49 protein-coding genes, 1 tRNA gene and 1 pseudogene (2 of these 51 cut by a window edge) are annotated in these 57,671 nt (G+C 72.7%); 36 read left to right on the top strand and 15 right to left on the bottom strand.

Translation table 11 applies throughout. The annotated features are described in order from the left end of the window. On the top strand, positions 1-440 hold the 3' portion of the coding sequence (locus GA0070215_RS21835; protein WP_036346554.1) for an HAD family hydrolase. It extends 259 nt beyond the left edge of the window; the window shows 440 of its 699 coding nt (coding positions 260-699); its start codon lies beyond the left edge, outside the window; the stop codon is at positions 438-440. A 22-nt stretch (positions 441-462) separates the two neighbouring features. Beyond that, complete coding sequence (locus GA0070215_RS21830) at positions 463-1,248, top strand: DUF4184 family protein (protein ID WP_091049193.1); 786 nt, start codon at positions 463-465, stop codon at positions 1,246-1,248. Positions 1,249-1,728: 480 nt separating this feature from the next. Here GA0070215_RS21830 and GA0070215_RS21825 read toward each other — a convergent pair whose 3' ends face one another. Continuing rightward, positions 1,729-2,004 (bottom strand): hypothetical protein, encoded by a 276-nt coding sequence (locus tag GA0070215_RS21825; RefSeq protein WP_026268484.1) that lies wholly within the window; start codon positions 2,002-2,004, stop codon positions 1,729-1,731. 47 nt (positions 2,005-2,051) lie between these two features. Then, positions 2,052-2,483 carry a RusA family crossover junction endodeoxyribonuclease gene (locus tag GA0070215_RS21820; RefSeq protein ID WP_018787930.1) on the bottom strand — a complete coding sequence of 144 codons (432 nt, stop codon included), beginning with the start codon at positions 2,481-2,483 and terminating at the stop codon, positions 2,052-2,054. A 395-nt stretch (positions 2,484-2,878) separates the two neighbouring features. Here GA0070215_RS21820 and GA0070215_RS21815 point away from each other — a divergent pair, with 395 nt between their 5' ends. The 4 genes from GA0070215_RS21815 to GA0070215_RS21800 are packed head-to-tail and all read left to right on the top strand — an operon-like array spanning position 2,879 to position 7,210. Continuing rightward, complete coding sequence (locus GA0070215_RS21815; protein WP_018787929.1) at positions 2,879-4,162, top strand: ABC transporter substrate-binding protein; 1,284 nt, start codon at positions 2,879-2,881, stop codon at positions 4,160-4,162. Then, the gene (locus tag GA0070215_RS21810) at positions 4,159-5,154 is read left to right on the top strand and encodes a carbohydrate ABC transporter permease (protein ID WP_018787928.1); all 996 of its coding nucleotides are present in this window, start codon (positions 4,159-4,161) and stop codon (positions 5,152-5,154) included. Before GA0070215_RS21815 ends, GA0070215_RS21810 begins: the two co-directional genes overlap by 4 nt. Before the next feature lies 1 nt (position 5,155). Continuing rightward, positions 5,156-5,992: a carbohydrate ABC transporter permease gene (locus GA0070215_RS21805; protein WP_026268483.1), complete on the top strand. Its 837-nt coding sequence runs from the start codon at positions 5,156-5,158 to the stop codon at positions 5,990-5,992. 9 nt (positions 5,993-6,001) lie between these two features. Next, entirely contained in the window at positions 6,002-7,210 is a 1,209-nt protein-coding gene (locus GA0070215_RS21800) for an ABC transporter ATP-binding protein (RefSeq protein WP_091049189.1), read from the top strand. 598 nt (positions 7,211-7,808) lie between these two features. Here the strand turns inward: GA0070215_RS21800 and GA0070215_RS21795 are convergent. After that, entirely contained in the window at positions 7,809-8,912 is a 1,104-nt protein-coding gene (locus GA0070215_RS21795) for a winged helix DNA-binding domain-containing protein (protein WP_091049186.1), read from the bottom strand. A 438-nt stretch (positions 8,913-9,350) separates the two neighbouring features. On the opposite strand from GA0070215_RS21795, the gene wrbA reads away from it, so the two are divergent. Further along, positions 9,351-9,968, top strand: coding sequence for an NAD(P)H:quinone oxidoreductase (wrbA, locus tag GA0070215_RS21785; protein WP_018787924.1), 618 nt, complete (start codon positions 9,351-9,353; stop codon positions 9,966-9,968). Between the two features lie 66 nt (positions 9,969-10,034). On the opposite strand, the gene GA0070215_RS21780 is transcribed toward wrbA, so the two are convergent. Then, a complete protein-coding gene (locus GA0070215_RS21780; protein ID WP_091049182.1) occupies positions 10,035-11,954 on the bottom strand; it encodes a chorismate-binding protein in 1,920 nt (639 codons plus the stop codon). Positions 11,955-12,213: 259 nt separating this feature from the next. Between GA0070215_RS21780 and GA0070215_RS21775 the strand changes: the two genes are divergently transcribed. The 3 genes from GA0070215_RS21775 to GA0070215_RS21765 are packed head-to-tail and all read left to right on the top strand — an operon-like array spanning position 12,214 to position 16,686. After that, positions 12,214-13,584, top strand: a complete 1,371-nt coding sequence (locus tag GA0070215_RS21775) for an FGGY family carbohydrate kinase (RefSeq protein ID WP_091049179.1) — start codon at positions 12,214-12,216, stop codon at positions 13,582-13,584. 31 nt (positions 13,585-13,615) lie between these two features. After that, positions 13,616-16,267: a sensor histidine kinase gene (locus tag GA0070215_RS21770; protein WP_026268481.1), complete on the top strand. Its 2,652-nt coding sequence runs from the start codon at positions 13,616-13,618 to the stop codon at positions 16,265-16,267. Beyond that, complete coding sequence (locus GA0070215_RS21765) at positions 16,264-16,686, top strand: roadblock/LC7 domain-containing protein (protein WP_013287300.1); 423 nt, start codon at positions 16,264-16,266, stop codon at positions 16,684-16,686. The genes GA0070215_RS21770 and GA0070215_RS21765 overlap by 4 nt, the downstream gene beginning before the upstream one ends. A 54-nt stretch (positions 16,687-16,740) precedes the next feature. On the opposite strand, the gene GA0070215_RS21760 is transcribed toward GA0070215_RS21765, so the two are convergent. After that, the gene (locus GA0070215_RS21760) at positions 16,741-18,234 is read right to left on the bottom strand and encodes a GH1 family beta-glucosidase (protein ID WP_018787920.1); all 1,494 of its coding nucleotides are present in this window, start codon (positions 18,232-18,234) and stop codon (positions 16,741-16,743) included. An 841-nt stretch (positions 18,235-19,075) separates the two neighbouring features. Between GA0070215_RS21760 and GA0070215_RS21755 the strand changes: the two genes are divergently transcribed. Then, entirely contained in the window at positions 19,076-21,973 is a 2,898-nt protein-coding gene (locus GA0070215_RS21755) for a glycoside hydrolase family 48 protein (RefSeq protein WP_208600399.1), read from the top strand. 287 nt (positions 21,974-22,260) lie between these two features. Here GA0070215_RS21755 and GA0070215_RS21750 read toward each other — a convergent pair whose 3' ends face one another. After that, a complete protein-coding gene (locus tag GA0070215_RS21750; RefSeq protein ID WP_018787918.1) occupies positions 22,261-22,944 on the bottom strand; it encodes a DUF3159 domain-containing protein in 684 nt (227 codons plus the stop codon). A gap of 93 nt (positions 22,945-23,037) precedes the next feature. Here GA0070215_RS21750 and GA0070215_RS21745 point away from each other — a divergent pair, with 93 nt between their 5' ends. Both GA0070215_RS21745 and GA0070215_RS21740 read left to right on the top strand, forming a co-directional pair. Next, positions 23,038-23,919: a phosphatase PAP2 family protein gene (locus GA0070215_RS21745; protein WP_026268479.1), complete on the top strand. Its 882-nt coding sequence runs from the start codon at positions 23,038-23,040 to the stop codon at positions 23,917-23,919. 6 nt (positions 23,920-23,925) lie between these two features. Further along, positions 23,926-24,597, top strand: coding sequence for a maleylpyruvate isomerase N-terminal domain-containing protein (locus tag GA0070215_RS21740; protein ID WP_091049173.1), 672 nt, complete (start codon positions 23,926-23,928; stop codon positions 24,595-24,597). Positions 24,598-24,601: 4 nt separating this feature from the next. Here the strand turns inward: GA0070215_RS21740 and GA0070215_RS21735 are convergent, their stop codons facing one another. Both GA0070215_RS21735 and GA0070215_RS29590 read right to left on the bottom strand, forming a co-directional pair. Next, positions 24,602-25,441 carry a DUF1028 domain-containing protein gene (locus GA0070215_RS21735; RefSeq protein WP_091049169.1) on the bottom strand — a complete coding sequence of 280 codons (840 nt, stop codon included), beginning with the start codon at positions 25,439-25,441 and terminating at the stop codon, positions 24,602-24,604. Then, positions 25,438-25,569 carry a hypothetical protein gene (locus tag GA0070215_RS29590; protein WP_279616574.1) on the bottom strand — a complete coding sequence of 44 codons (132 nt, stop codon included), beginning with the start codon at positions 25,567-25,569 and terminating at the stop codon, positions 25,438-25,440. The genes GA0070215_RS21735 and GA0070215_RS29590 overlap by 4 nt, the downstream gene beginning before the upstream one ends. A 71-nt stretch (positions 25,570-25,640) precedes the next feature. Between GA0070215_RS29590 and GA0070215_RS21730 the strand changes: the two genes are divergently transcribed. Continuing rightward, positions 25,641-26,615 (top strand): LLM class F420-dependent oxidoreductase, encoded by a 975-nt coding sequence (locus GA0070215_RS21730; protein ID WP_091049165.1) that lies wholly within the window; start codon positions 25,641-25,643, stop codon positions 26,613-26,615. A 1-nt stretch (position 26,616) separates the two neighbouring features. Then, positions 26,617-27,423, top strand: a complete 807-nt coding sequence (locus GA0070215_RS21725; RefSeq protein ID WP_091049161.1) for an SDR family oxidoreductase — start codon at positions 26,617-26,619, stop codon at positions 27,421-27,423. Positions 27,424-27,438: 15 nt separating this feature from the next. Here the strand turns inward: GA0070215_RS21725 and GA0070215_RS21720 are convergent, their stop codons facing one another. The 7 genes and pseudogenes from GA0070215_RS21720 to GA0070215_RS29740 all read right to left on the bottom strand — a co-directional run. Further along, on the bottom strand, positions 27,439-28,713 hold the full coding sequence (locus GA0070215_RS21720) for an MFS transporter (protein ID WP_091049157.1): 1,275 nt from the start codon (positions 28,711-28,713) through the stop codon (positions 27,439-27,441). Positions 28,714-28,838: 125 nt separating this feature from the next. Further along, on the bottom strand, positions 28,839-31,124 hold the full coding sequence (locus GA0070215_RS21715; RefSeq protein ID WP_091049223.1) for a transglutaminase TgpA family protein: 2,286 nt from the start codon (positions 31,122-31,124) through the stop codon (positions 28,839-28,841). Continuing rightward, a complete protein-coding gene (locus GA0070215_RS21710) occupies positions 31,118-32,272 on the bottom strand; it encodes a DUF58 domain-containing protein (RefSeq protein WP_091049153.1) in 1,155 nt (384 codons plus the stop codon). The genes GA0070215_RS21715 and GA0070215_RS21710 overlap by 7 nt, the downstream gene beginning before the upstream one ends. A 2-nt stretch (positions 32,273-32,274) precedes the next feature. Next, complete coding sequence (locus tag GA0070215_RS21705) at positions 32,275-33,270, bottom strand: AAA family ATPase (RefSeq protein ID WP_018787909.1); 996 nt, start codon at positions 33,268-33,270, stop codon at positions 32,275-32,277. 24 nt (positions 33,271-33,294) lie between these two features. Then, positions 33,295-35,859 (bottom strand): fibronectin type III domain-containing protein, encoded by a 2,565-nt coding sequence (locus GA0070215_RS21700; RefSeq protein WP_208600398.1) that lies wholly within the window; start codon positions 35,857-35,859, stop codon positions 33,295-33,297. Between the two features lie 206 nt (positions 35,860-36,065). After that, positions 36,066-37,370, bottom strand: a complete 1,305-nt coding sequence (locus GA0070215_RS29260; protein ID WP_244167090.1) for a hypothetical protein — start codon at positions 37,368-37,370, stop codon at positions 36,066-36,068. A 1,653-nt stretch (positions 37,371-39,023) separates the two neighbouring features. Next, positions 39,024-39,140, bottom strand: a pseudogene (locus tag GA0070215_RS29740) (hypothetical protein); the annotation flags it as partial. Between the two features lie 257 nt (positions 39,141-39,397). Between GA0070215_RS29740 and GA0070215_RS21685 the strand changes: the two are divergent. From GA0070215_RS21685 to GA0070215_RS21590, 21 genes are all read left to right on the top strand, one after another. Continuing rightward, a tRNA-Leu gene (locus GA0070215_RS21685) sits at positions 39,398-39,484 on the top strand. Positions 39,485-40,015: 531 nt separating this feature from the next. Next, complete coding sequence (locus GA0070215_RS28505; RefSeq protein ID WP_167361544.1) at positions 40,016-40,243, top strand: hypothetical protein; 228 nt, start codon at positions 40,016-40,018, stop codon at positions 40,241-40,243. Then, positions 40,240-42,084 carry a hypothetical protein gene (locus tag GA0070215_RS21680; RefSeq protein ID WP_091049140.1) on the top strand — a complete coding sequence of 615 codons (1,845 nt, stop codon included), beginning with the start codon at positions 40,240-40,242 and terminating at the stop codon, positions 42,082-42,084. Before GA0070215_RS28505 ends, GA0070215_RS21680 begins: the two co-directional genes overlap by 4 nt. Positions 42,085-42,151: 67 nt before the next feature. Then, the gene (locus GA0070215_RS21675) at positions 42,152-42,505 is read left to right on the top strand and encodes an ADP-ribosylation/crystallin J1 (protein ID WP_091049137.1); all 354 of its coding nucleotides are present in this window, start codon (positions 42,152-42,154) and stop codon (positions 42,503-42,505) included. Between the two features lie 26 nt (positions 42,506-42,531). Beyond that, positions 42,532-42,936 carry a hypothetical protein gene (locus tag GA0070215_RS28695; RefSeq protein ID WP_208600400.1) on the top strand — a complete coding sequence of 135 codons (405 nt, stop codon included), beginning with the start codon at positions 42,532-42,534 and terminating at the stop codon, positions 42,934-42,936. Positions 42,937-42,953: 17 nt separating this feature from the next. Then, positions 42,954-43,472 carry a DUF2716 domain-containing protein gene (locus tag GA0070215_RS21665; protein ID WP_091049134.1) on the top strand — a complete coding sequence of 173 codons (519 nt, stop codon included), beginning with the start codon at positions 42,954-42,956 and terminating at the stop codon, positions 43,470-43,472. After that, positions 43,469-44,275: a hypothetical protein gene (locus tag GA0070215_RS21660; protein ID WP_091049128.1), complete on the top strand. Its 807-nt coding sequence runs from the start codon at positions 43,469-43,471 to the stop codon at positions 44,273-44,275. The genes GA0070215_RS21665 and GA0070215_RS21660 overlap by 4 nt, the downstream gene beginning before the upstream one ends. 13 nt (positions 44,276-44,288) lie before the next feature. Further along, positions 44,289-44,768 (top strand): DUF4279 domain-containing protein, encoded by a 480-nt coding sequence (locus GA0070215_RS21655; protein ID WP_244167088.1) that lies wholly within the window; start codon positions 44,289-44,291, stop codon positions 44,766-44,768. A 485-nt stretch (positions 44,769-45,253) separates the two neighbouring features. Beyond that, positions 45,254-45,715, top strand: coding sequence for an HAD domain-containing protein (locus tag GA0070215_RS29255; protein ID WP_377468483.1), 462 nt, complete (start codon positions 45,254-45,256; stop codon positions 45,713-45,715). A 247-nt stretch (positions 45,716-45,962) separates the two neighbouring features. Further along, positions 45,963-46,817 (top strand): tyrosine-type recombinase/integrase, encoded by an 855-nt coding sequence (locus GA0070215_RS21645; protein ID WP_244167087.1) that lies wholly within the window; start codon positions 45,963-45,965, stop codon positions 46,815-46,817. A 378-nt stretch (positions 46,818-47,195) separates the two neighbouring features. Then, complete coding sequence (locus tag GA0070215_RS21640) at positions 47,196-48,461, top strand: beta-ketoacyl-[acyl-carrier-protein] synthase family protein (RefSeq protein WP_091049122.1); 1,266 nt, start codon at positions 47,196-47,198, stop codon at positions 48,459-48,461. After that, the gene (locus GA0070215_RS21635; RefSeq protein WP_091049119.1) at positions 48,458-49,702 is read left to right on the top strand and encodes a ketosynthase chain-length factor; all 1,245 of its coding nucleotides are present in this window, start codon (positions 48,458-48,460) and stop codon (positions 49,700-49,702) included. The genes GA0070215_RS21640 and GA0070215_RS21635 overlap by 4 nt, the downstream gene beginning before the upstream one ends. Positions 49,703-49,749: 47 nt before the next feature. After that, the gene (locus GA0070215_RS21630; RefSeq protein ID WP_018788100.1) at positions 49,750-50,004 is read left to right on the top strand and encodes an acyl carrier protein; all 255 of its coding nucleotides are present in this window, start codon (positions 49,750-49,752) and stop codon (positions 50,002-50,004) included. Between the two features lie 64 nt (positions 50,005-50,068). Then, positions 50,069-51,043, top strand: coding sequence for an aromatase/cyclase (locus tag GA0070215_RS21625; RefSeq protein WP_091049116.1), 975 nt, complete (start codon positions 50,069-50,071; stop codon positions 51,041-51,043). Continuing rightward, the gene (locus tag GA0070215_RS21620; RefSeq protein WP_091049113.1) at positions 51,040-51,978 is read left to right on the top strand and encodes an MBL fold metallo-hydrolase; all 939 of its coding nucleotides are present in this window, start codon (positions 51,040-51,042) and stop codon (positions 51,976-51,978) included. Before GA0070215_RS21625 ends, GA0070215_RS21620 begins: the two co-directional genes overlap by 4 nt. Positions 51,979-52,690: 712 nt before the next feature. Next, positions 52,691-53,455, top strand: coding sequence for an AfsR/SARP family transcriptional regulator (locus GA0070215_RS21615; RefSeq protein WP_196806763.1), 765 nt, complete (start codon positions 52,691-52,693; stop codon positions 53,453-53,455). Positions 53,456-53,568: 113 nt separating this feature from the next. Then, entirely contained in the window at positions 53,569-54,702 is a 1,134-nt protein-coding gene (locus GA0070215_RS21610; protein ID WP_018788104.1) for an acyl-CoA dehydrogenase family protein, read from the top strand. A gap of 31 nt (positions 54,703-54,733) precedes the next feature. Beyond that, entirely contained in the window at positions 54,734-55,090 is a 357-nt protein-coding gene (locus GA0070215_RS21605; protein WP_018788105.1) for a putative quinol monooxygenase, read from the top strand. Positions 55,091-55,207: 117 nt separating this feature from the next. Then, positions 55,208-55,879, top strand: a complete 672-nt coding sequence (locus GA0070215_RS21600) for a hypothetical protein (protein ID WP_141708232.1) — start codon at positions 55,208-55,210, stop codon at positions 55,877-55,879. Between the two features lie 90 nt (positions 55,880-55,969). After that, positions 55,970-56,698 (top strand): SDR family NAD(P)-dependent oxidoreductase, encoded by a 729-nt coding sequence (locus GA0070215_RS21595; RefSeq protein ID WP_091049110.1) that lies wholly within the window; start codon positions 55,970-55,972, stop codon positions 56,696-56,698. Positions 56,699-56,719: 21 nt separating this feature from the next. Then, positions 56,720-57,671, top strand: partial view of an LLM class flavin-dependent oxidoreductase gene (locus GA0070215_RS21590; protein WP_091049107.1) — the 5' portion only. It continues 86 nt past the right edge of the window; only the first 952 of its 1,038 coding nucleotides appear in the window; its start codon is at positions 56,720-56,722; its stop codon lies off the right edge, out of view.

Here is a 57,671-nt window from a genome sequence, read left to right as displayed (position 1 = left end):
GGGAGCGCGCCGAGATCGAGCAGCTCGCCGCGGCGCTTGTCGGGCACCAGGTGGAGCTGATGCCCGGCGTGGCCGCGACGCTCGACGACCTGGCCGGTCGGCACGAGCTGCTGCTGCTGACCAAAGGCGAGCGCGAGGAGCAGCAGCGCAAGCTGGACGCATGCGGGCTGCTGCACCACTTCCGCGCCGCGCACATCGTGCCGGAGAAGGACGCGGACACCTACCGCTGGCTGGCCCGCGAGCACGCCTTCGACCCGGCCGCCGCCTGGATGATCGGCAACTCCCCGCGCTCGGACATCCTGCCCGCCCGGGCCGCCGGGATGAACGCGGTCTTCATCCCGAACGAGAACACCTGGGTCCTGGAGCACGACGAGCTGGACCCGTCCGACCAGCGGGTGATCCGGCTGGCCGCGTTCCCCGACCTGGTCCACCACTTCTGAGCGGGCCGGTAACGTCCGGGACGTGCCGCTGACCTTCCCGTCGCACCTGGCGCCGGTGCTGCCGCTGAAACTGTGGCGACCGGCCTGGTTCGACGGGGTGGCGCTGTGCACCGGTGCTGTCGCGCCGGACGCCGCGTACCTGTTCACCGGCACGTCGCTGGCCCTGGGCCTGCGGACGCACACGCTCGGCGGCCTGCTCTGGTGGTGCCTGCCGGTGGCCCTCGCGTACGCCTGGGTGGTGCGTCGCGTGGTCGCCGGCATCGCGGTGCACCTGCCCGCGCCGCGGTGGTTCGGCTGGCCCTGGTACGCGACGCTGGCCCGGGTGCGGCACCCCTGGCAGGTGACCGTCTGCTCGGCGCTGATCGGCGCGTTCAGCCACGTGGCGTGGGACCGGGTCAGCCACAGCGAACGCCTGCCCCGGATGCTCGGCGTCGCCGACTTCCGCGCGCTGACCGGCGTCTCCTGGTTACAGTTCGCGGACGTGGTCGGCGGCCTCGGCGGCGGGCTACTGGTGGTCGTCCTTGCCGTCTGCGAGGCCCGTCGCGCCGTGCGGACCGGTGGCGTAGGCGAACCCGCCCCGGAGGCCAACCCGGCGGTGTTCTGGCGGGTGGCGCTGGCGGTCACCGGGCTCGGCGCGCTGCTGATGCCCGCGCTGCCCGCGGCGGGCGTCCCCGCCCCGGCGGGCGTACGGGCGCTGCACGTGGCCGCGCTGGCACTGGTCGCGGGGGCCGTCGCGGCCCGGACCGTGGCACCGCGGCAGGCCGGGCGCAGCCCGCGTCTCGAAGTCGAACAGCGCGAAACCGGCTGACCCCGTTACGCCGACATGCCGCAGTTCGGCATAGACATCAATCACAACCGCAGTCTCCGGTCATCGCTTGTCCGGCCTGCGCGGACGTGCCTAACCTGAGCCGGCGTCCACGCCTCGTCGGGGTGAGACGGGGGCGCACCGGAGTCCGGTGGTGAGAGCACCGTGGAGCTGAGTGCGGGCATACCGGCTCGCCGTGCGGAGCCCGGCGGAAGGCGTCGTGCCACGCCTGCCGTGTTCCCCGTGGCGCAGACCGCTACCGAACCGGACGGCCGGGGTCAGGGCCGGGGAGTTGCGGACCCGGTCCTGACCCGTCCGGCATCCTTCACCGGCCGACAGATCCGGGCTCGGGCTGCGACCGCCCGACGGCGGGCGGCTGCCGGTGCGGCTGGGGGAGGGCGACCGGTCTCGGTCGACGTGCGGCGGAGCTGACACGGGCCCCCGCCATCGGTCCGCGTACTCAGTCCCCCGCGCGCCGCCCGCTCAGGTCAGCTCGCCCCGCACGATCGCCACCGCGACCCGGCAGAACTCGTCCATGTCCGGCTGGAACCCGGCCGCGATGTCCGGGTGCAGGCCGGAGCGGGTCTCGTCGAGCAACCGACGGCAGACGTCCTCCACCGGCTCGCCCGCGTAGCCGGCGCGAATCCGGTCGGCGGCCGCCTGCAGGGCCGAGGTCAGCTGATCCTCCAGCGGGCCGCGCAGCTTCTGCTGCACCGGGTCGAGCCCGCTCGGATCGAGCGTGACATGTGGCTCCGACATCAGCACTCCCTTCCTCGGCGTCCGCGGTACCCCACCGCGGACGTCGGTCAAACCATCGTCGGTACGGCCGACACCCGGACCAGATACGAGAACTCTTCCGCCGGCTCCTCGACGTACGACAGCCGGCGGATCTGCCGGTCGTCGGCCCAGAGCGCGACGTCGACCAGCACCCCGAGGTGGGCGAGACCGATGGTGGAGACCCGCTTCTTGTCCTGGAGCACCGCGCACACGCCGCCCAGCAGCGTGCTGGCGTCGGAGGTGCGGTGCCCGGGCGGACAGCGCAGGGTCAGGTCCACCTCGACCGGCCCGGTCAACGGGGTCCACCCGGTGCGCTGGGCCGCCGTGCAGGCGGCCTGGAGCAGCGTGCGGACCCTCGTCGCCTGCCGGTGCCCGGCGGCGAAGATGGACAGGGCCTCGGTCTTGACCGGGGGCAGGCCGCTCACCTCGAACGTCAGGGCGAGAGCGCGGGTGTCCTGCACGACGGCACCTCCTCGGGGGAATCCTGCCCAACCCGGGAACGCGCACACGGCACTTCCCGTCAGAACCAACCGATCGGGCGGGCGATGGGGGACGGCCGGAGGCGCATCGGCATCGACGGCGACGCGCCGGCTACGGAGCCAGCCCCACGCTAGTGCAGACCGCTGACGCTGGGTAGCCTCGCCGTTTCATTAAGTGGGACGACGTGCGATCGCCCGGCCCGGATCGTGCCGTCGCCGTCACATTTCCGTGATGTTTCGCTCCGTCGCAGGTCGGGCACGTTCAGCCGCACGACACGCCCGGGGCGTCGGGCGATCGGGCCGATGCCCCGATCGTCTCGCCGCGCGCCGGGGCGCGGGTCACCCCCCGGTTCTTCGTAGGAGAGAGGGGGAGGGTGATGACGACAGTCCCCGACACGGCCGCACGGCGGCCGGCCGGACGCGCGGCGGCGGCGGCCGCCGCGCTCGCGCTGGTGGCCCCGCTGGCCGCCTGCGGATCCGGCGGCGACGGCGGCGTCCCCACGATCAACCTGTACTACCCGCCGGAGCAGAACCTGCAGAAGGTCGTCGACACCTGCAACACGCAGGCGCAGGGGCGGTACCGGATCGACTACCGGGTGCTGCCGCGCGAGGCCGACGAGCAGCGGGTGCAGATGGTGCGGCGGCTCGCCGCGCAGGACAGCGGGATGGACGTGCTCGGGCTGGACGTCACCTGGACGCAGGAGTTCGCCAGCGCCAAATGGATCCGGGAGTGGACCGGGCAGGACAAGGCCGAGGCCGAGCAGGGCACGCTGGCCGGTTCGCTGGACACCGCCCGGTACGAGGACAAGCTCTACGCCGCGCCCAAGCACACCAACGTGCAGCTGCTCTGGTACCGGTCCGACCTGGTGTCGCAGCCGCCGAAGACCTGGGACGAGATGATCTCCGCCGCCCAGCAGCTCAAGGAGCAGGGCAAGCCGTACCAGGTGCTGACCATGGGCGCCCAGTACGAGGGCCTGGTGGTGCTCTACAACACGCTCGCCGAGAGCGCCGGCGGCAAGATCCTCAGTGACGACGGCAAGAAGGCGGAGATCGACGAAGGTGCGGTCCGCGCGCTCGACCAGCTCCAGAAGTTCGCCACGTCGGGCGTGACCTCGCCGTCGTTCAGCAACGCGCTGGAGGACCCGGTGCGGCTGGAGTTCCAGTCCGGCAAGGGCGCGTTCCAGGTGAACTGGCCGTTCGTCTATCCGGCGCTCCAGGAGGCCAACCCCGACCTGGCGAAGAACGTGAAGTGGGCCCGGGTGCCGGGCATCGACCCGGGCACCCCGAGCAAGGTCACCATCGGCGGGGTGAACCTGGCGGTCAGCACCTACTCGGAGCACCCGGAGGAGTCGTTCGAGGCGGCCCGCTGCCTGCGTAACGCCGAGAACCAGAAGTTCTCCGCCGTCAACGACGGCGTGCCGCCCACCATCGAGGCCGTCTACGACGACCCGGAGATGACCGAGGCGTACCCGATGAAGGAGACCATCCTGGAGGAGCTGAAGGAGCCGGCGGTGCGGCCGCTGACCCCGGCCTACCAGAGCATCTCCACGGTGATGTCGGCGATCCTGTCGCCGCCGTCGGCGATCCGGCCCGAGCAGACCGCTGACGAGCTGCGCGAGGCGATCTCCGACGCGCTGGAGTCCAAGGGAGTTCTGCCATGAGCGTGAACGCCACCCCGGCCGGCGCGCAGGCCGCCGCCGAGGCCGAGGCACCGGACGGCCGGCACGCGGCCGTACCGGAACAGCGGTCCCGGCGCGGCTCCCGCGCCCCGCTGAGCGAGAACAAGCGCGCCGAGCGGCGCCTCGGCCTGCTGCTGTGCGCGCCGGCCGCGCTGGTCATGGTGCTGGTCACCGCGTACCCGATCCTGTACTCGGTGTGGCTGTCGCTGCAGCGCTTCGACCTGCGCTTCCCCGACGAGCGGAAGTTCGTCGGGCTGGAGAACTACGTCACGGTGCTGACGAACGACTTCTGGTGGACGGCGTTCGGGGTGACCGCGCTGATCACCGTGGTCACCGTCGCGGTCGAGCTGGTGCTCGGCATGGGCCTGGCGCTGATCATGCACCGGACGCTCGTCGGCCGGGGCATCGTCCGCACCGCGGCGCTGATCCCGTACGGCATCGTCACGGTGGTCGCCGCGTTCTCCTGGCGGTACGCCTGGACGCCCGGCACCGGCTACCTGGCGAACCTGTTCGACGGCAGCGCCCCGCTCACCGAACGGGCCAGCTCGCTGGCGATCATCATGCTGGCGGAGATCTGGAAGACCACCCCGTTCATGGCGCTGCTGCTGATGGCCGGGCTGGCGCTGGTGCCGGAGGACCTGCTCAAGGCGGCCTCCACCGACGGTGCGACGGCGTGGCAGCGGTTCACCAAGGTGATGCTGCCGGTGATGAAGCCGGCCATCCTGGTCGCGCTGCTGTTCCGCACGCTCGACGCGTTCCGGGTCTTCGACAACATCTTCGTGCTCACCAACGGCGGCAACGAGACGTCGTCGGTGTCGATGCTCGCCTACAACAACCTGATCCGGGGCCTGAACCTCGGCATCGGCTCCACGATGTCGGTGCTGATCTTCATCACCGTGGCGATCATCGCCTTCGTGTTCGTGAAGCTGTTCGGCACCGCTGCCCCGGGCAGCGACGATGGGGAGAGGCGCTGACATGGCTGTGGAAACCACCACGCGGGCGAAGGTGCGCTGGGGCCTGCTGGACGTCGTGGTCGTCGTCTTCGCGCTGGTCCCCGTGCTCTGGATCGCCTCGCTGTCGTTCAAGACCCCGGCCACCCTCACCGACGGCAAGTTCTGGCCGCGGGAGTGGACGCTCGACAACTACCGGACCATCTTCGACACCGACCAGTTCGTCCGCGCCCTGGTCAACTCCATCGGCATCGCGCTGATCGCCACCACGATCGCGGTGGTGCTCGGGGCGATGGCCGCGTACGCCATCTCCCGGCTGGACTTCCCGGGCAAGAAGCTCCTGGTCGGCGTCTCGCTGCTGATCGCGATGTTCCCGCAGGTGTCGCTGGTGTCGCCGCTGTTCGAGATCGAGCGGCAGCTCGGGTTGTTCGACACCTGGCCCGGCCTGATCCTGCCGTACATCACGTTCGCGCTGCCGCTGGCCATCTACACGCTGTCGGCGTTCTTCAAGCAGATCCCGTGGGACCTGGAGAAGGCGGCGAAGATGGACGGCGCCACCCAGGCACAGGCGTTCCGGCGGGTGATCGCTCCGCTGGCCGCGCCCGGCGTGTTCACCACGGCGATCCTGGTGTTCATCTTCTGCTGGAACGACTTCCTGTTCGCGATCACGCTCACCTCGACCGAGCGGTCCCGCACGGTCCCGGTGGCGTTGCAGTTCTTCACCGGTGAGTCGCAGTTCGAGGACCCCACCGGGGCGATCTGTGCCGCCGCCGTGGTGATCACCGTGCCGATCATCCTGTTCGTGCTCTTCTTCCAGCGCCGCATCGTCTCCGGTCTGACCTCCGGCGCAGTCAAGGGATAGGTGGTAGCAATGGCCGACATCGTGCTGGACAAGGTGAGCAAGCGGTTCCCGGACGGCACCACCGCCGTACAGGACGTCGACCTGGAGATCGCCGACGGCGAGTTCGTGATCCTGGTCGGCCCGTCCGGCTGCGGGAAGTCCACCACGCTCAACATGATCGCCGGGCTGGAGGACATCAGCTCCGGTGAGCTGCGCATCGGCGGCGAGCGGGTCAACGACAAGGCACCCCGGGACCGCGACATCGCGATGGTCTTCCAGTCGTACGCGCTCTACCCGAACATGAGCGTGCGGGAGAACATGGCGTTCCCGCTGCGGCTGGCGAAGCTGGACAAGGAGACCATCAACCAGAAGGTCGACGAGGCGGCGAAGGTGCTGGAGCTGACCGCTCTGCTGGACCGCAAGCCGGCCAACCTGTCCGGCGGCCAGCGGCAGCGGGTGGCGATGGGACGGGCGATCGTCCGCCAGCCCAAGGCGTTCCTGATGGACGAGCCGCTGTCGAACCTGGACGCCAAGCTGCGGGTGCAGATGCGTACCGTGGTGTCCCGGCTCCAGAAGCAGCTCGGCACCACCACCGTCTACGTCACCCACGACCAGACCGAGGCGATGACGCTCGGCGACCGGGTCGTCATCATGCGGGGTGGCGCGGTGCAGCAGGTCGGGCCGCCGCAGGAGCTGTACGACCACCCGCGCAACCTCTTCGTCGCCGGGTTCATCGGCTCGCCCTCGATGAACTTCGTGCACGCCGTCGTGGAGGACGGCCGGCTGCGGACCGCGCTCGGCGACGTGCCGGTGGGCGACCGGATCCGCCGCGAGCTGGAGGCCGGTGACGCGCCCAAGGAGCTGATTCTGGGCATCCGCCCGGAGCACTTCGAGGACGCCGCGCTGGTCGACGACGAGACCCGCCGCCGGGGCATGGAGTTCGAGGCGCCTGTCGACATCGTCGAGTCGATGGGCTCGGACAAGTACGTCTACTTCACCGTCGAGGGGGAGCGGGCCAGCGCCGCCGAGCTGGAGGAGCTGGCCGCCGACACGGGTGCCGCGGACTTCGCCGGTGGCGGGTCGAACCTGGTCACCCGGCTGTCGGCGGAGTCCTCGGCTCGCGAGGGCGAGACGCGCCGGGCGTGGTTCAACCTGGAGAAGATCCACCTGTTCGACCCGGGCAGCGGACGCAACCTGACGCTGCAAGAGGGCCGCTCGGCCGGAGCGCTCGCCGACTGATCCCCTGACGTGTGCGAAGGGCCGGTGGCGATGCGCGCCGCCGGCCCTTCGGCCTTGCCACGCCTTGCTCTGCAGCCCTCGACGCAACGCTCGGTGCGCTGCTTGCCTCCGTGGCTGCAGAGCAAAGGGGGTGAGGCGGGTACCCCACCTGGCGGCCGGGCCGGCCCTGCTGGCCACGAGGAAGGTCGAGCCGCACTACGGCGACGTGTCAGCTCCGTGACTCCACGCGCCGGGCGCCACCACCTACTCCGTCCCCCGCGCCCGGCCGAACCGGTGAGTGGAACGTCATGGGTGTCTCAGCGCGGTTTTGACACCCATGACGTTCCACTCATCACCGGCGCGGGGACCTTTTGCTGGGACGGTGCCACAATTCGCCGACCTCGGGGACCAGCGGGCGGTGAGCCGCCGACCCGCAGTGTCAGCCGCCGGAGAGCGCCCTCACTGCCCTTGCTCTGCACCCACCCACGCGACGGTCACGCGAACCGATGCGTCAACGGCTGCAGAGCAAAGGCGCTGAAGAGCAACAGGAGCAGCGGAGCAGGAGCGAAGCCGGACAGCACGAGAGAAGAAGAGAAGAGGTGCGGCGGGAGCCCACTGCTCACCAGGAGTGGCGCAGCTCCCGGCCCAGGAAGCGGGCGTAGCCGGTGAGCGCCGCGTCCACCCGGTCGCGCAGCGCTGCGTCGAACGGCACGAGCTGCTGCACCGTCACGGTCACCGCCCTCACACCCAGCGTCCGCGTCCAGGTGCCGACCACGCGCCCGCCCCGCACCACAGTCGACCGGAACACCCCGTTGTTGCCGGGGACCACCGCGGCGGCGTGCGCCGGGTCGAGCATCAGCGAGCGGTCCTTGAAGCCGAGCAGGTATTCGTCGAAGCCGGGCAGCGTGTGCAGGTCGTCGACCGGCGCGCGGGGCGCGTCGAGCAGCGCGGCGTCGACGACTGCGGGCTCGCCGTCGGCCTCGACCGGGGCGAGCAGGTCACCGGCCAGGGTGATCGCCCGGGTCGCGTCGGTGACGGTCAGGCCGGTCCACCGGGCCAGCTCGTGCCGGCTCACCGGGCCGTGGCCGCGCACGTAGCGGTGCGCCAGCATCGCCAGCGCCTCGTCGCGTTCCGGCCGGTGCGGCTCGGGTGCCCACTCGTCGAGCAGGGCGAACGTCTGCTCGGTGCCGACGTGCGGCGCGATGCAGGTGATGCCGCGCTGGCTGGCGTACCAGAGCAGGTGGTAGCCGCGCTGACCGTCGGTGGACAGCCCGGCGGCCCGCAGCGCCGCCAGGCACTCGGCGCGGGTCAGCCGGCCGCCGCCGGTCAGCGCCGCACCCAGCACGTCACCGGCCCGTTCGCCGTCGGCGACCGTCAGCCCGAGCTGCCGCCACTGCCCGGCGGTGCCGGCCAGCGTCCGCACCCCGGTCAGCTCCAGCATCCACCGCGCGTCGCGCGCCGGGACCAGGTGCACGGTGCCGCGCATGGGCCAGGTGCGCAGCGCCTCGCGCCGCTCCAGCGCCGCGCGGACGTCGTCCTGGGTGGCGCCGGGAAGGCGGACGCCGAGCGACCACAGCCCGCTTGCCGCGTCCTGCGCCTGCATGGCGCCGAACCACTCGACCACGTCGGCGACGCCCTGCGGACGGGCGGTGGGGTGCGGGCGCAACAGCAGGCCGGTCATGCGCAGCGCGAGCGCCTCGGCGCGGTTGAGGCGTATGGTCACGGGCGTCAGCGTAGGCCCGGGGTACGACAGACCGGCCCCTGATCGCGCTGCGCCGGCGGCGCTGCCGACACCAGCGCGATCCCCCGTTCAGGTTCCCGGCGCGGGACGGCCGATGCGGCCGGCGCCGGTTCGACAAGCATTCCGTGCGGGCTGGGCGGGCAGAGCGGTTGCGGACGGAACTTGCGCAAATCTTGAGCCACGCTCAGTCCAGGTGCCGGTGCACGGCCAGCGGATCGACGTACCCCCGGGTGGGGTGCCGGAAGCCCTCCGGCCCTCGGCCGATCACCTCGAAGCCCAGCGCCCGGCGTCACCGCGACCACGTCCGCGCCGGCGCCGGCCGCGCGGATCTCCACCCGGAGTGGATGCCACGCCCCGGAGTTTGACGGAACAAGTAACGGGTAGTCGCCGGAGCTGACCCGAAACGAGGAGGGACGTCTGATGGATGGCCAGGTCAAGGTCGCGGTGATCTATTACAGCGCGACCGGCATCACCTACCAGATGGCGCAGGCGGCGGTCGAGGCGGCGGGGGAAGCCGGTGCCGAGGTGCGTCTGCGTAAGGTACGTGAGCTGGCGCCCGACGAGGCGATCCGCTCCAACTCCGGCTGGCAGGCACACCGGCTGGAGACCCAGGACGTGATGGAGGCGCAGCCGGACGACCTGTCCTGGGCCGACGTGGTCATCATGGGCTCGCCGACCCGGTACGGCATGATCGCCGCCCAGCTCAAGCAGTTCATCGACACCACCGGCCCGCTCTGGGCCGCCGGCGCGCTCGCCGACAAGGTCTACAGCGGGTTCACCTCGACCGCCACGTCGCACGGCGGCCAGGAGGCGACGCTGCTGTCGCTGTACACGGTCTTCTACCACTGGGGCGGCATCGTGGTGACCCCCGGCTACACCGACCCGAGCCAGTTCGTCGCCGGCAACCCGTACGGCGCGTCGCACACCAGCAACAACGGCGAGGTCGCCCCGGACCACGTGGCACTGGCCGCCACCGCGCTGACCGCCAAGCGCGCCGTGCTGATGGGCGCCGCGCTGAAGCGGGGCATGGCCGGCTGACCCGGCTGGCGACCGGTGGCCGGACGGGGGCTCTCGAACCCGTCCGCACCACCGGTCGCCTGTGCCCTACCCGCGATCGGCCGCGCCATGCGCGCTCAGCGCCGGCCGGTCGAGCAGATGCCCGAGCAGGTCCGCCAGGACCCTCGTGCCGTCCTGGCTCAGCACCGACTCCGGGTGGAACTGCACCCCGGCGAAACCCGCGCCGCGCAGCGCGTGCACCGCGCCGTCGGCCGGGTCGCGGGACACCTCGACCGGGCCGTACGGGCCGGTGACCCGGTCGGCGTCGGCGAGTGCGGTGAAGCTGGCGTAGAACCCGACCCGCCGGATCGTCCCGAACACCGGCACGTCCCGCGGCAACCCCTGGTACGGCGCGTCGCGGCGGTGCAGCGGCAGGCCCAGCAGCCCGGCGAGCAACTGGTGGCCCAGGCACACCGCGAGCGTCGGCCGGCCGGACGCGAGCAGCTCGGCCAGCAGCGCCCGCAGCGCCACCATCTTCGGTGCCGTCGCGTCCCGCGGGTCACCCGGCCCGGGGCCGACCACCACCAGGTCGTAGCCGTCCAGCGGGCCCGGTTCCGGCCAGTCCCGGCGGGTCACCGCCAGGCCCAGCGCGCCGAGCTGGTGGGCCAGCATGCCGGTGAACGTGTCCTCACCGTCGACGATCAGCGCCCGGCGCCCGGCCAGCCCGCGCAGCGCGATCGCCCCCGGCTCCCGCTGGTCCAGCCAGAACCGGGCCAGCGGGGCGTTGCGGGCGGCCAGCGCGGCGCGTACCTCGGGGTCGTCGGCGTACCGGACGGCCGGCTCGGTGGCGGAGCGCGGCGCGTCCGGGCCGAGACCCAGCGCGGCCAGCACACCGGCCGCCTTCGCGTGCGTCTCGGCCACCTCCCCGGCGGTGGTGGAGTGCCGGACCAGCGTCGCGCCGACCGGCACCCGCAGCGCGCCGGCGGGCGAGATCTCCGCGGTACGGATCAGGATCGGCGCGTCCAGCGTCTGCCGGCCCTGCTCGTCGCGGCCCAGCAGGGCGAGCACCCCGGCGTAGTAGCGCCGGCCGGTGCGCTCGTGCCGGGCGATCACCCGGCAGGCGTTCTCCATCGGGCTGCCGGTGACGGTGGGCGCGAACATGGTCTCCCGCAGCACGTCGCGCACGTCCCGGGAGCAGCGCCCGGCCAGCAGGTACTCGGTGTGCGCCAGGTGCGCCATCTCCTTCAGGTACGGCCCGACCACCTGGCCGCCGTGCTCGGCGACCACGGCCATCATCTTCAGCTCCTCGTCCAGCACCATGTACAGCTCCTCCACCTCCTTCTCCTCGTGCAGGAAGCGCAGCAGCTCGGCCCGGTCGACGGTCTCGCCCCGGTGCCGGAACGTGCCGCTGATCGGATTCATCTCGACCAGCCCGTCGGTGACGCTGACGTGCCGCTCGGGGCTGGCGCCGACCAGGATCCGGGTGCCGGTGTGCACCACGAACGTCCAGTACGCGCCCCGTTCGCGCAGCAGCAGCCGGCGCAGCGCCGCCAGGGCCGCGGCCAGCGGGTCGCCCTGCACCGTGGCGCGCATGGTCCGGTGGATGACGAAGTTCGCCCCCTCGCCCCGGCCGATCTCGTCGGCCAGCACCCGCTCCACGATCGCCGCGTACTCGTCGTCGGCGATGTCGAAGCCGGCGTCGCGGGTGCGCACCTCGGCGTCGGGCAGGTCGTCGAGCAGGTCGGCCAGCGGTATCCGCCGGTGCGTCTCGACCGCCAGGAACTCCAGCGGCAGCCCGTCGTCGACACACTCGAACCCGCGCTCGGTGACCTGCCGGAACGGCACCAGGGCCAGCGTGTGCGCACCGGCGCCGTCCTCGGGCAGCGGCAGGTCGGCGAGCCGGCCGGCGGTGCGTACCGGGCCGGTGAACAGGTCGACGTGGTCGGTGCCCTCGCGGCGGACGAGCGCGAACGGGCCGGGGTCGCGGCCGGCCGCGACGGCGGCGAGCGGGTCGGACAGGCGGGTCATCGGATCTCCTCGGTGGGCCGGTGGCCGCCGGTGGAGGCGACCCGGGATGCCGGGGGAGACCGGCGGCCGCCTCGTCGGGCGGCCGCGTGGGGAAGCTACGCGCGGGGGTGGGCCGCCGGGTCGGCGGGCCACCAGCAGGACAGGTGCGCGGGCATGACGGTCACTGTACGCGATCGACAGGCGCCGTGGAACCCGATCGCGGGGCACCGGGTACGGATCTTGGCGTGATCGCCGGTCCCGCCGGGTAGGTTGACCGGCGATGGACATTCTCGCTCTGGATCTGGGCACCTCCTCGGTGCGCGGCCTGGTGCTCGACGCGGACGCCGTGCCGCGTCCGGGCGCGCTGGCCCGGCGTCGGGTGCGCCTGGTCACCGGGGACGACGGCACCGGGACGCTCGACGGCCCCGCCTACCTGGCCTGCCTGGTGGAGTGCCTGGACGAGCTGGCCGCCGGTGGGCACCTGCGGGACGTGGACCTCGTGGCCACCTCCGCGCAGTGGCACTCGGTGCTGCCGGTGGCGCCCGACGGCACACCGTCGGGTCCGGTGCTGACCTGGCTGGACACCCGGCCGGAGCCGCTGCCCGGTGCGACCGGGCCGGCCGATCCGGAGGACTTCCACAGGCGTACCGGCGCCTGGTGGCACCGCTGCTACTGGTCGGTGCGGCTGCCGTGGTTGCGCGAGCGCGTCGACCGGCCCGCCGGCTTCACCGGGCTCGCCGAGTACACGCTCGGCACGCTGCTCGACGACGCGCCGATGTCGATCTCGCTGGCCTCCGGCACCGGGTTGCTCGACCTGCGCCGCCTCGACTGGGATCCGGAGGCGTGCGAGCTGGCCGGCGTACGCCCGGAGCAGATGCTGCGGCTGGCCCCGGACGGCTGGCACGGCCGGCTGAACGCGGCGTACGCGCGGCGCTGGCCGCAGCTGGCCGGTGCGCGATGGGCGCCGCCGGTCGGCGACGGCGCGGCCGCCAACGTCGGTTCCGGCTGTGTCGACCCGACCCGCGCGGCGGTCACAGTGGGCACCTCCGCGGCGGTCCGCACGATCCAGGCCGTGCCGGCCGGTTCGGAGCCGCCGCCGTTGCCGGAGCAGCTCTGGCGGTACCGGGTCGACCACCACCACGTGGTGACCGGCGCGGCGTACTCCAGCGGCGGCAACCTGTTCGCCTGGGCGTCGCGCGAGCTGCGCCTGCCCGAGGGCAGGGAACTGGAGGCGGCGCTGGACCGCGTCACCGGTTCGGTGCGGGCGAACCCCCGCTTCGGCGGCGATCGGCCACCGGGGATCGCCCCGGCGGGCTCGGGGGAGCTGCGCGGACTCAGCTTCGGCACCACCGCCGTGGACATCCTGGCCGGGCTGATGAGCGGCCTGTGCCGGCTCGTCGCGGACGACCTGGCGCTGCTGGAGTCCGGTGTCGGCGAGCCGATGGAGGTGATCCTCGGTGGTGGGGCGCTGACCGCCTCGCCGTGGTGGCGCGGTGCGTTCCTCGACGTGCTCGCGCCCCGCCGGGTGTGCTGGCAACGCAACCCGGAGATCGGCGCCACCGGTGCCGCGCTCGTCGCGCTCGGCCGGCTCGCCGAGGCGGACGAGATCGCCGGGGTCGGCCGGACGGACGAGGCCGCCTCGCACACGTGACCGTCCACCAGTGGCGCTGACCGTCCTGGTCATGCCGTCCGGGCGGCCGTTGACACCGACCGGCGGCCTGATTGGATGGACTCCGCTCCCCGACGTGGTGGGGCGGGACGAGGAGGCAACCGTGGGCGCAGGTCCCGACCCGGCTCGCGGTGCGGCCCCCGCGCCGCACCGGCGGCGCTCCGGGTTGCGGCTGCGGGACTGGCGGATGGGCACCAAGCTCGCCACGGTGCTGGTGATCCCCTCACTGGCGTTCCTCGTCCTGGCCGGCATCCAGACCCGGGGGCTGGTCGGGCAGACCACCACGCTCAGCGCCTTCGCCGAGCAGGTCGGCATCGGCCAGCAGATCTCCGCCGTCGTCGACCGGCTCCAGCACGAGCGGGACCGCACCGCCGGCGAACTGGCCGCGCTGCGCCGCCCCGGCGCCGACCGGGACGCCGCGGTCGCCGCGCTCGCCCCGCTGCAGGAGGCCACCGACCGGGCGATGGCCGAGCTGCGCGTCGCCGCCGCGCCGCTGGCCGACGCCGACGCCGCCTGGCGGGTGTCCTACTCCGAGGCGCTCGAGGCGTACGACCAGGTGGTGAACATCCGGGCGGCGGTGGCGCCGGCGGTGCTGTCCAGCGACACGGTGCTGAGCAACTACCACCGGTCGGTCGCGGCGCTGCTGAACCTGCTGGCGGAGCCGTCGCCCGGCGGCGGCCGGCAGGAGCTGACCGAGGCGGTGCTGCGGTACGTGCAGCTGTCCCGGGTCAAGGAGTTGTCCTCGCGCATCCGCGCCGAGCTCTACGCCGCCGCCCGGTCCGGCCGGTACGAGGCCGACGACCAGGTGACGCTCAGCGATCTGCGGGCCCAGCAGCTCACCGCGCTCGGCGCGTTCCGGGTCGCGGCGACCGCCGACCAGATCCGCCGCTACGACCGCACCTCCGTCGACCCGGCCTTCGCCGCCGCCACCCGGATGGAGGAGCGGACACTGCCCGGCGGTGGCGCCGGGCCGGCCCTGCTCGACGCGACCCAGTGGTGGGCGGCCAGCGAGCAGCGGCAGGAGCTGTTCCGCCAGCTGGAGAGCGAGATCGTCGCCGACGCGGTACGCCAGGCCGACGACGCCAGCGCCCGCCAGCTGCGCGACACGTTGCTGGTGGCCGGTGCGATCGCGACCGTGCTCCTGGTCGCGGTGCTGATCTCGCTGCTGGTCGGCCGGTCGGTGGCTCGTGCCATGCGGCAGCTGCGCGGCCAGGCGCTGCGGATCGCGCAGGTGGACCTGCCGCTGACGCTGCAACGGCTGCGTACCGTGGACCGCCCGATCGGCGCGATCGACGTACCGCCCTCGGTGATCGACTCGCAGGACGAGATCGGCGAGCTGGCGGAGGCGTTCGTGGCCGTGCACCGCAGTGCCGTCGACGTGGCGGTCGAGCAGGCGATGATGCGCCGCAACGTGAACGCCATGTTCGTCAACCTGGCCCGGCGTAGCCAGGTGCTCGTCGAGCGGCAGCTGGAGCTGCTCGACGACCTCGAACGCGAGGAGAGCGACCCGGAGCAGCTGGAGAACCTGTTCAAGCTCGACCACCTCGCCGCCCGGATGCGCCGTAACGACGAGAGCCTGCTGGTGCTGGCCGGCACCGAGTCGACCCGGCGGTGGAACCGCCCGGTGGGTCTGGGCGCGGTGCTGCTGGCCGCGAGCGCGGAGATCGAGCAGTACCAGCGGGTGCGCCACGAGAACCGGACCGGCCTGCACGTCGTCGGGCACGCGGTGGGCGACCTGGTGCACCTGTTCGCGGAGCTGCTGGAGAACGCCACCGCGTTCTCCCGCCCGGACACCGCCGTACGGGTGGTCGTCGAGCCGGACGGCCGGGGCGCGCTCGTGCAGATCGTCGACGAAGGGCTGGGGATGAGCCCGACGGCGCTGGCGGAGGCGAACGCCGTGCTCGCCGAGCCGCCGGCCGCCGACGTGTCGGCCTCGGAACGGATGGGCCTGTTCGTGGTGAGCCACCTCAGCGCCCGCAACGGCTTACGGGTGCAACTGCGGGCCGGGCGCGAGGGCCTGGTGGCCCGGGTGCGGATCCCGGTCGAGCTGCTGGCCGAGGCGCCCGCGCCGGAGGCGGGCCGGCCGGTGCCGGAACGGTTCGGGCGCGGGATGGCGCAGCCGATGCTTTCCGGCCCGGTCACCGCGTCCGGTGCGCTCGCGGCGGCGACCGCGGAGCTGCCGGTGGCCGGATGGCGTCCGGCGCCGGGCCAGCCCGCGGCGTTGCCGGTGTCCCCGCTGACCGGCCGGCCGCTGGGCGACGGGTCGGACGACGGTGCCGTTGCGCCGGCGCCGGCCCCCGCGCCGGTGACCGTGCCGCGTCCCCGCCCGGCACGGGCCGAGGACGTGCTGACGCCGGATGCCGGCGCGGCGGCCGGCGGGTGGTTCAGCCGGCAGGGGCCCGCCGCGTCGGCGCCGGGTGTGCCGCCGGCACCGGCGGCGACGCCGGTGACCGGAGGGACGAACGAACGAGGTCTTCCGGTACGCGTGCCGATGGCCCAGCTCACCTCGGCCGTCCCGGCCGGCCGCCCGGTGGTGCGGCACGAGCCGGACCCGGAGGCGGTCGGCGGCATGCTGTCGCGCCTCTACAGCGGGGTACGGCGGGCCGAGGCCGAGGAGACCACCGAGATGTACCTGCCGCGCGATGAAGGAGGACGACGACAGTGACGACGTTGAGCCAGGAGGCACGCGACCTGAGCTGGCTGGTGAACGCGTTCGCCGAGCGTGTTCCGGGGGTGGCGCACGCGGTGGTGGTGTCGTCCGACGGCCTCCTGGTGGCGATCTCGGCGCACCTGCCGCGCGACCACGCGGACAAGCTCGCCGCGGTGACCTCCGGCCTGATGAGCATCACCGCCGGTGCGGCCCAGATGTTCGACGGTGACGTCGTCAAGCAGACGGTGGTCGAGATGGGGCGCGGCTACTTCCTGGTGATGCAGATCCGGGACGGCTCGATCCTGGCCACGCTGGCCGGGGCGGACGCCGACATCGGCGTGGTCGGCTACGAGATGGCGCGGCTGGCCAAGCAGGCGGGCGAGATGCTCACCCCGGCGCTGCGCGCCGAGCTGCAGCAGGCGCTGCCGCGCTGATCCACCCGACGCGCGCACCCGGCCGGCCCATCGCCGGCCGGGGCGCGCACCGGTTCACAGGCCGTTGCGGCGGATCACGTCGCGGTACCAGTGGGCGCTGCGCTTGAGCACCCGTCGCTGGCTCGCGTAGTCCACGTAGACCAGGCCCCAGCGCTGCTCGTACCCCTCGGCCCACTCGAAGTTGTCCAGCAGCGACCAGACGTGGTAGCTCTCCAGCGGCACCCCGTCGCCGACGGCCCGGTGCGCGGCGGCGAAGTGGTCGCGCAGGAAGGTGACCCGCCCGGCGTCGTCGACGGTCCCGTCCGGGCCGGGCACGTCGGGGCAGGGCAGGCCGTTCTCGGTGATGGTGATCGGCACCCGGCCGTAGTCGCGGGTGACCCGGGTCAGGATGTCGTACATGCCCTCGGGGTAGATCTGCTGCCACTCCGCCTCGGAGGTGGGCCACTTGCGGACCGTGCCGCCGTCGCCGGTGACGTAGATCGGCGTGTAGTACTGCACGGCGAGCAGGTCGACCGGGCTGGAGATGATCTTCAAGTCGCCGTCCCGGACGCCACTGACCATCCGGCTGTCCGGGCCGAGGTCGTCCAGCACGTCCTGCGGGTACGCGCCCTTGAAGATCGAGTCGAGGTAGAGGCGGTTCTCGTAGCCGTCGTGCAGCCGGGTCGCGGCGGCCGACTCGGTCGAGTCGTCGGCCGGGTAGCAGGGGTGCAGGTTCAGCGCCGGGCCGATCCGGCCGCTGAGGCCGGAGGCGCGCAGCGCCTGCACGGCGAGGCCGTGGGCGAGCTGGAGGTGGTGGGCGACCAGGTACGCCGCGTCCTCGTCGCGGATGCCCGGCGCGTGGTGGCCCCAGATGTAGCCGTTCTGCACCACCGTCTTCGGCTCGTTGATGGTCAGCCAGACCGGCACCCGGTCGCCGAGGGCGCGGAACACCGCGTCGGCGTACTCGGCGAAGCGCTCGGCGGTGTCCCGGTTCTCCCAGCCGCCGGCGTCCTGGAGGGCCTGGGGGAGGTCCCAGTGGAACAGCGTGGCCATCGGCGCGATGTCGCGTTCGTGCAGCCCGTCCACCAGGCGGCGGTAGAAGTCGAGGCCGCGCTGGTTGGGGCGGCCGGAGCCGTCGGCCTGGATGCGGGGCCAGGAGATGGAGAACCGGTAGCTGCGCAGCCCCAGGTCGCGCATCAGGTCCAGGTCCTGCGCGTACCGGTGGTAGTGGTCGGCCGCGACGTCGCCGGTGTCGCCGTTGCGGATCCGGCCCGGCGTGTGGCTGAAGGTGTCCCAGACGGACTCACCCCGCCCGTCCTCCTTCGCGGCCCCCTCGATCTGGTACGCCGAGGTCGCCGCGCCCCAGGCGAAGCCGTCGGGGAAGCGCAGCCCGCGGTCCGGCTCCGGGTCGGTGGTGCGCTCGGGCGGGCTGTCGCAGCCGCTGAGCGCGACTGTCGACGTGGCGGTCCCGGCCGCGGTGGCGCCGGCGAGTCCGGACCGGGCCGCGCCGGCCGCGGTCGCGGACAGGGCGGCGCGGCGGAGCAGGCGCCGTCGGGTGAGTAACGACATGAGGTTTCTCCTCGGAGTGACGGGCCGCCCTGGGCCGGGAGCGCTCCGGGCATAGCCAGGGGCGGCCGGCCCCGATCCGCCGGCCGCGGCGCGGGCGCGGCGCGGCCGGCGGGCGGCCGGAACGTGGGGTGGGCGGGGGCGTCGCTCGGGAGCGTCGCGAGCGGCGAGGGGTGGGGTGGATAGCGAGAAAGGCCGTCCGGGTGGCGTGTCACGCCGGTCCCGTCGGCCTCTTTTGCCGTCGACAACGGGGGTTTAGTGTGGGGACGGGGGAGGGCAACCCCCGTCCCCACCGATGGTGCACACACGCACGAAGTGGGATTGGCGTCCGTCGTGCGCGTCGCGCGGGAGCCGGGCCACGCGAGTGGCTCTGGTTCCACCTCCCTCCGTCTGGCGGGTGACGGCCGGCGGCGGCGTCCGGGCTGGTCCGCCGTCGGCCTCGGGCCGACGCGCCGGGCACTGGTGCACCCGGCGATTCAGTACTTGCATATCCGTCGATGGAAGCGCTCCCATCGGGATGTTGCGACTGTAACGCCCGTCACGGGTTTGGAAAAGCCCCTAAACGAGATCGAAACATGGAAGCGCATATCTGCGCTGGCCGTTGTGGTGGGAGCGCTTCCATGCCACACTCTCGTCACGCCACGCGGAGCCAGTGAACGCGAGCGCGGGCCGCCGAGGGCACCCGGTGACGAACCGGTGCGGCGCCCGATCCCCGGCACGGCCGGGACGACCACCTTTCCGGACGCCTCCGTCCCCCCGCGTACGCCCCGTCGGCGCGTAGAGGCGCCCTGCCGGGGCCCGAGGTCCCGGCCCGGTCCGAGGAGACACCGCCCACATGAGACTTCTGGCCAGACGTCGCCGTACGGCGATGGTCGCCGCCACCGCCCTCGTCATAGGCGGGGTGGCCCTGCCCGCGGGCGCCGCGCAGGCCGCGCCCGCCTGCGACGTGACCTACGCGACGACCGACTGGAACAACGGGTTCACCGCCAACGTCACCATCAAGAACCTGGGTGACGCCCTGAACAACTGGTCGTTGAAGTTCGCCTTCCCGAACAGCAGCCAGCGCGTGACCCAGGGCTGGTCGGCCAAGTGGAGCCAGTCCGGCAGCGAGGTCACCGCGACGAACGAGTCGTGGAACGGCAGCCTGCCCACCGGCGCGTCCACGAGCATCGGTTTCAACGGCAGCTACAGCGGCAGCAACCCGAAGCCCACCGCGTTCACCCTCAACGGTGTCGCCTGCAACGGCGCGCAGACCAACCAGCCGCCGACGGTCTCGCTGACCGTGCCGTCCGGCCCGTTCGAGGCGCCGGCGGACGTCCCGCTGACCGCGACCGCGAGCGACGCCGACGGGACCATCACCAAGGTCGAGTTCTACCGCAACGGCCTGCTGGTCAACACCGACACCACCGCGCCGTACGGCTACGACCTGCTCGACCTGCCGGCCGGCAGCTACACCGTGCAGGCCAAGGCGTACGACAACGCGGGCGGCACGGCCGTCTCGGAGAAGTCGTTCACAGTGGCCGCGGCGAGCGGACCGAAGCTGGTCGCCAGCCCGTCGGCGGTCACCGTCGCCGAAGGCGGCAGCGCCACGGTCCGGTACACGCTCAGCGCGGCGCCCACCGCCAGCGTGCCGGTGACCCTCGCCGTCACCGGCGACCGCGACATCACCGTGTCGCCGGCCTCGCTGACGCTCACCTCGGCCAACTGGAGCACCGGCGTCGCCGCCACGGTCTCCGCCGCGGAGGACTCCGACACGGTCGGCGGCACCGCCACGGTCACCGCGTCGGCCACCGGCTACGCCCCGATCGCCGTCATCGCCACCGAGGCGGACAACGACACCCCCGGCGGCGACAACGCCTACATCAAGAAGTTCCTCGACCAGTACGGCAAGATCAAGAATTCGGGCTACTTCAGCCCCGAGGGTGTGCCGTACCACTCGATCGAGACGCTCATCGTCGAGGCGCCCGACCACGGCCACGAGACCACCTCGGAGGCGTTCAGCTTCTGGCTCTGGCTGGAGGCGCAGTACGGCCGGGTCACCCAGAACTGGGCACCCTTCAACAACGCCTGGACGGTGATGGAAAAGTACATCATCCCGTCGCACGCCGACCAGGCGACGGCCGGCTCGCCCGGCACCCCGCAGTACGCCGCCGAGCACAACCTGCCCAGCCAGTACCCGTCGGCCCTGCAGCCGAACGTGCCGGTCGGCCAGGACCCGCTGCGCTCGGAGCTGCAGTCCACGTACGGCACCGGTGACATCTACGGCATGCACTGGCTGCTCGACGTGGACAACACCTACGGGTTCGGCCGCTGCGGCGACGGCACCACGCGGCCCGCGTACATCAACACGTTCCAGCGGGGCACCCAGGAGTCGGTGTGGGAGACCGTGCCGCAGCCGTCCTGCGACACGTTCAAGCACGGCGGCCCGAACGGCTACCTGGACCTGTTCGTCAAGGAGTCCAGCGCCCCGGCCAAGCAGTGGAAGTACACGAACGCCCCGGACGCCGACGCGCGTGCCGTCCAGGCCGCCTACTGGGCGCTGACCTGGGCCAAGGCGCAGGGCAAGCAGGCCGACGTGGCGGCCACCGTGGCCAAGGCCGCCAAGATGGGCGACTACCTGCGCTACGCGCTGTTCGACAAGTACTTCAAGAAGATCGGCAACTGCGTCGGGGCGAGCACCTGCCCGGCCGGCAGCGGCCGTGACTCGGCGCACTACCTGCTCTCCTGGTACTACGCCTGGGGCGGCGCGTACGAGGCGGGCCAGAACTGGTCCTGGCGGATCGGCTCGAGCCACAACCACTTCGGCTACCAGAACCCGTTCGCGGCCTGGGCCATGACCAACGTCGCGGAGCTGAAGCCGAAGTCGCCGACCGCGGTCTCCGACTGGCAGAAGAGCCTCGACCGGCAGCTGGAGTTCTACACCTGGCTCCAGTCCGCCGAGGGCGGCATCGCCGGTGGCGCCACCAACAGCTGGGACGGCAGCTACGCCCAGCCGCCGGCCGGCACCGCCACCTTCTACGGCATGTACTACGACGTCGACCCGGTCTACAACGACCCGCCGTCGAACCAGTGGTTCGGCATGCAGGCCTGGTCGATGCAGCGCATCGCCGAGCTGTACCTGGAGACCGGCAACGCGAAGGCCAAGGCGCTGCTGGACAAGTGGGTGCCGTGGGCCATCGCCAACACCACGATCGGCACCAACTGGTCGATCCCGTCGGACATGAAGTGGACCGGCCAGCCGGCCAACTGGAACCCGAGCAGCCCGCAGCCGAACACCAACCTGCACGTCGAGGTGACGGTCAAGGGTCAGGACGTCGGTGTCGCCGGCGCCTACGCCCGCACGCTCATCGCGTACGCGGCCAAGTCCGGCAACGCCGCGGCGAAGAACACCGCCAAGGGCCTGCTGGACGCGCTCTCGGCGTCCGCCGACAGCAAGGGCGTCTCGACGCCGGAGAAGCGCGGCGACTACCGGCGCTTCGACGACGTCTACAACGCCGCCAACGGCCAGGGTCTCTACGTCCCCAACGGCTGGACCGGGAAGATGCCCAACGGCGACGTGATCGCCCCGGGCAAGAGCTTCCTGGACATCCGGTCGTTCTACAAGAACGACCCGGACTGGCCGAAGGTGCAGGCGTACCTGGACGGCGGTCCCGAACCGGTCTTCAACTACCACCGGTTCTGGGCGCAGGCGGACGTCGCCATGGCGTACGCCGACTACGGCACCTACTTCCCGCAGGGGTGAGGTGACCTCTCCTCCGCGGGCGGGTCAGAGCCCGCCCGCGGAGGAGGCCGACCCGGCCGATGGGGGAACGGAGCGGCCGGGTCGGCGGACGGCCTGACGCCCACGGTCAGGCCGGGTGGGCCGGCTGTCCGGCCGACGCAGCGGACCGGCCGGCCCACCACTCCGCCCGGCGACGACCCATGGCGCGAAAAGGCACGGAAATTCAGCGGTCCACGGGATCACATCCGGGCGCTGAACGGAGTACCGTAATTGACGGAGAGGCCGCTCCCCCCGTGGCGGCCTCTCCATTATTCTGTGCGCGCCGCCACACCCTCCGTGCCCGCCACCGGATGCCGCAGCCCCGGATGCCCGGCCGGCAGCGAGCGCCGGATCACCACCCAGCTCCCCGCCAGCGCCGCCGCGATCACCGGCCACGTCAGCGCCGCCCGCGCCACCGTCAGCGCGACCACCTGCCCGTACAGCCACAGCGGGACGAACACCGCGACCCGCAGCACGTAGGTGGCGGCCCACACCCAGCTGGCCCGCCCGTACGCCCGCAGCAGCGCCGGGTCGCGCCGCCACCGGGTCCGCTGGCCCAGCGCGGTGCCGACCACCACACCCAGCAGCGGCCACCGCACCAGGATGCTCACCGCCCAGGCCAGCGCGCTCGCCGTGTTGGCGGCGATCTGGAGCAGGAAGAAGTCGGCGGCCCGGCCGGTGCGCAACGCGATGAGCGCCGCCACGCAGACCGCGAGCAGCCCGACGAGCACCGAGCGGGGACGGTCGCCGCGCCGCCACCGCCAGCCGGCCACCGCCGTGCCGGTCAGCACCGCCGCGAGCACGCCGCCGCCCAGCCCACCGAGCACCCAGCCGAGGCCGAACGCCAGCGGGGGAAGCGTCGCGTCCACCGCCCCGCGCCGGCCGCCGAGCAGGTCGGCCAGCGACTCCGGCCGCGGACCGTCCTCCGGTTGCCGCTGCGTCGTGCCGGTCACGCGCCACCTCCTCGAAATCGCCCGCCTCACCGTACGCCGCCGCCGATGGCGCTCCGCCGCGCGCCGGAGCGGGCCTACCGCTAAGTTGTCCGGGTGCGGGAGACGGCGAGGGGTTGGACGGCGGTCTGGTTGGTCGTACTGGCCCTGATCCAGACAGCCGCGTTCGGGCTGGTGTGGCGCTTCGCCGTGCACACCGAACTGGGTCAGTGGCTGGACACGGTGGCGCTCACCGGCAACCGGATCGGTCAGGACCGCATCGACGGTCCGGTGGACACGATCCTCAACGCCATGTCGGTGGTGTCGCTGCTGGCCGCGACCGCCGTGATCGGCTTCATCGCGCTGATCCGCGGGCGCAAGGCGCTCGCCGTCACCGCGACGCTGCTGATCGCCGGCGCCAACGTGACCACCCAACTGCTCAAGTACTACCTGGTCCGTCCGGACTTCGGGATCGACCCGGAACGCGCGGCGGCCGGCAACAGCCTGCCCAGCGGGCACACCGCCGTGGCGGCCTCGGTCGCGGTCGCGCTGATCCTGGTGCTGCCGCGCAAGCTGCGGGTCGCCGGGGCGTTCCTCGGCGCCGGGTACGCCGCCGCCGCGGGTGTCGCCACCCTCTCCGCCGGGTGGCACCGACCCAGTGACGCGGTCGCCGCGTACCTGGTGGTCGGCGCCTGGGCCGCCGCCGCCGGGCTGGTGCTGCTGTTCTTCCAGCGGGAGCAGGCGGTGGTGGAGCCGGGGGAGGCGCACCGGGTGGCCGGCGCCGTGCTCGGCGGCATCGGCGTGGTGGCCCTGCTGGTCTCCGCGGCGGCGCTGTCCTGGCTGGTCGACCGCTCCACCATCCCCGTCGAGGCGCTCGGCCGCCGCCCGCTGTTCGTCGGGTACGCGGGCAGCGCGGCCGGCATCGTCGGCATGGTCGCCGTGGTGGCCGCGCTGGTGCTGGTCGTGGTGCACCGGCTGGTGCCCCGCTGGAAGGGCTGACCGCCGGTGCGGACCGTACGGGCGGCGTTCCGGGCCGAGTGCGGACGCCTGGAACGGGTGCTGCGCGACCTGGACGACGCGGCGCTGGACCGGCCCACCCCGTGCCCGCCCTGGCGGGTTCGGGACCTGGTCGCGCACGTGAGCACCGGAGCCGGACGCCTGGCCGGGATGCTCGCCGAACCCGCCCCGCCCCGGGCCGAGGTCGACGCGCCCGCCTACTTCGGCGCGGCCAAGTTCAGCCCGCCGGTCGACCGGGACCGCGTCGAGGGCGCACGCCGTGCCGCCCGGGAGCACCCGGGTGCGGCGGCGGTGGCGGCGGAGTTCGGCCGGGCCTGGCGCGCCACCGACGAGGCGGTCGCCGCCGCGCCGCCGGGCCAGGTCGTACGCACCCGGCACGGTGACGCGATGACGCTGCCGGAGTTCCTGCGTACGCGGGTGGTGGAGGTCGCGGTGCACGGCCTGGACCTGGCCGACGCGCTGGACCTGCCGCCGTGGCTGACCCCGGCCGCCGCGGACACGGTGGCCGGCGTGCTCACCGCGGGCGCGCCGGTGCCGCCGGCCCTGGGCTGGGACGCGCTCACCGTGCTGCGCAAGGCCACCGGGCGGCTGCCGCTGACCGCCGACGAACACGCCGAGCTGACCCGGGCCGGCATCGGCCGGCTGGCCTTCGGCGGCTGACCGCTCAGCGCCCCGCGCAGTGCCGCAGGTGCTCCAGCACGATCGGGTCGATCCGGCCGGGCACGAAGCGTTCCTCCAGGTTCTCCAGGCCGGTCCAGGCCGCCAACGCGTCGTCCAAACCGGCCGGGCCGACCGGGTGACCGGTGGTGGCGAGCAGCTCCGCCACCTCGGCCGCGAGCGGACCGGTGAGGTCACGCAGCGTCGTCGGGTCGGGGCGGCCGAACAGCATGTGATGGATGCCGAGCAGACGGCCCAGCTCGGCGACCGGGTCGGCGTGGTCGTCCACGCGCAGGTCCACCAGCTCGTCGCCGGTGCCGGCGTAGCCGCCGTGACGCTGCACCACCAGCATCGCGGCGCTCTGCCGGCCACGCCGGTCACCACCGGCCCGGTCACCGGCGGTGAGCGCGGCCAGCAGGCGCTGCGGGAACGGCAGCTCGTCGCCGGTCAGCCAGGCGTCGCGCAACGCGTCGATCACCTGCGGACCGGTCAGGATGTTGCCCTGCGCGGCCCACCCGTCGCCGGCCTGCCCGCCGGCCCACGGATGGCAGCGCGGCCCGGTCCAGGTGGCCCCGTCGCCGGTCGCCCCGACCACGGCGAGCTGCCGGTCGTCGCGGCCGGGATCGGCGGCCACGAGCCCGGCCACCGCGTCCGTGGCGGTGACGCCGGTACGCAGCAGCGCGAGCGCCTGCGCCCGGTAGGCGAGGTTGGCGTGCGCCTGGGTGGCGACCGCGCCCACCAGCGCCTCGGCCGCCGGCACCAGCGCCCCGGCGGCGAGGAACCGGCTGGCCACGGCGACGCCGTACAGACGCCCGTCGGCGGAGCGGGCGACGAGCGAGAAGGTCACGCGCGGATCGTAGCCCGGGTGCGGCGTCCGGCACCGGCGTCGCCGGTCAGAACGGCCTCGTCAGCAGCGTCTTGCCGCCGCCGGTCACCGCCGTCCAGCCGCGTTTTCTGCGCCTCGGTGCGGATCACCCATATTCGCCTGGATCTTGCTGCCGGCGGTGCCGGACGGGCACCATCGACGGGTGACGAACCGATGGGGCATGACCGTGCCGCTGGGCGGCATCCCGCTCGCCGACCACGCCGCGGTCTACGCGGCTCTCGACGACGCCGGGTTCACCGACGTCTGGTCGTCGGAGGTGGCGGGCACGGACGCGTTCACCCCGCTGGCCCTGGCCGCCGCGTGGTCGCCGCGGCTGCGGCTCGGCACCGCGATCACGCCGGTGTCCACCAGGGGGCCGGGACTGCTCGCGATGAGCGCCGCCGCGCTGGCCGAGGCCGCGCCGGGCCGGTTCGCGCTCGGCGTCGGCGCCTCGTCGCCGGTGGTGGTACGCGACTGGAACGCGGTGCCGTTCGACGAGCCGTTCAAGCGAACCCGGGACGTGCTGCGGTTCCTGCGGGCCGCGCTGCGCGGCGAGACAGTCGACGGGACGTTCGACACGTTCACGGTCCGGCGGTTCACGCTGGAGCGCCCGCCCAGCGTGCCGCCACCGGTCCTGCTGGCCGCGCTGCGCCCCGGCATGCTGCGCCTGGCCGCCGCCGAGGCCGACGGGGTGATCCTCAACTGGCTGGCCGCCGACGACGTGCCGACCGCGCTCGCCGAGGTGGGCGAGCACCGGCCCGGCTTCGAGGTCGCCGCCCGCATCTTCGTCTGCCCCACCGAGGACGCCGCCTACGCCCGCGCGCTGGGCCGCCGCATGATCACCGGCTACCTGACGGTGCCCGCGTACGCCGCCTTCCACAGGTGGCTGGGCCGCCAGGACTCGCTCGGCCCGATGTGGCAGGCGTGGGCGGCCGGGGACCGGAAGGGCGCCTCCGCGGCCGTGCCGGACGAGGTCGTCGACGCGCTGGTGCCGCACGGCTCGCCCGAGCAGTGCGTGGCCGCTGCCCGCCGGTACGCCGACAACGGCGTCGACGTGCCGGTGCTCGCGGTGCTGCCCACTCCCGAGATCACCGAGGGCGGCACGGCGGCCTGGATGGACCTGCTGCCCCGGCTCGCCCCCGGAGAGGTGGCCTGAGATGAACCTGACCGACCGGGTGGTGGTGATCACCGGTGGAGCCGGCGGGATCGGGACGGCGCTGGGCCGCCGGTTCGCCGCCGAGGGCGCCGCCGCGGTGGTCCTGGCCGACCTGGCCGCCGACGCGGCCCGCGCCGCCGCCGAGGCGATCGGCCCGGTCGCGAGCGGCGCCGGGCTCGACGTCACCGACGAGGCGGCGGTACGCGCGCTCGTCGAGGAGACCGAGCGCCGCCACGGCCGGATCGACCTGTTCTGCGCCAACGCCGGCGTGGCCACCGGCGGCGGCATCGACGCGCCCGACGCGGACTGGGACCGGGCCTGGCGGGTGAACGTGCTGGGACACCTGCACAGCGCCCGCGCGGTGCTGCCGGGGATGCTCAGCAGGGGCCAGGGCCACCTGCTGCTCACCTGCTCGGCGGCGGGCGTGCTCACGGCGGTCGGAGACGCCCCGTACACCGCCACCAAGCACGCCGCCGTGGGTTTCGCCGAGTGGCTGGCGATCACCTACCGGGACGCCGGCATCCGGGTCAGCGCGCTGTGCCCGCAGGGTGTGGACACCCCGATGCTCGCCGACGGCCTCGCCGAGGGGCACCTGGGTGCCCGGGTGATCGCCGCGTCCGGGACGATCCTCACCCCGGACCAGGTCGCCGACGCGGTCGTCGCCGGGCTGGCCGAGGAACGGTTCCTGATCCTGCCGCACCCGGAGGTGGCCGACTACGCCCGCCGCCGCGCCGAGGACCCGGACGGCTGGCAGGCCGGGCTGCGCAAACTCGTCCGCAAGCTGCGCGCCAGCTTCCCTCAGTCGTGACGGATCGACGGCGATTCAGCCGTCGCCACCGGTTCTGGCTGTCGCCGGCCGAGGTGCCGACGCCGTCGGCTCCGCCACCGGCGGTCCGGACCGGGTGGGTAGCAGGAGGGCGGCGACTGCTGTGCTGGCCGCCAGCACGCCGATCACGAGCCAGACCGTGGTGATGAGGGGCAACTGTTGTCCGGCGATGCTGCCCGCCGAGGCACCCACGACGGTCGCGGCCATCTCGGCGGCGGAGAAGGCGGATCCGACCCGGCCGAGTTGGCGGTCCGGGGTATGGCGTTGGACCTGGACCTGGACCAGCATCAGCAACGCGCCACCGGGCAGGCCGGCGAGGGCGATGAAGACCAGCGCGGCGGCGAAGTGGTGGATGAGGAAGAGCCCGGCGAAGCAGAGGGTGATCGCCGCCAGGCAGCCGGTGAACGAAAGCCGGAGGAGACCGCTACGGGACAGCACGTTGCCGACGTACGCGCTGGCCAGGAAGCCGCCGCCCAGCGCGGCCATGAGCACGCCGACATCGCCGGCGTCGCCGCCGAGGACGCTGATGACGTACGGCACGAGAAGCACGTTCAGAGCGGCGTTCGCCATCAGGAAGAGGCTGGAGACGCCGAGCATCGTGCGGAGGACGGAATGTGCGAAGAGGAAGGCCAGTCCCTCCCGGATCTGCCTTCGGAAGGCGGCCAGCCAGGACGACCTGTCCGGCCGGTGCCAGTCATCGGCCACCCGCAGCCTGCCCATTCCAAAGATCAGTACGGCCGAGACCAGGTACGTCGCGGAGTCGATCAGCACCAGAGCGTCGAAACCCACGAGGGCGTAGAGCGCGCCGCCCAGGGGTGCGCCGGCGAGGCGGACGATGCCGCTCGCCACCGTGTTCCAGGCGTTCGCCGCCTCCAGGTCACTGCCCCGGCCGACGATGGCGGGCACCACCGCCCGGGCCGCGGGCTGGAAGACATGCCCGATTGCGCTCTCGAAGAACATCACCGTGTAGAGCAGCCACAGCATGCCCGGATCGTCGACCACGATCAGGGCGAGCACGATAGCCGCGCGCAGCAGGTCCGCGCCGACCATCACCGCGCGCCGGTCCCACTGGTCGGCCAGCACCCCGGCCAGGGGCGCGAAGACGATCGCGGGCAGGGTCTGCGCGACGAAGGCGACACCGCTGCTGAGCGTCGACCCGGTCATGGTGTAGACGTAGACCGGCACCGCGACGATCATCAGCCAATTGCCCAGGTTGGACAAGAGCGTGCTGCTCCAGAGCAGACCGAAACGCCGGTTCCTGATGCAGATCACCGCTCACCCTACTTCCGCGACGCCGGCCGCCGGTGCCCCGCAGGCGTTCGACGACCAGGAGGGTCAGCAGCTGCTCAGGACGGCTCGTAGAGGTACCGGCCCGGCGATCCGGTTACGGCTGTTCATCAGCGTCGCCACCGTAGCGGACCCGGGTGGACCGTCCACAACAGCCGTCCCCACCGGGACCGCGCCGTCCGCAGCGCGTCGGCGAAACCCTGACTCAGCCGTGCGGCCCGTTCCGCCTGTTCCGGCGTGACGCTGCCCGGCGCGAAGCCCGCCTGGTTGAGCAGAGCGGCCAGCTCGTCCACCGCTGCGCCATCCGGGTCGTCGCTCGCCGCGCCCTCTCCGGGCCGCGCCGTACGGGCCTCGGCGAGCGTCCGACGGGCCTGCTCGGCGACCTCCGCCGCCGCGAGGTCCGGCCCGACCGGGTGCCCGGCCAGCCGCAGCGCGTCGGTCAGCTCCCGCCACGCGCCCGCGACCCGCTCGCCCGGATCGCCCACTGCCAGACGGGAGCGTGTCAACCGGCGGCGCAACACGACCAGCGTCGCCAGCACCGCGCCGAGCAGCAGCACCAAAGCGCCGACGCCGACGCCGACCAGCACCGGCGTACCCGGGCCGTCCCGCTCCCGGCCCGGTGCGGGCGCGGCGGCCGGAGGCGTGACGCTGGGCTCCTCGGCAGGAGCGGGCACCTCCGACGGCGGCGGGTCCTCCGGCTGCGGCCGGAAGTCCTCATCCACCGGGCGGGGCTCGGAGTCCGGGCGCGGCATCGGGTCGAACGGCACCCACCCGACGCCGTCGAACAGCACCTCCGGCCAGGCGTACGCGTCGGCCGCCCGCACCGGACCGTCGCCCTCGGGCTCGAATCCGACCACCACCCGGGTCGGCAGGCCGGCGAGGCGGCCGAGCACCGCGAACGCGGCGGCGAACTGCTCCGAGGTGCCCCGCTGCCCGCCGCCGTTACGCGGTCCGAACAGGAAGAACGCCAGGTTCGGGTACGCGTGCCCGCTGGGCGCGTCGGCTGTCACCCGGTAGTGCTCGGCCAGGAACATGGCGATCGCGTCGGCGCGCGCGTACGGGCCGCCGTTCGACTCGGCGAGCTGGGTGGCGAGCCTCCGCAACGGCTCCGGCGCGCCGTCGGCCACCCGCAGCACCCGGGCCACCTCGTCGCCGGCGGGCACGTTCGCCGTGCTCAGCAGGTTCGCGTCCGGGCGCTCCCGGACCGAGGACACCTCGTACCGCAGCCCCGGCGCGAGCCCTTCCGGCCGGATCAGCGTCCCGGTCGCCGGGTCGTACGCCACCCGCGCACCGGTCACCTCGCGCGGCGTGGGGACGGCCGGCAGCAGCCGCCCGGTCAGGTCGCCGACCGTGATCTCCTGGCGCACCTCGTCGGTGGCCGCGCCCGGAGCCGGCTCGGTGGCGGGCAGGATCCGCCCCGCGTTGCGGTACGTGGCGCCGACCCGCCAGGTCACCCCGTCGTAGTCGCTGAGCACCGCCAGCCGGATCCGCGGCGGCCCGCCGTCGCCCGCGCCCGCGACGGTGCGCACGTCGAGCAGCCGCTGGTCCGGGTTCAGCGCCCACCCGGAGATCCGGATCAGCGGGTTCTCGTCCAGCGACTCCACCCGGGGCGGCTCCACGTAGCGGCGCGGGTCGACCGGCCGCTCGTCGACCTGGGCGGCCACCACCGGGGCGAGCAACGCCGCCAGCGCCACCACCACGGCGAGCCCGGCCGCGCTCGCCGACGCCAGCCGCAGCCGCACCGCCGCGCGTACCGCGGAGCTGAGACCGGCGACCGGGCCGGGCGCCGGTCCGGACCGGCGCCCGGGGGCCGCCAGGCCGGCCGTGGCGACGGCCGCGAACAGCACCGTCGGGCCGATCGCCGGATCAGCGTTGGGCCCGACCACGTAGAGCGCGCCGGCGTAGAGCAGCGCCGGCGGCAGGTAGCCCAGCAGCACCCGCCCGGCCCGCAGCGCCACCTCGGCGGCGGTCAGCCCGGCCAGCCAGGCCGCGACCACCGGGACCAGCACCGTGTCCGGGGCCGGTTCGACCGGGATCATCGCGGTGAGCAGCCGGGGGATCGCGTTGCGGGCCGCGTCGGCGGTCACCTCGCCGAGCCCGCCGGGCAGCGCCGCGTGCGTGGCGGCCAGCCGCAGCGACAGCAGCGTCCACCCGGTCAGCGCGGCCACCGACAGCGGCGCGACAAGCCAGGACGGCAGCCGCCGGGCGGCCACGCCGACCAGCACCGAACCGGCCGCCGCGCCGGCCATGAGCCGGGTCAGCAGCGGATCCGCGTACACCCGGCCCAGCACCACGCCGGAGAGCGCGACCAGCACGATCAGCGCGGCCGGCACCGGCGTGGCCCGCAGCGCCCGGGCCACGCGGCCCGCCGCCTCGGTCCGCGGCGGCGTCACCACCGGCGGACCCCGTCCCACTCGGCGGCGAACGCCGCGCCGTCGGCCGCGTCCAGCACCGTGAGACCCGCCGCGCCGGCCGCCGTCGGCCCGTCCGCACCGAACATCCCGACCACGACCGAGGGGTACGCGCCGCGCAGCGCGCCCACGTGCCCCAGGTCGTCGCGGCCACCCGGCCCGGTCAGGAACACCAGCGTGTCGCCGAGCCGATCCCGGCGCAGCCTGCTCGTAGCGGCGGGCAGCACGTCCGGCCCGGCGCCCGCCAGCTCCACCGCGGCGAGCCGGTCCAGCGGCCCGGCCGCGCCCGCGGGCTCCACCTCGGCCGGTACGACGAGCAGCAGGTGCACCGGCAGGTCCTCCCGCACCGCCGCGGCCACCACGGACGCCGCCGCCTCGCACGCCGCCTCGAACGACTCAGCGACACCACCGGCCCGGCCCGGGTGCGCGGACGCGCGGTTGTCCAGCACCACCACCAGGCGCGGCAGGCTGGTGTCCACGTTCTCCCGCACCATCAGCTCACCCACCCGGGCGCTGGTGCGCCAGTGCACGCGCCGCAACTCGTCGCCCACCACGTAGTCCCGCAGCGAGTCGAACGTGATCGACCCGTGCGGCACGCTGTCGGTGCGCCCGTCCAGGCTGCGCCCGGCACCCGTGGGCACCGCGGAGAGCGGGTGGATACGCGGGTGCACCCACACCGGCACCGTGCCGCCGTAGCCGCGCGCCAGCGCCACCAGCCCCAGCGGATCCCGGCGCACCACCCGCAGCGGCCCCACCGGCACCACGCCACGCCGGTGCGTCGGCACCTCGTACCGCGCCACGGTGTCCCGGCCCGGGCGCAACCGCAGCAGCGGCACCGGCACCAGCGCCCCGGCGCAGCGGTCCTCGGCCACCAGGTTCGCTGCCCGCAACCGGCCGGTGTTGCGCACCGTCAGCTCCATCGCCGCCGGCTCACCCCGGGCCACCCGGTCCGGGTCGGCCCGCCGGTCGACGCTCAGCCGGGGCCGCCAGGCCGCGTTCACCACGGCGTAGCCGACCGCCACGCCGGCCGCCGCGCCGAGCACCGTCAGCTCCGGGTACGCGAACCGGAACCCGACGCCGAGCAGCACCAGGGCGGCGACGAGCAGCCCGACCCCACGGGCGGTGATCCCCACGCTCAGCCGTGCACCGCTGTGGCCTGGCCCGACGGCAGCGGCACCGGCACCGACGCGACCGCCTGGCGCAGCACCTCGGCGGGTGTCACACCACGCACCTGCGCATCAGGGGTGAGCAGCAGCCGGTGCGCGAACACCGGCTCGACGAGCGCCTTCAGGTCCTCCGGCATGATCCACCCCCGGCCGTCGATCAGCGCGTACGCGCACGCCGCCCGGGTCAGCGCGATCACCCCGCGCGGGCTCACCCCGACCCGCACCTGCGGATGGGTACGCGTCGCCGCGGCGAGCCGCACCGCGTACGCGTAGAGCGGCTCGGCGATGTGCACCCGCCGGGCCATCTTCACCATCTCGCCGACTGTCGCGGTGTCGGTGACGGCGGTGAGCGAGTCGGGGGAGCGGACCGTGGCGCCGCGCAGCACCTCCACCTCGACCGCCTCGTCCGGGTAGCCGACCGACAGCTTCACCAGGAACCGGTCGAGCTGGGCCTCGGGCAGCCGGTACGTGCCGTCCATCTCCACCGGGTTCTGCGTGGCCACCACCAGGAACGGCTGCGGCACCGGATGCCGGACGCCGTCCACGGTGACGGTCCGCTCCTCCATCACCTCCAGCAGCGCCGACTGCGTCTTCGGCGACGCCCGGTTGATCTCGTCGGCGATCACGATGTTGGCGAACACCGGCCCAGGGTGGAACTCGAAGCCCCGGCTGGCCTGGTTGAAGATGGTCACCCCTGACACGTCGGAGGGGAGCAGGTCCGGCGTGAACTGGATCCGCCGCCACTGCCCCTTCACCGTGGCCGCGATCGCCCGCGCCAGCGTGGTCTTGCCGACGCCCGGCACGTCCTCCAGCAGCACGTGCCCCTGCGCGAACAGCGCGGTGAGCGCCAGCCGCACCACCTGCGGCTTGCCCAGCACGACCGCGTTGACGTTGTCGGCCAGCCGGGCGGCCAGGGCGGCGAAGCCCTGGACCTCCGGCTGGCTCAGCGGTTCGTGCGTGTTCACGGATGTGCCTCTCGGACGGTGCGGTCAGCAGGCGGGCAGGACGTCGAGGTCGTCGCCGCCCTCCAGGTTGAGCCAGGCCCACGGAATGTAGGTCTTGCCCTCGTAGGCGACCTGGATCCACCAGGTGCTCTGCTTGTTGTCGTTGTAGATCCAGGCGTCCACGTTCTCGCCCTTCACCTTGCAGTAGGTGCGCAGCCGCCGGCCGTCCGGCACCCAACCGGCCTGCCGGTCGTTGTCCTGCTGCGGCACCTTGAAGATCTCGTTGCCGTTGCGGCCCGCCACGTCCCTGTCGCAGTACGTCCGCTGGTCACCCGACGGGCCGTTCTTGCACGTGGCGATGCCGTACACCGGGTCGGTGGTCTGCGCGCGGGAAGCGGTGCCCCGGCCGGCGGCGTTCGACGCGGTCAGCGTCACCGTGTACGCGGTACCCGGCGCCAGCCCGGTCACCCGCAGGCTGGAACAACTGCCGCTCGCCGTCTTCCCGCCGGTCGCCGCCGTGCAGGTGGCGCGCCCACCGCCCGCATCCACTGTGAACGCGACGGTCACCGACGTGGCGTCCGCCGACGAGCCGGTCACCGTGATGCGGGGCTCGGCCACGGTCCGCGCGGTGGTGCTCGCCTCCGGGCCCGGCCCGGCCTCGTTGACGGCCTTGACCTTCACCGTCACGTTCTGGCCGTTGCCCAGCCCACCAACCGTGGTCTGCACGTCGGTCACCTCGACGGACTTTCCGGCGGCCTCCACGACGTACTTCGTCACCGGGCGGCCGTTGTCCACCGCCGGGGACCACTGCACCGCGACCGTGCCCGGCTGGTCGGCGACCGTGGACGCGCGCAGCTCCGTCGGCGCCTTCGGCGTGGTGAACGGCACCACCGTGTTGCTCACCGGCGACGCCTTCGACCCGGCCCCCCTGTCGCTCACCGCGGTCACCGTGAACGCGTACTGGGTGCCGTACTCCAGTTGCCCGGCCGGCACCACCAGCTCCGTCTTCGCCGACTCACCCGCCGGGGCGCTCGCGCCCGCCGAGGTCGCCGTCACCGCGTACCTCGCGATCGTGTTGCCCTGGCCGTCGGCCTCGGACCAGCTCACCCGCACCGTGCCGTCCGGCCGCGCCTCGGCGGCCACCGACGCCGGCGGGTCCGGCACCTCGGCGGTCGGCACCACCGGGTTGCTGCGCCGCGGCGGCCCCTCGCCCTTGGCGTTCACCGCGTGCACCGAGAACGTGTACGTCGCACCGTTCGTCAGACCGGTGACCTCCAGCGCACGCTGGTTCGCGCCGACCTGGTGGGTCCGACCGGCGCCCTCCACCACGTACCGGGTGATCTCGGCGCCGTTGGACGCGGCGGCCTGCCAGCTCACCCGCGCCGACGCGTCACCGGCGGCGGCCGTCACCGACTTCGGCGCACCCGGCTTGCCGACCTTGGGCTTCTTCGGCGGGGGCGGCGGCGGGGCCACCGGCGGCGGGTCGCCACCGAGCACGTCGTTGGCGTACTTGTCGACCTCACGCACCCGGTTGCGGTCGTCGACCACCTGCGCGGTGGACGAGTCCGGCGGGTTGATGAACAGGTGGTTCTCGCGTACCTCCAGCTCGACCGGGCCGGGCCGGCCGGAACCCTTGACGGTCTGCACGAGCCGGCCCTCGGTGTCGAAGGCGTACACCGTGCCGGTGTTCTCGTCGGCGCAGTAGAACCGGCCCGCCCACGCCACCGCCGGGCTCAGCCGGGCGCCGGTGCCGGGCACCGTGAACCGCTTCACCTCGCGGCTGTCCCGCACCACGTGCACCGACCGGTCACCGGGAACCGTGACCGGCACCTGCGGCCCGCTGGTACGCGCCGGCAGGTACCCCGGCGCGGTCATGCTCAGCTGCGCCCGCCGGGTCTGCCCGCCGACCACCGTCACCAGCGACGCCGAGGTCCGGTCCAGGACCGCCACACCCTCGTCCAGCGTGGAAACGACCAGCTCGTGCGCCGGCTCGGCCACGTCGTACGTCTCGACCCGCTTCGGGCTCAGCCCCGCGGGCGGCGCCTCACCGGGCGTTTCCGGCAGTTCGGCGGCGGTCACCGCCGAGACGGTGCCCTCGCTGGGCACCGCGACCCACAGCTTGCCGGCGCCGTCGAACGTACCGCCGGTGATGCCCGGCGGGTAGCGGACCGGCTCGCCCACCGGCGTCAGCGCCCGCGGGTCGAGCTGCCGGACGATGCCCTGCACCGCGTCCACCACGAACGCCGCGTCCTCGTGCAACGCCACGCTCACCCCGAGCCCCGGCGCGGTCGGCGTGGTCGCGGTGATCTGCAACGTCGCCAGGTCCAGCGAGCTGACCCGGCCGGTGTGGAGATCGCGCAGGATCAGCAGCCGGTCGGTCTGCACCACCTGCATCTGGTGCCGCCGCCCGCCCGGCACCTCCATCCGGGTGTCCACCCGCGCGGTGACGCCGTTGACCCGGGCCAGTTCGCTGCGGGTGGTGCTCCACAACCAGGAGGACGCGTCGAAGCTCGCCACCGCGTTGTCGGCCGCGCCCAGCCCCAGCACCGTCAGCCCCATCGCGGCCAGCAGCGCGGCCACCGTGCCGATGGTGACCAGTCCGCCGCGCATCCGCGACCGTGGGCGAGCCTGTTCCGGCCCGGTGCCCGTGACGTCCTCGATGGTGGTCACTGCCGGCTGCCTCCCCGTGTCGGTGGGGGAGTGACGCCGAGCGCGGCCGACCCTCCCCAGAGCCGGGAGCCATCATAGGTGCCGCCCGGAGCCGGTGAAACCCGCACCGTCGTGCTGTGGACACCGAGCGTGTCGTCCGTGGACGCTCAGTTGGGCGTGCCGCCGCCCTCCCGATCCGTGCAGACCTGACCCGAGGTGGCGTACGAATCGGTCGAGTAGACCGCCAGCACCGTGAAGCAGTAGTCCAGCTTCGCACTCAGGCCGTTCACCGTGTAACGGGTCTGCCCGGCGTCCACAGTCGCCATAACCCCGAGCTTCTGCCCGACCCGGCCACCCGCCACCACGAACGGCACCCCGCCGTTCGTCGGGTCGGTCCAGGTCACCGTCACGGTCGTGGTGTCGTCACGCAGCTTCAGATCACCCGGCGGCGGGCCCGCCACCTTCGGCGACGCGGCACCGGACGCGGGCACCGGGGCGGGCGGCGCCGCCGCCTCCCGGTTCAGCACCACCGCGCCGACACCGACCGCCGCGATCACCGCGAGCACCGCACCCCCGACCACCAGGGCCAGCACCGTCCGGTTGCGGCCTGGCCGCTCCGGCTCCATCGGGTACGCGTCCTGCGGCTGGACCGGCGGCGGTTGGTGGAACATCGGCGGGGTCGCCGGCCAGAGGCCCTGCTCCGGCCGGGCCGGCGGCTCCGGTCGCGTGGACTCGGGAAAGTCCAGCAGGTCCTCGTAGATCGTCATCTGCCGGTTCGGCTCCGGCGCGTCCCGCTCCGGTTCGCCTGCCGCGTCGGCGGGCGCCGGTTCGTCGTCGTCCGGCTCCGGGTCGGTGGGCCGGTCGACCGGCTGGGACGGGGCGGCACTGCTCCACGGCGGCGCGACCATGCCCCAGGGCGGTACGGGGGAGCCGCTGACCGGTGCCGCGGGCACGCCGCTCACGGCCCCACCGGGGGGACCGCTGACCGGCGGTGGACGGCCGGGTCCGGGCGGCGCGCTGACCGGCGGTCCGGGAGGCCCGCCGGCCAGCGACGGGTAGCCGGGTGCGGGTGGACCGCTGGTCGACGCTCCGGGAGGGTCGCTGACCGGTGGCGGGTAGCCACTCACCGGAACCTCGCTGACCGGCTGACCGGCCGGTCCACTGACCGGCTGTCCGGGCGGGCCGCTGATCGGCGTCGTCGAGGGCGGCCCGACGGGCGGCGCGCTGACCGGCGGAGCGCTCGTGGGTGCGGGGGTGACGGGCGGTGCGCTGACCGGCGCGGCGCTGGTGGGCGGTGCGCCGATGTGGGGTGCGGCGGGCAGCGGTGCGCCGCCGGCCGGAGGCACGCCGACCGGTGGTTCGCCGGCCGAGCCGGTCGCTGCGGGCGTCGCCGGAGCGTCGCCCGCCGCCTCTGCGGCATCGCGCTCCGCCTCCTCCTCTTCCTCCTCCAGCAGAGGGCCGATCTGCTGCACCTGGATCGTCGGCTTGTCCCAGTCCGGTCCACCGGGGACGGACGAAGTGGCGGGGTCGCTGTTCCTGCCCGGCCCGGCATCGGCCGCCCGGCCCGTGTCGGAGCGCGGGGGAGCGGGAATGGCCTCGGTCGCCGGTGTCGCCCGCCGGGCCGGCGCCGGCCCGGGCGTCACGGGTGCCGCTACGGCCGCCGCGGATTCCGCCACCGGCTGGGCAGCCGGCGCCGGAGGCGCCGTCGAGCCCGCAGCGGCGACCGGCGGCGGTGCGGGCGGGGTCGACCCGGGTACGGGGACCGGCGGGACGACCGGAACGGCCGGCGGTGGCGGCAGGACCCCGCGCTCCGGCGACGGGACGCGCGGCGCGGGCGGCAGGACGGCCGGAGGAGGCGGTGGTGGTGGCAGGGCTCCCGCCGATGGCGTCCGTGACGCCGCCGGGGTGTCTCCGGTGGAGGCCGGCGTCCCGACGACCGGCGCTGCGGGCGGGGGTGCGATGACCGGCGGAGGCGGTAACGGGGAGGCGCCGACCGTCCCGGGCATCTGTGCGGGCGGCAGCGGTCCACCTGGCGGCTGCAGCGGCGTGCCGGGCGTCTGCGGGGCCGGTAGCGGTCCTCCCGCGGTGCCCGGCGGCGAGTGGACCGGAGGCATGCCGGGAGCGGCGGCGGGCCGGCCGTGCGTTCCCGGCGGGAGCGGTGTCGCGCCTCGGGCTGGTGGAACCGCGGTTACGCCCGGAGCCGGCGGGACCGGGGTGACACCGTGGGCCGGGGGCACCGGGCGGACACCGGGAGCCTGCGGGGCGGCAGTCGTCGGCGTCGCCGGTGCGATGGGCTCGACGGGCGCTACCGGGAACCGGGCGGTGGCTTCCTCCGCGATCGGCGCGAAGCGGGTCGTCGCCTCCGCGGACGGCAGCGAGGGCGGCGCCCATGGACTCGCCGGTCCGTTCGCCCCGGCGGGGGGAGCGTGGTGCGGCGGTGCGGGCGCAGCCGCCGGCGGAGGGACGATTCGCGGGGCCGGCGAGGGCTGAGGTGGCTGCCCGACGTGCGGCACCGGGCCCGGGCGGGGAGCCCACTGTAAACCGGGTACCGGCGGATGCGCGGCGGGCGTCCCCGGGGCGACGGGCCGGGGCGGAGCGGGAACATGGGGGTGCGGCGGTGTGACCGCCCGCAGCGAGACGGTGGGCTCGGACACTGCGTGCCCGGGGTACCCGGAGGAGGCGGCACCGGGTTGGCCGGGCCGGACCGGACCGGGACCGCCGGACGGAGCCGGATCGGCATGTCCGGGCGCTGACGGATGGGAGGGCCCGGGCCGGCCCGGGTTCGGGTGGCCGGGCACCGGCGGAGCATGGTGCGTTCCGGCAGCGGCGGCGGAGCCGCCGGGGGAGGGGCCATGACCTGCGGGAGCGGCGGCGGAGCCGCCGAGGTACTGGCGGGCTGCGCGTACCGCGGGGTGGTCCGGACCGAGCACGGCGGGCCCGGCGGTCGCCACGCGGCTGTAGTTGCGGCGGGCCTCGTGCCGGTTGCCCAGTTCCTCGGCCACACCGGCGAGGTCGAAGCTGAGCGCGAGCATCAGCGTGTCGGCCTCGCCGCGACGGCGTTCGCCGGCCGCGTAGGCCTCTTCGAGTACGCGCCGGGCGGCGGCCGGGTCGTCGGCCTCGCGGTGCAGCCGGGCCAGCAGGTGGCCGGTGGCCAGGACGTCCTGGTGGTCCTCGCCGTACGCCGGGCGGGCCGCGACGATCGCGTCGGCGAGCAGGCGGCGGGCGCTCGTCAGGTCGCCCACGGAACGCAGCGCGAGGGCCTGGTGTTGAGCGGCGATCAACGGGGAGGGGTGGGACACGTGAGCAATGCTGCCCGGAATCGCCTGTTGCGCGCTACCCACCCGATCCTTGTGGCCGCCGACCTGCGCAAACGGCCCGACCTGGAGCGGATGTGCATGATCGTTTCGAGCCGTGTACAGTAATGCCCCGTGCGGCCCGCCGGGCCGGCCGGTGCGGTGAACAGCTCACATCGGTCGACCGGGTAGGCTGATACGTGCAGGTCCGGGTGGCGGAATGGCAGACGCGCTAGCTTGAGGTGCTAGTGCCCGTATAGGGCGTGGGGGTTCAAGTCCCCCCTCGGACACCAACTGAATCCCAACGGTGCGCGGCAAGGTCAACACTTGCCCGCACCGTCTGCGTTTCCGGGTCGTACGCTAGGTGCAGCCCGAAGGCTGGGGCCCAGTCCGTGAGGACGGCAGAGGCCGTTGCTTGGCTGGCCAGGACGTTGGGCGCCCCGGCCGGTGACGGCGGCGAGGCAGCATCGAGGGAAAGCACATCGATAGAACGACGGAAGCCGACTCCGGTTGCGCGGCTTTGAGAATCGGGTTCACGCGCCTGGCCCGCCCACGCGCCGCCGTGGGACACGCGGGACGGTTTCCCAGAGAAAGCTCGGAGGCGGCCCGGTTCGGGCCGAGATCGTCGGCTCAATCTGCCGCGGCGAGGTTGTGCATCATCGCCTCGGGCAGCGACGGGTTGGCGGCTGCAGCGCCGTGACGTCCATGTCGGCGCCGGCAAGCGACTGGATGATCGTCTTCACCGGCGGTACGAGGTGGCTCGCTCCGCCGAGGTCGTCATGTTCCCCACCCGAGATGGACCGGCTGACATCGAGGGTGGGCTGATGCCCGTAATGGTGTTCGTGCACCAGCGGGTCGGTCTCCACGGTGAAGTCCACCACCTGCCAGAAGTCGCTGATCCGGGGATGCGCCAGGGCCTGCTCGCGGCTGATTTTCTGTCCGAACAGCGGGCAGCGCCCGGTCGTCGGGTCGGAATATCCTTGTCGATGACGTTCCTGGCTGGCATGGTGGTCGCCATGATGATCAGAATCGAGTCTTCTCCGATCCGGTGAGCGACGCTGGCGAGCGCGAGGCGCTCGACCCCCGCACGTTTCTTGAACACGCGATGATCCTGCAGTTCGCTCATCCTGACGGACCGTTGCCGGACGGCGGGCGGCCGTATCCCGACGCGAAACATGTTGTCGGTCTGCCCCGTACGGACGAACCGTACGCCGCACGCAAGCGGAAGCTGGTCGACGTAGTGACGTCGGTCTACGAGGCTGAGCCTTCCGCGGGCCGAGCCTGCGGGCTCCTGTCCGACGCGCTGACGTCGATGCGTGTGGAGCCGCGGTTCGTCGGGCTGCTGGCTGAGGCGGTGGCGTCTGTCGACCCGACGTGGCGGCGTCGGGTCGGACGGGAACTGGCATACCGCAGCCGTGAACGCGGCAAGGTCACCGTCGGACTTGCGCTGCTGAGCGGCGTGGCCGGGCCGCGTGACGCCGTACCGGTGCGATTGCTGGGCCTGCTGAGCAGGCATTTCGGCGAGACAGCAATCCGTGTTCTTCGGCAGATCCCGGGCGTCGCCAGGGACCTGGTGTGGCTGGCCGAACGGTCGGACCCGTGGCGGCACGCTCAGGCTGTCGAGGCGTTGTGCTCCCTCGCGGAGCCGGTCACATTCGGCTGGCTCCTGCGCGAGGGCGTCCGGCCCGGTGAGCCATCGGTGAAGAACGCGCGGACGATCGCCGAGACGGTCGGGCTCGCCGATGTCGTCGGTGATGACGAGATCGGCGAGGACGTTGTCGAGCAGGTCGGCCAGCTGTTGGTGGCCATGACCCTGCGTGGTGCCGGCAACGCGGAGTTACGCCGGTACAACGATGCGCCGACCGCGCTGGCTCGCTTTGCTCGGGCCGCCGGCAGGATGAGCGCCACCCTCGACAGGTACGCGATGATCGTGTCGCTGCTCGCGGACCTCCATGTAGGCCAGGCGGCGACACTCAAGTGGCCGGGCGACGAACTGGGTTGGGTACGGGCGACGCTCGATCGTCTGCTCGACCAGCCTGCCTGGGCAGGTGTCCTGGATCTCGCCGGACGGTCGACCGACCCCGCGATCTACCAACGGGCGCGCTGGGCCTCCCTGGTGAGGACCACCTGCGGGCAGGTGCCGCTGCCGGAGCTTTCGATGGACGACGCGCACAGCCGGCTCGCGATCCGCGTATCCGTTCCGGACCCGGCGCTCGGTGGCGCTGTCGAGACAAGCGTCTTCGTCGACGGCCGTCCGGTCGTTGCCGAGGTGTTCGCGGCCGGACCGGCCGAGGAGCCTGAGTACCTGCTCGGTCCCGATCACCGGTTGCACGCCGAGGTCGAGCCGCACGAGGTACGCCTGGCCGAGGCGGACTGCACCGAAGGCTGCTGCGGCGCGCTGTACGTCACCGTCGAGCGCCGTGACGGCGAGGTGATCTGGCGGGATTGGCGTAACCCCGACCGGTCCAGCCTTGACCTGCCGACCGTTCGCTTCGACACTGGCCAGTACGACGCCGAAATCGCTCGGGCTGAGAACGATCACTCCTGGGAGTGGCCGGACCGCAGCGTCGCCCGGCTGCTGCGGGCGCGGCTACGGGAACATCCCGATCTGCTCGGCCGGTGGGACTGCCATATTGGGTGGGTGGCAGCACGCCCGGACGACCAGGGCCGGGTGCACGTGTCGTACTTTTGCCCCAACCAGCCTGCTGGTGTGGAAGGTCTCTGGCTGCAGTTCGTCGCGGTGATCGACCTGCCCGCGGGCGACCCTGAGATCGTGGCCGATGAGATTGTTCGGCGGATCACGGACGCCGACCCGCGCCGCCAGCAGTGGCTGACCGGCGGCAGCGCGGAAGCCGCCCGGCAGTTCGGCTTCGACTGGCCTGTACGGCATTGAGGACGGAAACTGGCTGGTCCACGTCGTGGGCCAGCCAGTACTCTGCGCCAGCCAGGAAGGAGCGGCGATGACCGAGACAATGACCCTGTGGCGGCCGACCGGCCCCAAGGAGCTCGACCTCGTACGCGCCTCGGGCTGGACAGCCTGGCCGCCTCGGCTGCCCGACCAGCCGATCTTCTACCCGGTCCTCAACGAGCAGTACGCGATCATGATCGCCCGGGACTGGAACGTCCCCGCATCCGGCGTCGGCTACGTCGCCCGGTTCGAGGTCGACCGCGAGTTCGTCTCCCGCTACCCGGTCCGGCAGGCCGGCGGCCGCGACATCCTCGAGCTGTGGGTGCCCGCCGAGGAACTCGACGAGTTCAACCGGCACAACGTCGGGCTGATCGAGATGGTCCACGACTTCCGGCCCGGCAGCTGAAGGGGACGTGGTGACAGTGAACGAGGATGAGATCCTGCACCGCTACGGCCTGCGTCCAGCTGCAGAACACCTCGATCAGGGTCCGCGACCTGCTCACGAAACAGACCAACCTTGAGCAGCAGAGCCAGGGCTACGGCGATACGGAGGGGACGAAGCTCTGCTGCGTCCGGCTGTTCAACGCCGGTGTGATGAGCGATGTCCTGACGATCTGGCGGGCGAAGTCGTCAGGCTGGGACGCGTCCTGCTCGATCGACGTCCAGTTGCTGTGCGGCGGCGGGCTGGCCGAGACGAAGGCATACCTGCTCACGGAGGGTTCCGAAGACGCCGTGCAGGCGCTGGGTCATATCCGCCGCAGTGAGGCCGCAGGGGGTTTCGCCGATTTTTCGGTGGAGAAACAGACGGCCTCGTACGCCAACTACTACAGCGCCTGATCGAGTGTGAGCAACGAATGGCGACGAAGGCGTACCGCGAGTTGAGCGGCGACGAGGCGGCGGTCTGGGACCGCTTCTACGCAACGTTCGACTTCCGACCCAGCATGCGCCGCCTCCCGGCGATCACCGAACCGACTCCGTCGGTCACCTGGAGTTTGAGCGGCATCGAGGACGATCCCGGCTACACCCGGCTGGACCGGATGACCGAGGTCGTGCACGCTGGGCTCACAGCGCTTGTGGGCACGGGTTCGATCCTGTGTTTGGACTGGCAGCACCCGTGCTACTGGGTCTGGCCCAGCCTCGTCGGGCCCGAGAACATCGATCCGCCTGGCCAGCCTGGCTGGCCGCTGTCGCCGTACCCGGACGGCGACTACTTCATCTACCTCGCCGAGGAATTCCGGTTCGGTACGTTCGGCCACCCGTGGGAGCTATCGCTGTGCGTGTTCGGCGGCGACCTGCTGGACCTTGTAGAAGCCGATCTGAATGAGGTCCTCGGCCAGGTCATGCGCCGTGACGGTCGGCAGGTGCCGGTATGAGCCAGCTCATCGCCCACGAGCTGATGACGCTCGGTACCGCCAACCCCCGGATTGGGGTCGGTGGGGGCAGGATGCCGAGCCGCTACCTGACCATCGACGGCGTCCCTGCCTACCAGATCGGCTACTCATGCGGCACCTGCGGGCTCGTCCTGCGCCGCCAGCCTGAGGCTCCGACGGGGCCACTATCGGCGGCCGCCGTACGAGATCGTCTCAACGCCGGACTGAACGGGCTCGACCAGGAAGTCATCGACGCTTTCACTGCCCAGTTGCCGCGCGCTGACTACCAGGTGATGCTCCTCGACGCGCTGCCAACGCTCGCCGCGCCGGGCGCGACGAACGACTACTTCGCGCTCGACGGGCCGGCCGGCTGGCGCAACGAAGAGTTCGAGTACTCCATCGACCCTGCCAACGCGAGCTACTACCGACTCGATCGGCTTGCTGTCGGCGACCATGACGAACTCTTCGAGTTCGCCGTTCCGATGGGCGACCCGACGGAGTTGGACGCCGATGTCGTAGCGCGCTATTCCCAGGCGCCTGGCCGACCGACTGCCGTCGCCTTCGGGCTGCTCGACATCGAAGGTCCGTGGTTCAGGCGGGAACGGCACTGGGGCCTGTTCCACTTCCTGCTCGACGGACACCACAAGATGGCAGCTGCTGCGGCCAACAACGCCCCGATCAGGCTGCTCACCTTCGTCTCGGCCGGTGAGTCGCTGGCTTGCGACGACGAACTGTTGCGTCTCCCGGAGATCATTCGCGCCGACGGCCACGGCAAGGCGGACCGGATGACAGCCGTCGACTTATAGATCGAGTCGCTCAGTGCTGATCTCCCAGTACGCCTACTTCGCGCTGAAATCAACAAGCATGACCGCATCAGAGATCACCGCCCGGCTTGGGATCGAGCCGGACGAAGCCGTGATTCGAGGCAGCCGCCGCCCGGCTGATCCAGTGATTCCGGCCGCGCATTGCTGGCGGGTGGTCTGCCGAACCTCTGGCATGACCGTTGACGAGCACATCGCACACATCGTTGATCGTCTGTTTGTGCACGCGCCGCAGGTCGGCATGCTTGCGGCAGAACTTGACCGGACAGACGGCGGTCCAGGATCGGCCGTCCTTCAAGTCGTGCGGGTTTTCGAGCATCCCGCGGGCGAGCCGGAAGACCTATCCGGGCCGGTCGACGGACTGCAGAAGCTACCCGGACAGCATCAGCTGCTGGGTTGGCACCTTGACCGGCGGACGCTCGAGTTCCTGCGGCTCACAGGCGCCGAGCTGGACATCGACGAGTACGCCTACGGCTGATCGTGCCGGGAGCACCCGGAGCGTGGAGTACAACACGATCACTTCGTGGGGCTGCTGAACCGGAACCTGAACCTCGGCTATGTCGTAGACGGGATCACCTCCATCATGGTGTGAAGCCGGGGCTGAGCTGTCGGACATTGAGGGAGCGTCTATTCATGGACGAACGGACCCGTGAACTACTCGACGTCGCCGTGCGCGAACAGCTTGGCACTCACGGCCGAGTTCTGCCGCCGTGGCGAGCGCACCCGGAGATCGAGAGGTACAGCGTCGGCTGGCGCATGGGCTACGGCGAGTGGCACCTGATGGTCTGGTGGCACTGGTGGGAGTCCACCGGCATGGACGAGGCCGCAAGGATCGCCTACTTCCAAGCTGACGAACCGCCGCACGAGTGGCTGGACTGGGCCGCGGACCAGATCTGGCCGGATGAGGACTCCGGCGAGGCGGTTCTACGCCGTCTCGCCGATCACGGGATCGGTGCGCGTCCGCTGCTGTTCCTCGACGTGGACGGAACGCTCCTGCCGTTCGCCGGCGCCGCCCGGCAGGCGGGCGATGAAACCAATCCGTTGCTGGCCGGGCTCGACCCCGCACAGGGCCGCCGTCTGGCCGCGTTGTCGTGCGAGCTGGTGTGGGCCACGACCTGGATGGCCGAAGCGAACGAGGTGCTCGCGCCGCGGCTCGGCCTGCCCCAGTTGCCGATCGTCGACTGGCCAGACGACGATGACGACGACGGTCGGTTGCACTGGAAGACACGCCACCTCGTCGAGTGGGCCGCGGGCCGCCGGTTCGTCTGGGTCGACGACGAGATCACCGACTTCGACCGGACCTGGGTGGCGGCACACCACAGCGCTCCCGCGCTCCTGCATCGTGTCGACCCACGCCGTGGCCTCACCGACGCGGACTACGATGCCATCGAAGAATGGCTGATGAAAAACGGCTCCATAGCGTAGCCCTTAAACAGTGACCAAATGGACATCGCCTGCCGCTCGGCGCAGGCTATGCGCAGAAATGAAGAGAGCAAGGGAAGCACCATCTGCATCTGCCGGCGGCCGTCCGACACTGGTGCGGGCTCACCGCCGGCGACCGCGTGTTCCTGGCCGCCAACCCCGCTGATGGCCTGCTCGTGGTGCACCCTCCTGCCGCCCTGGACGCGATGGTCGTCGCGGCGCACGCCGAGGCGTTGGGGGGTGGTCAGGCATGAGCGACACCACCGTGGGTCGGGCGGAGCTGGATGCCGCGCGGTTGCTGCCGGCGCGGATGGGCATCTCTCCGGCCGACCTCGTCGAGGCGGTGTCGGACCGTCCACCGGCGCCGACGTTCGCCGAGTACGTGCCGGTGGTATCGGCGGCGGTCAGCGACGGTACCCGGCGCGCGTACGGCTCGTACTGGAAGCGGGTCCTGGAGCACTGGGGACAGCGTCGGCTCGACGAGCCGACGCCGTCGGAGATCGAGCAGCTTGCCGAGTACACCAAGACGCACGTCGTGGCCCAGCGCAACGCTCGCGGCGGACGCAGCGCCGCGGAGCACCTGATCGCCGCGCTGCGGTGCCTGTACAAGCGGGCGGTTGCTGACGGGTACGTCAGCGCGGCGGACAATCCGGCGCTCAAGGTAGCCAAGCCGCGGCGCCTGCCCAGCACCAGACGAGCCGTTGCCGACAGCAGGCTGGCGGAGATCAACGCCGTCGCTGCCAGCACGGGCGACGACCCCGCGCTGGACAGCCTGCTTCTGCGGCTGCACACCGAAACGGCGTGCCGCCGGGGCGGTGCGCTGGCTCTGCGGCCGGTCGACCTGGACCCGGACCAGTGCCTGATCCTGCTACGGGAGAAGGGCGACACGGTGCGGTGGCACCCGGTGTCACCGACGCTGATGAGGCATCTGCAGCAGCATGCCGAGGAGCGCCAGGCGACGGGAACGGGGCAGCTGCTGCGTTACCGCAACGGGCAGCCGATCACCTACCGGCGCTACGACCACCTGTGGGTGCGCATCGGTGAGCACCTGCCGTGGTGTACGGGCAACAGATCAGCACCCACTGGCTGCGGCACACGACGCTGACGTGGGTCGAGCGGAACTTCGGCTACGCCGTGGCACGCGCGTACGCCGGGCACTCCGACAGCGGTAGCGATGCTGGCACCACCATTACGTACGTCCGGGCGAGTCTTCAGGAGGTCGCCGTCGCTCTGGCGGCACTGACCGACGAGCTCCGTCCGAGCGTTGGCGGGGGTGATCCGGGCCGCGGACCCATCGAGCTTCGAGCGTGGTTCGAGCGCCATTGCCGAGGCTGTCTGCGTCGCCGGGCGGCAACCCCGGCGGCCGTCGTCCGTGCACGTCCGGCGAAGGGAACGCACCGGTGATGAATCGCTCAGTCCGCCCGCCGACTCCAGGCCCGGTCGCCCTGCCCCGGGTCGAGCGGATCGCCCCGGGAGCCCGCTCATGAGCCGCCGCGTGGTCATCACCGGTATCGGCGTCCGCGCTCCCGGTGGACGCGGCACCAAGGAGTTCTGGGATCTGCTCTCCTCGGGCCGTACGGCCACCCGCACCATCTCGTACTTCGACGCCTCCCCGTTCCGGTCCCGGGTCGCGGGCGAGTGCGACTTCGACCCGGAACTGGAAGGGCTCAGTCCCCGCCAGATCCGTCGGATGGACCGGGCCAGTCAGTTCGCCGTGGTCTGTGCGCGGGAGGCCGTGGAGGACAGCGGTCTCGACCTGGCGGCGACCGACCCGCACCGGATCGGGGTCAGCCTGGGCAGTGCCGTCGCCGCGGCGACCAGCCTGGAGCGGGAGTACCTGGTGCTCTCCGACAGCGGGCGCCGGTGGCTGGTCGATCAGGACTATCTGTCGCCCCACATGTTCGACTACCTCATTCCCAGCGTGATGCCGGCGGAGGTGGCCTGGACGGTCGGCGCCGAGGGGCCGGTCACCATGGTCTCGGACGGCTGCACCTCCGGTCTCGACGCGGTCAGCTACGCCAGTGACCTGATCCGGGAGGGCACGCTCGACGTGGCGCTCACCGGCGCGGCCGACACGCCGATCACCCCGATCGTGGTGGCCTGCTTCGACGCGATCAAGGCCACCACGACGCACAACGACGAGCCCGAGCAGGCGTCCCGGCCGTTCGACGGCACCCGCAACGGGTTCGTCCTCGCCGAGGGGGCGGCGATGTTCGTGGTGGAGGAGTACGAGCACGCGCGACGTCGCGGCGCGCACGTCTACGCCGAGATCACCGGCTACGCCACCCGCTGCAACGCGTACCACATGACCGGGTTGAAGCGCGACGGCCGGGAGATGGCCGAGGCGATCCGGTCGGCGCTCGACGATTCCCGGGTGGACCCGACGGTGGTGGACTACGTCAACGCCCACGGCTCGGGCACCCAGCAGAACGACCGGCACGAGACCGCGGCGTTCAAGCGCAGCCTCGGCGACCACGCGTACCGGGTGCCGGTCAGCTCCATCAAGTCCATGGTGGGTCACTCGCTGGGGGCGATCGGCTCGATCGAGATCGCCGCCTGCGCGCTGGCGATCGAGCACGGCGTGGTGCCACCCACCGCCAATCTGCGGACACCCGACCCGGAGTGCGACCTCGACTACGTGCCGATCACCGCCCGGGAGCAGCGGCTGGACACCGTCCTTAGCGTCGGCAGCGGCTTCGGCGGCTTCCAGAGCGCGATGGTGCTGCGGTCGGTGGGGGCGGCGGCATGAGCGAGCCCGTCTACGTCACCGGCATCGGGGTGGTGGCCCCGAACGGCCTCGGTGTCAAGGAGTTCTGGTCCTCCACGTTGGAGGGCCGCAGCGGCATCGCGCCGCTGACCCGGTTCGACTCCACCGGTTACCCGGCGCGCCTCGCCGGGCAGATCCTCGACTTCGACGCGGCCGAGCACCTGCCGAACCGGCTGCTGCCGCAGACCGACGTGTCCACCCGGCTGGCCCTCGTCGCCGCCGACTGGGCGCTGCGGGATGCGGCCGTCAACCAGGCCGCGATGACCGACTACGACATGGGCGTGATCACCTCGAACGCCTCGGGTGGCTTCCAGTTCACCCACGGCGAGTTCCGCAAGCTGTGGTCCCAGGGGCCGCAGTTCGTCAGCGTCTACGAGTCGTTCGCCTGGTTCTACGCGGTCAACACCGGCCAAATCTCCATCCGGCACGGGATGCGCGGGCCGGGCGCGGTGCTGGTCGCCGAGCAGGCGGGTGGCCTGGACGCCCTCGGGCACGCCCGGCGTACCGCCCGGCGTGGCACGGCCCTGGTGGTCAGCGGCGGCGTCGACTCCTCCTTCGATCCGTGGGGCTGGCTGTCGCACCTGTCCAGCGGCCGGGTCAGCGCGGTGGGCGACCGGGACCGGGCCTACCTGCCCTTCGACACGGCCGCCAGCGGCTACCTGCCGGGGGAGGGCGGCGCGATCCTGGTCGTCGAGCGCGCCGACGCCGTCGCCCGGCGGCGGGCGCCGCAGGTGTACGGGGAGATTGCCGGGTACGCCGCCACCTTCGACCCGCCCGAGGGCAGCGACCGGCCGCCCGGGTTGCGGCGGGCCGTGGAACTCGCGCTCGACGACGCCCGCCTGCGACCCGGGGACGTCGACGTGGTGTTCGCCGACGCGTCGGGAGTGCCCGAACTGGACCGGGCCGAGGCCGATGCGTTCCGGGAGATCTTCGGCCCGAATGGGGTGCCCGTCACCGCGCCGAAGACGCTGACCGGTCGGCTCTACTCCGGCGGGGGACCGCTGGACGTCGTCGCCGCCCTGCTCTCGATCCGCGACGGGGTGGTCCCGCCGACCTGGCACACGGCCGACGTACCGCCCGACCATGGCATCGACCTGGTGCTCGGGGAGCCCCGGAACCGTTCGGTCTCCGTCGCCCTGGTCCTGGCCCGGGGCCGCTGGGGCTTCAACGCGGCGATGGTCCTGCGGGCGGTCGCCGACGGCGCGGGCTCCGCCCGCGCCTGACCCGCACGTGCACGACGAGTGACACCGTGACCGATGAGGAGAAACCAATGTCCGTCATGACCCTCGACGACCTGCGCCGGATCCTGGTCGAATGCGCCGGCGAGGACGACTCGACCGCCGTCGCCGGCGACATCGCCGACGTCCCGTTCGAGGACCTCGGCTACGACTCGCTCGCTCTCATGGAGACGGCCGCGCGGATCGAACAGCGGTTCGGCGTGCGCCTCCCGGACGACGAGGTTCTGGATCTGGCCACGCCGGGTGCCGTGCTCGACGCGGTGAACAAGGCGGCCGCCGGCGTCTGAGCTGCCGCGGATCGGCCGCCGGTCGGTCCACTCACCCCACTGATGGAACGGGAGTTGCCCAACCATGAGCGGTCCGCAGACATACACCACCGAGCACACCGCTGTCGTCCCCGGCCCCCCCGACCTCGCCTACGAGCTGGTGGCCGACGTCCGTCGCTGGCCGGCGGTGTTCGGGCCGACCGTGTACGTGGAGCACCTCGGCCATCAGGGGCGGCAGGAGCGGTTCCAGCTCTGGGCGCTGGTCAACGGGGAGGTGAAGACGTGGACGTCGCGCCGGGTGCTGGAGCCCGACGCGGGCCGGATCCGGTTCGAGCAGGAACGCAGTCAGCCACCGGTGGCGTCGATGGGCGGTGAGTGGCTGTTCCGGCCGCTGCCCGACGAGCGGACGGAGGTGGTGCTGCGACACCACTTCACCGGGGTCGACGATGATCCCGAGGCGGTCGCGTGGATACGTGCGGCCCTGCACCGCAACAGCCCCGCTGAGCTGGGGGCGCTGACCCGGATCGCCGAACTGGGTGAGCCGATCGAGGACGTGGTGTTCTCGTTCGAGGACACCGTTGAGATCCCGGGCGCGGTCTCCGACGCCTACGAGTTCGTCGACCGGGCGGATCGCTGGGCGGAGCGGCTGCCCCACGTGCGGCGGGCGGCGCTGACCGAGGAGGTGCCCGGCGTCCAGACCCTCGAGATGGAGACGGTCACGGCGGAGGGGGCCGCGCACACCACCCGCTCGGTCCGGGTGTGCCGGGCACCGGAGCTGGTCGCCTACAAGCAGCTGGTGCCCCCGAAGCTGTTGCTCGGGCACAGCGGCACCTGGTCGTTCACTGAGCGGTCCGGCAACGCCGTGGTGACCGCCCGGCACACCGTGGCGATGAACCCGCACGCCGTGGCCGAAACGCTCGCCGCCGGGACCAGTCTGGCCGACGCGAGGGCGTACGTCCGCTCGGCGCTGGGCGGCAACAGCGGCGTCACCCTCGCCCGGGCCGGCGAGTTCGCCGCAGCCCGCAGAGCGGGGCGGACGGCCGGAGCCTCCGCCCGGTGAGCGCCTCGTCCCGGACGGTCCGCCCGCCGGCGTCGGCGGCCCGGCTGGTGGAGGTCGCCGACGGCGTTCACGCCTACACCCAGCCCAATGGTGGGTGGTGTCTCAACAACGCGGGGATCCTGGTCGGCGGCGACGGGGTGCTGGTGGTGGACACGGTGGCCACCGAGGCGCGGGCGGTACGGCTGCGGGAGACCGTCGACCGACTCGGCACCGGCCCCGGCCGCATCCTGGTCAACACCCACCACCACGGGGACCACACGTTCGGCAACTTCGCCTTCGGCCCCACCACGACGATCGTCGCCCACGAGCAGGCCCGAACGGAGATGGCGGCCACCGGCACGGCCCTGACCGGCCTTTGGCCGGACGTGGCCTGGGGTGACGTCCGGGTCGTCCTGCCCCACCTCACGTTCCGGGAGGCCGTCACGGTGCACCTGGGCGACCGGCGGGTGGAACTCATCCACGTGGGTCCGGCGCACACCACCAACGATGTCGTCGCCTGGTTGCCCGAGGAGCGGTTGCTGTTCGCCGGTGACGTGGTGCTGGCCGGATGCACGCCCTTCAACCTGATGGGGTCGATCGCGGGGGCGCTCCGGGCGGTGGCGCGGCTGCGCCGGCTCGATCCGGTGACGGTGGTCTGCGGGCACGGCCCGGTCGCCGGGCCGGAGGTGTTCGACCGGACCGAGGCGTACCTGCGCTGGATCCAGGAGGTGGCGGCCGCCGGGTTCGCCGCCGGGCTCACGGCGTTGGAGGTGGCCCGGGACACCGGTCTGGGGGAGTTCGCCGATCTGCTCGACCCCGAGCGGATGGTGGGAAACCTGCACCGGGCGTACGACGAACTGCGCGGCGGCGAACCCGGCCGTCCCCTGGACGTCTCATCCGTTTTCGCGGAAATGGTGGATTTCAACGGCGGGCGGCTCCCGGACTGCTGGGCCTGATCAGGCGCATCGCGAGGGTGGTGGGAACGGGCTCCGTTCCCACCACCCTCGCCGTCATTCGTTTCATCGGGTCCCCGTTTCGACGGGAGATGTTTCGCGCCGATGAATTTGCGAACACGATGACCGGTGCGACGTCCGGGTGCGGACGAAAATAAGAGCGACCGGCAATAGGTCCAAGATCCGGAAATGCGGGTACCTGCGGGCGGCAAGCAGGCACGGGTCCATTGATCATCGGAGTTCTCGACGCTCTGCAACCGATGGAGTTCCGTGCCTGCTTGCTACCCCGGGGTCACGTCCACCCAGACACCTGCCTATTGCCGGTCGCTCTAACTGCAACTTCTGTCGGATAGTGTGATGCGTCGACCAGGTGGTGCCCCTCAAAGTTACGTTTCCCCAGCTCAGCGGCCATTGCACGCCGGGAGTGGCCTATCTCACTGCCTTTCGGGCCGGTGGGTGGCCGAGTATGCTCGGCCAGGGCTTCAATTAGTGCCCGGCAACAACGGATCATCCGTAGTCTGATAGTCCGCCGTCATTGTGTAGAGCGGTTGATGCAACTGCTCGGGGGCGTCGGAGCCACCGGTTGGCTATCTGCTCAGGCGCGACGGATGTCCGCATGAACCGTCAGTGAACAACGGGTCAGTTCGGGGGAACAGTGCGTTTCAAACTGCTCGGTCCACTGGAAATCGTCGCAGACCGCGGAAAGGCCTGCACATTGAGCACACCGAAGGTGTGCCAGGTGCTGGCCCTGCTGCTCATCCGACCCAACGAGATCGTCAGCGTGAGCTCGCTCGTCGAGGAGTTGTGGGCGGACGCCCCGCCCCGCAGCGCGGTCACCACGCTGCAGACGTACGTCTACCACGCCCGCCGCATCTTCGCCCGACAGGAGCTGGTGCCCCAGGGCCGTACGCTGCTCGTCACCCGGCCGCCCGGCTACCTCATCGATGTCGCCGAGGACGAGGTCGACGCCGCGGTCTTCGTCCGGCTCACCAAACAGGGGCGGAGCCTGCTCGACGACGGCCGGCTGGAGGAGGCGTCCCGGGTGCTGCGTGAGGCGCTCGACCTGTGGGGCGGCGCCGCGCTGGCGAACATCACCGCCGGCGCGGTCCTGCGGGGACAGATCACCCACCTCGAGGAACTCAAGATCAGGGCCATCGAGCTGCGGATGGAGGCCGAGCAGCGGCTCGGTCGCTACCGCGAGCTCATCCCGGAGCTGCGCGCCCTGGTCAGTGCGTACCCGCTCAACGAGTGGTTCCACGCCCAGCTCATCACCGCGCTCAACCGCTCCGGTCGGCGGGCCGAGGCGTTGCAGGCGTACCACGACCTGCGGCGCATCCTCGACGAGGAACTCGGGGTGCTGCCCACGCCGGAGATCCAGCAGATGCAGTTCGAGCTGCTCAACGTCGGGCAGTTGCCCGCACCGGGGCGGCGCCCCGGCGGGCCGGTCGGCGCCCGGGCCCACGTCCGGGTCGCCTCGTGACCCGGCGCGCACCTCGTCGGGGCTCGGGCCGAGCTGACGTCGAGTTGTCCTCGAGCACCTCCTGAGAACGTGACCGGCGATGCCAGCCGTCCGTGGTTCGAGGAGGCACAGAGGTGCGCGAACAGATGTCCAACCAGAGCGGTCTGCTGGAGGCTGCCGACCAGGTCGCCGATCTGGCCGGCAAGCGGGCCGGCGAGGCGGAAGCCGACCGGCAACTGCATCCCGAGGTGGTCCGGGCCGTCATCGAGGCCGGCTTCGCCCGCCACTTCGTACCGTCGCGGTGGGGTGGCATCGCGGGCACCTTCGCCGAGGTGACCCGCGGTGTCGCGGCGATCGGTGAGAGCTGCGCCTCCACCGCCTGGTACGCGTCGCTGACCGCGAGTCTCGGCCGGATGGCGGCGTATCTGCCCGCCTCCGGTCAGGAGGAGCTGTGGCGGAACGGCCCGGACCCACTGATCGTCGGCGCGCTGATGCCGCTCGGTGAGGCCAGGCCGGTGCCGGGAGGCTGGCGGGTGAGCGGGCGGTGGCCGTTCGTCAGCGCGGTGGAATATTCCGAGTGGGCCCTGGTCTGTGCCATGGCGCAGACCGACGGTCGGCCCGAGGCCCGGTTCTTCGCCGTCCCCCGCGACTCGTACACCACCGTGGACACCTGGTTCAACGTGGGGATGCGGGCGACCGGAAGCAACACTCTCGTGCTGGACGACGTCGTCGTGCCGGCGCGACGGTCCTTCACCCGGGAGGCGGTGGCGCAGGGTCGGGCCGCCGACGCGGACGCGCCCTGCCACCGGGTGCCGCTCAAGGCCGCCAACGGCCTGGCGTTCGCGGTGCCCGTGCTGGGGGCGGCCGACGGCGCACTCAAGCTCTGGACGTCGTGGATCGCCGAGAAGGTGCGGACCAGCCCGGCGAACGGCATCAGTGGCGGCCCGACGTACGACGGCACCCTGGCCCGCAGCGCCGGCGAGATCGACGCCGCCCGACTACTTCTCGACCGGGTCGCCGCGGTCGCCGACGGCGGCGCGGTCACCCCGTTGGAGGTCGCCCGCAACAGCCGCGACTGCGCACTCGCGGTCGACCTGCTGGTCTCCGCCGTGGACCGGCTCTTCCGTGCCGCCGGCACCCGGGCCCAGGCCGACGGTAACGGCCTGCAGCGGGCCTGGCGGGACGTCAACGCCGCCGCCAGCCACGTCGTGCTCCAGTTCGAACCCGCCGCCGCGGCGTACGCCGCACAGGCCCGGCACCGGGCCTGACTCCGCACACCCGTCCGAGGAGGGACGTACCATGGTCGACACCGACCGGCCCGAGGCCGGCTTCATCGCCATCGTCACGCTGCGCACTGACGGTCCGGAGACCCAGCGCCAGCTTCTCGACCTCCTGGTCCGCGACGTCGAGGCGTGGGTCCGCCACTGCCCCGGGTTCATCTCGGCCAACTACCACTTCAGCGTCGACGGCACCCGGCTCGTCAACTACGCGCAGTGGACCAGCGAGGAGGCGTACCGCGAGTCCTTCAAGAGCAATCCCCGCGCCGGGGCGTTGCGCCAGGCGCTGGCCGGCATGCCGGGGGTGCAGGGGCCGGAGATGGTCGCCTACACCCTCCAGCGCAGCATCCCGGCCGCCGAGGTCACCGCCCGGACCTGACCGCCGCCGTGCGATGTGGACGTTGCGTCGAGCGAAGCTCGATCCGGGGTTGGCACGGTTCTCCTGCCACCCGACGGACCACGCCGGTCCCGTCCGGGTGCCTACTAGGAAAGGACGATGATGACCACTGGTATGACCTGGAGCCGTCGCCTGCTCGCCGCCGCGGCGCTCGCCGTCGTGGGACTCGCGGCGGTGCCCGGCACGGCCGGCGCCGACACCGGCCGGAGTGCGACGGCCACGGCCACGCCCGGCGTCACCACCGCGACGCCGGTCAACTACAGCTGCTACGTCACCTTCCCCGGCGGCTCGACGACCGTGCCGTTCAGTCTGACCTTCACCTCCACCGCACCCGAGCGGGTCGCCGCGTACCGGTCGTTCAGCGTGACGCTCGACCCGCAGCAGTGGACGCCGGACCCGAAGTTCAACCTGGACGTCCGCAACGTCACGGTCAGGTACCGGCTGCCGGCGAACGCCTGGTACGTCTGGCACCAGCTCTCCGGCGGGCTCAACCTCGGTTCGACCCCGCCGCAGGTAAAGGTCGACTACGCGGCGCGGACCCTGACCGTGACGGTGGCCGGGCCGCTACCTGCCAACGTGCCGTTCGACCTGCCCACCGTGACGGTCTACCTGCTGTCCGGTCCGAGTGGGGTGGCGCAGACGGCCACCGGTGGCACGAGTCTGACCGACCCGTCCTGGAGCTGGGTCCGCACCGACCTGGAGGGCGTGCAGCGGCCCTTCGACTGCAACCCGGCCACGCCGGTCGTGTTCAGCAGCACCACCATCGGCTGACCTCACAGCGGTGCTCGGGCGGTGCGGGTGCCGGATGATCCGGCGCCCGCACCGCCGCGGTCAGTCAGGGAGAGCGAAGGAGAGCACGACATGGCAGACGAACGTGTCGCGGTGGTGACCGGGTCGTCGTCCGGCATCGGCGCGGCGGTCGCCCGCCGGCTGGCCGGCGAGGGGGTCCGGGTGGTGATCAATTCGGTCCGCTCCCGGGAGGCGGGCGAGGAACTCGCTGCCGCGCTGCCCGAGGCGCGGTACGTCGCCGCCGACGTCGCCGACCCGGTCCAGGCTGCCCGCCTGATCGACACGACGGTCGAGACGTACGGCCGGCTGGACATCCTGGTCAACAACGCGGGCCGGACCCGGTTCATCCCGCACCACGACCTGGCCGCGGTGACGCCGGAGGTCTGGCGGGAGATCCTCGACCTCAACGTCATCGGCACCTGGCAAACCACCGTGGCGGCGATGCCGCACCTGAGCGCCTCCGGTGCGGGGTGCGTCGTCAACATCTCGTCCGTGGCCGGCAGCCGGCCCGCCGGCAGTTCGATCCCGTACGCGGTCAGCAAGGCCGCCGTGGAGCACCTCACCCGCCTGCTGGCGAACGTGGCCGGCCCGCAGGTCCGGGTGAACGCGGTCGCCCCGGGACTGATCGAGACGCCGTGGACGGCGTCGTTCACCGAGATCGCCGAGAAGGTGCGGCAGAGCACCCCGCTGCGTCGCGTCGGCGTCCCGGCGGACGTCGCCGAGGCGGTGGCCGGCGTCGTCGCCGCGAGCTACATGACCGGGCAGGTCGTGCTGGTGGACGGCGGAGCACACCTCATCTGAAGACGCCGGAAGGAGACGCCGATGAAGCTGGCCGTCAATCTGGTCTACCAGGACGCCGCGCTGCTCGCCCGGGCCGCCGAGGAACTGGGCTACGCGATCGCCCTCGCCCCCGAGGGGTACCGCTCCGACGCCGCGAGCGTGCTGGGCCTGGTGGCGGGGCGCACCGAGCGGATCGGCCTCGCGTCGGGGGTGATGCAGATCCCCGCCCGTACGCCGGGCCTGGCCGCGTTGACCGCGGCGACCCTCGACGCCGTCAGCGGTGGCCGGTTCCGGCTGGGCCTCGGGGTGTCCAACCCCGAGGTCTCCGACGGGTGGTACGGGGTCGCGTTCGACCATCCGCTGCAACGGACCCGTGAGTACGTGGAGATCGTCCGGGCCGCTCTGCGCGGCGGGCCGGTGCGGTACGAGGGGCGGCACTTCCGGCTGCCCCGGGACGGGGCCGGGAGCGCCCCGCTGCACGTGCTGACCGAGCCGGTCCGCCCGGATCTGCCGATCTACCTCGCCGCGGTCGGTCCACGCAACCTGCGGCTGGCCGGCGAGATCGCCGACGGGTGGATCGGCGTCTTCACCTCACCCGAGCTGGCCGCCCGCGCTGTCGCGCACCTGCGCGAGGGCCGGGCGGTCGTCGGCCGCACCCTGGACGGCTTCGAGGCGATGCCCTGCCTGCCCACGGCCATCATGGACGACACCGCCGCAGCGGTGGACCTGGTCCGAGGTCAGTACGCGTACCTGCTCGGCATCGGCGACCCGGAGCGGAACTTCTACGTCTCCCTGGCCCGGCAGATGGGGTTCGACGGTGCCGTGGAGAAGGTCCACGAGCTGGTCCGCGGCGGTGACCGCGCCGGCGCGGCCGCCGCGGTGCCGCTCGACTTCGTCTGCGCGACCGCGCTGGTCGGACCGGTCGACCGGGTGGCCGCCCGGATGCAGGAGTACGCGGAGGCCGGGGTGACCACGCTCGGGGTGATGGTGTCGG

Origin of the sequence: Micromonospora marina, from assembly GCF_900091565.1 — a bacterium.
GTDB classification, from domain to species: domain Bacteria; phylum Actinomycetota; class Actinomycetes; order Mycobacteriales; family Micromonosporaceae; genus Micromonospora; species Micromonospora marina.
The sequence above is the reverse complement of the archived record's forward strand: the minus strand, read 5'-3'. Positions and strand labels throughout refer to the sequence as shown.

Excerpts from the sequence above, each read along its gene's own strand:
- GA0070215_RS21760 (WP_018787920.1), bottom strand. The coding sequence starts at position 18,234 with ATGTCGTTACTCACCCGACGGCGCCTGCTCCGCCGCGCCGCCCTGTCC.
- GA0070215_RS21605 (WP_018788105.1), top strand. The coding sequence starts at position 54,734 with ATGGTCGACACCGACCGGCCCGAGGCCGGCTTCATCGCCATCGTCACG.
- wrbA (WP_018787924.1), top strand. The coding sequence starts at position 9,351 with ATGGATGGCCAGGTCAAGGTCGCGGTGATCTATTACAGCGCGACCGGC.
- GA0070215_RS21725 (WP_091049161.1), top strand. The coding sequence starts at position 26,617 with ATGAACCTGACCGACCGGGTGGTGGTGATCACCGGTGGAGCCGGCGGG.
- GA0070215_RS28505 (WP_167361544.1), top strand. The coding sequence starts at position 40,016 with ATGCCCGTAATGGTGTTCGTGCACCAGCGGGTCGGTCTCCACGGTGAA.
- GA0070215_RS21825 (WP_026268484.1), bottom strand. The coding sequence starts at position 2,004 with ATGTCGGAGCCACATGTCACGCTCGATCCGAGCGGGCTCGACCCGGTG.
- GA0070215_RS21645 (WP_244167087.1), top strand. The coding sequence starts at position 45,963 with ATGAGCGACACCACCGTGGGTCGGGCGGAGCTGGATGCCGCGCGGTTG.
- GA0070215_RS21625 (WP_091049116.1), top strand. The coding sequence starts at position 50,069 with ATGAGCGGTCCGCAGACATACACCACCGAGCACACCGCTGTCGTCCCC.
- GA0070215_RS21730 (WP_091049165.1), top strand. The coding sequence starts at position 25,641 with ATGACCGTGCCGCTGGGCGGCATCCCGCTCGCCGACCACGCCGCGGTC.
- GA0070215_RS21635 (WP_091049119.1), top strand. The coding sequence starts at position 48,458 with ATGAGCGAGCCCGTCTACGTCACCGGCATCGGGGTGGTGGCCCCGAAC.
- GA0070215_RS21770 (WP_026268481.1), top strand. The coding sequence starts at position 13,616 with ATGCCGTCCGGGCGGCCGTTGACACCGACCGGCGGCCTGATTGGATGG.
- GA0070215_RS21700 (WP_208600398.1), bottom strand. The coding sequence starts at position 35,859 with ATGCGCGGCGGACTGGTCACCATCGGCACGGTGGCCGCGCTGCTGGCC.
- GA0070215_RS21805 (WP_026268483.1), top strand. The coding sequence starts at position 5,156 with ATGGCTGTGGAAACCACCACGCGGGCGAAGGTGCGCTGGGGCCTGCTG.
- GA0070215_RS21800 (WP_091049189.1), top strand. The coding sequence starts at position 6,002 with ATGGCCGACATCGTGCTGGACAAGGTGAGCAAGCGGTTCCCGGACGGC.
- GA0070215_RS21675 (WP_091049137.1), top strand. The coding sequence starts at position 42,152 with ATGACCGAGACAATGACCCTGTGGCGGCCGACCGGCCCCAAGGAGCTC.
- GA0070215_RS21775 (WP_091049179.1), top strand. The coding sequence starts at position 12,214 with ATGGACATTCTCGCTCTGGATCTGGGCACCTCCTCGGTGCGCGGCCTG.
- GA0070215_RS21810 (WP_018787928.1), top strand. The coding sequence starts at position 4,159 with ATGAGCGTGAACGCCACCCCGGCCGGCGCGCAGGCCGCCGCCGAGGCC.
- GA0070215_RS21595 (WP_091049110.1), top strand. The coding sequence starts at position 55,970 with ATGGCAGACGAACGTGTCGCGGTGGTGACCGGGTCGTCGTCCGGCATC.
- GA0070215_RS21815 (WP_018787929.1), top strand. The coding sequence starts at position 2,879 with ATGACGACAGTCCCCGACACGGCCGCACGGCGGCCGGCCGGACGCGCG.
- GA0070215_RS21660 (WP_091049128.1), top strand. The coding sequence starts at position 43,469 with ATGAGCCAGCTCATCGCCCACGAGCTGATGACGCTCGGTACCGCCAAC.
- GA0070215_RS21665 (WP_091049134.1), top strand. The coding sequence starts at position 42,954 with ATGGCGACGAAGGCGTACCGCGAGTTGAGCGGCGACGAGGCGGCGGTC.
- GA0070215_RS21780 (WP_091049182.1), bottom strand. The coding sequence starts at position 11,954 with ATGACCCGCCTGTCCGACCCGCTCGCCGCCGTCGCGGCCGGCCGCGAC.
- GA0070215_RS21640 (WP_091049122.1), top strand. The coding sequence starts at position 47,196 with ATGAGCCGCCGCGTGGTCATCACCGGTATCGGCGTCCGCGCTCCCGGT.
- GA0070215_RS28695 (WP_208600400.1), top strand. The coding sequence starts at position 42,532 with ATGAGATCCTGCACCGCTACGGCCTGCGTCCAGCTGCAGAACACCTCG.
- GA0070215_RS21630 (WP_018788100.1), top strand. The coding sequence starts at position 49,750 with ATGTCCGTCATGACCCTCGACGACCTGCGCCGGATCCTGGTCGAATGC.
- GA0070215_RS21600 (WP_141708232.1), top strand. The coding sequence starts at position 55,208 with ATGATGACCACTGGTATGACCTGGAGCCGTCGCCTGCTCGCCGCCGCG.